The sequence below is a fragment of the Caballeronia sp. LZ062 genome (assembly GCF_031450785.1).
Taxonomy (GTDB): Bacteria; Pseudomonadota; Gammaproteobacteria; order Burkholderiales; family Burkholderiaceae; genus Caballeronia.
The window spans coordinates 230687-284821 of the sequence record NZ_JARTWB010000002.1; the positions used below are offsets into that span (position 1 = coordinate 230687).

Genomic DNA, 54135 nt, shown 5'->3' on the forward strand with positions numbered 1-54135 from the left:
AATGCGAAGGCTCGGACAAACCCGCGTGCGTCGCCGAATCGATCATGCGTCTGTTTCCCTGAACCACATCTTTCGACAACTGGAATGGAGCATCAAGCATGAGTATTCGTTTCGATGGCAAGGTCGCAATCGTCACCGGCGCGGGCGCGGGCCTCGGGCGCGCGCACGCGCTCGCATTCGCCGAGCGCGGCGCGAAGGTCGTGGTCAACGATTTCGGCGGCGCGCGCGACGGCAGCGGCGGCTCGTCCGATGCCGCGCTCGCCGTCGTCGATGAAATCCGCAAGGCGGGCGGCACGGCCATCGCCCACGGCGCGAACGTCGCGGACTTCGAGCAGGTGCAGGACATGGTGAAGTGCGCGGTCGCCGAATTCGGCCGCGTCGACATTCTCGTGAACAACGCAGGCATTCTGCGCGACAAGAGCTTTTCGAAGCTCGAGATGGCCGACGTGAAAGCCGTTCTCGACGTTCACCTGATGGGTTCCATCAACTGCTCGAAAGCGGTGTGGGACATCATGCGCGAGCAGGGCTATGGCCGCATCGTGATGACGACGTCGTCATCGGGCATGTACGGCAACTTCGGCCAGGCCAACTACGGCGCGGCGAAGATGGGCGTGATCGGCCTGATGAACGCGCTGACCACCGAAGGCAAGAAGAACAACATCAAGGTCAATACGATTGCGCCGGTCGCCGCCACACGCATGACCGCCGACATTCTCCCCGAAGCCATGCTCGCGCGCATTCAGCCAGAGCGCGTGACGCCCGCCGTGCTGTTCCTTGCAAGCGAGAATGCGCCTTCGAAGACGATCATCGCGGCAGGCGGCGGCGCATTTGCAGCGGCAACGCTCGTCGAAACGGCGCCGGTGCTGCTGCCGGAAGCGGAAGTGACGCCGGAAGGCGTGGCCGCGCGCTTCGGCGACATCGCGAACTGGGCCACCGCGCAGGCCTACGAGGAGTCGGGGCAGCAGGTCGGCGCGTTCCTCAAGCTCGTCTGCGCATAACTCGACGCGTAATGTAGAAAGCAAAGTGCCCGGTCATGCCGGGCACTTTTCGTTGGCGAGGCAGCCTTCAGAAGCAGCGTTCAGCCAAGGCTGCGCGAGATGATCAGCTTCTGAATGTGGCTGGTCCCTTCGTAGATCTTGCAGATGCGCACGTCGCGCAAATATCGTTCGACGGGGAAGTCCGTGAGATAGCCGTAGCCGCCGTGAATCTGCAGCGCATCGGAGCACACTTTCTCGGCGATCTCGCTGGCGAACATCTTCGCAATGGCCGCTTCCTTCACGCACGCGACGCCGGCATCGCGCAAACGCGCAGCGTGCAGGCAATACTGATAGGCGACCTCCACTTGCGCGGCCATGTCAGCGAGATCGAACGCGACGCCTTGCAGCCGGATGATCGGTGCGCCGTAGGCCTCGCGTTCCTTCGCGTAGCTGACTGCCGCGTTCAGCGCGGCCCGCGCCACACCCGCCGCAATAAACGCAATGCCGATCCGCCCATCCGAGAGGCCGCTCATGACGGTGCGATAGCCGTCGCCTTCGCCGCCGAGCAGGTTCGCAGCCGGCACGCGGAAGTCTTCGAGCGTAATCTGCGCGGTATGCGCGGTGTGCTGGCCGAGCTTGCTTTCCACGCGCGTGACGTGATAGCCGGGCTGGCTCGGATCGATGATGAACGTGCTCGCGCCGCGTTTGCCGGCGGCCTTGTCGGTGATGGCATACACGACGCCGACGCCCGCTTCGCTGCCGTTCGAGATGAACTGCTTGGAGCCGTTGATCACGTAACAGTCGCCGTCCTTGCGCGCGGTGGTGCGCAGCGCGGCGGTATCTGAACCGGCGTGCGGTTCGGTTAACAGATAAGCGCCGATGGATTCGCCGCGCGCCAACGCCGGCAGGTAGCGGCGCTTCTGCTCTTCCGTGCCGTGCTCGACAATGTTCAGCGCCGTGAAGTTATGCACGTGGATGATCGTCGCGAGGCCCGCGTCGGCAGCGGCGATCTCATGCTGGGCGAGGCACAGGTCGAGCACGCCCGCGCCCGTGCCGCCGTATTCCTCGGGAATCAACATGCCGAGGAAGCCGAGTTCGGCAAGCGCCTTCAGTTCGTCGCGCGGCCACGCCGACTCGCGATCGCGCCGGGCCGCCGTCGGCGCGACGATCTCACTGACCACGCGACGCGCCGAATCGCGGATCAGGTTCTGTTGCTCGGTGAGGAACATGTGAGAGGAGTCGGTCATCGGGATTCCTTTGTATTGTCGGGATGGGAAGCACGCGCCCAGTCGCGCAACACGGCTTCCGTATGCTGGCCACGGCGCGGTATGGCGCCGGGCGGGCCGGGCGGCGTGGCGGAAAAGCGCGGCGCAGGACTCGCCTGAAGCACGCCGTTCTCGCGCGTGTAGATTTCTCGCTGACGCATGTGTGGATGCGCGGCGGCTTCGTCCGGGCTCAGGACCGGCGCGAAGCACGCATCGGTTCCTTCGAGCAGCGCGCACCATTCGTCGCGCGTGCGAGTAGCGAAGTGTTCGGCAAGGCGCTGGCGCAGCGCGGGCCACGTGCGGCGATCGTAGGGCTTCGCGAAGGCGGGGTCGGCGGACAGGCCGAGCTTGTCGAGTAGTTGCGCATGGAACTTCGGTTCCAGCGATCCCACCGAGACATAGCCGCCGTCCGCGCAACGATAGGTGTTGTACCAGTGCGGCCCGTCCAGCAGGCTCTCGCCGCGCTCGTGCGTCATCTGGCCGGAAGCCTGAAGCGCGAGCAGGAGCGTCGTCATGTGCGCGCTGCCATCGACAATGGCCGCGTCGATCACCTGCCCCTTGCCCGTGGCGCGCGCGTGCATGACGCCCGCGAGTATGCCGACGGCGAGATACATGGCGCCGCCGCCGATGTCGCCAACGAGGCTCGGCGGCGGCAGGGGCGCCGTGCCCGGCTGGCCGGCATACCAGAGCGCGCCCGACAGCGCGATGTAGTTCAGATCGTGTCCCGCCGCATGCGCGAGCGGGCCGTCTTGGCCCCAGCCGGTCATGCGGCCGTAGACGAGCCGCGAGTTACGCGCGAGGCATACGTCCGGCGCAAGCCCGAGACGCTCCATCACGCCGGGGCGCATTCCTTCGATGAGCACGTCGCAATGTTCGACAAGGCCGAGCACGGTCTCGACGCCATCGGCACTTTTCAGATCGACCGCGACGGAACGCTTGCCACGATTGGCGATTTGCGTGTCGCCGAGATCGAGCGCGTCGGCGGCGGCTTCGAGGCGGTCGACGACCACCACGTCCGCCCCAAGATCCGCGAGCAGCATGCCGCAAAACGGCCCCGGCCCGATGCCCGCGATTTCCAGCACTCTGAGCCCGGCAAGCGGCCCGCGCTTTGTCGCTGTCATTGACTGCCTCCGTATGTTCGTGTCGGCCAATGATAGAGAGCGACCGGCGCGCGCACGCCCCCTCGTCGTGAGGGGGCGCGGCGCCCGATGCGCTGTCTCATCGCGACGCAGCAGCACAGCGTGCGGGCACGCGGGGATTTTATCGTTTTCCCGTAGCAGCGACGTGGCGGCGCGGTCGGTCTGTGAGCAAAACGTCCTTTCGAATCAACGCTTCGCGCGACGTGAACGGTGCCCGCCGACCCGGCTCGCGCACTGCGGCATCCCCCCTTTAACGAGGGGGCGGCGCGTATCGGGATACCGCATATCCTTCGCCATGTACCCCGCTTACAGGCGTACAAGGCACGGGAGGACAGACGCGATACCAAAGCAGAATTCAATCGCAGGTCATGCACATACCGGAGCTTCGCCGGAAAGCAGCTCGTCGGCGGACTTGCCGGTGCGGGAGCGCATGAGCCGCCAGGTCGCGGTCGAACGAGCATAGTGCGTCCTTCAAGTCACGCGACAGAAGTCGGCACCTAGATAAGCATCCCTAATAAACGATGGGCGACAGAGAGCGTCCACGTTTCGACGCCGGCGGCGCTGGCCGGCGTTCACGGAGAGTGAGCAATCGCGAGCGTTGTAACCGCACCTGGCCGGATGCGGCACAAAAAAACAGGAGACAGGCGTGCGCTTCATCAGACAGACGATTTTGGCAATGGCGGCGGCCGCTGCGGCCGGTAGCGCGGCGGCGCAATCGAGCGTCACGCTGTACGGCGTGGTCGATGTATTCGGCCAATATCTCAACAACGGCGGAACATCCTCGATCATGGAGCGCAGTGGCGGGCTGGCCGGTTCGCAGATCGGCTTCAAGGGAACCGAAGACCTGGGCGGCGGCTTGCGCGCGGTGTTCGACCTGGAAAGCGGATACACGCCCAACACCGGCGGGTTTTTCGTCGATCCTACCGCCTTGTTCTACCGGCAGGCGTGGCTCGGGCTGACGCACGAGCGATACGGCACGCTGTCGTTCGGCCGTCAGTACCAGCCGACGTTCTGGGTGCTGTATTACGGCGATCCGTTCAGAGGCAACGAAGTCTTGTCGCCGCTCTCCGCTGCAGCGATCGCCACTGACCGTAACACGCTCTCCACTCAAGCCGGACCCGGCCGGCTCAGCAATTCGGTGCTGTATAAGTCGCCGAATCTGAACGGCGTCACGCTGTACGCGATGTACGCGCTCGCGGCTACATCGTCGTATCCGGTGCCGACGACGTTGGGCAACACGCTCGACGTCGCCGCCATGTACAGCGGATACGGCTTCTATGCGGGCATCGCCTATCAGAACGAGCATCAGGGCGTGAGGACGCTGCCGGGGCTGCCGGGGCCGCTCGCCATGATGTCGACCGACCACTATACGGGTGCGCTCGCGTATCGCTTCGGCATCGTCAATCTGCAGTTCAACTACATCTACTCGCGTCCGCAGAGCGCACCGGCTGGTTCGCTCGCGGCACGCCTGAACGCGGCGAATTCGAACAGTGTCGCCGAGGCCGGCATGACCATTCAGGCGACGGATGCGGACGTGATCGAGTTCGCCGCCGTCCAGCGGAAAGTGCGCGGCGTGAACAGCAACACGCTGGCGTTCGAACTCGGCGCGGATCACAGCTTGTCGAAGCGCACGAGCGTCTATGCCCGCGCGGGCTACATGAAGAACCACGGCACGGCGACGATGAGCTGGCCCGGCGTCTCGGTGACGAAGCCACAGACATCGCAGACGCTCGTCGGCGTGGGCTTGTCTCACCGTTTCTGATCTATCGGACATTCGAATCAGGATTCACGCATGAAACTTGAACAGAAGGTGGCGGTCGTCACCGGCGCAGCGTCGGGGCTCGGTCTCGCGACGTGCAAGGCGCTCGCCGCAGCGGGCGCGACGGTGGTCGGTTTCGATCTCGACGCGGACACGCTGAGAGAGGCGCTCGGCCCGTCCATCGCGTCCTTCGCGGTCGATGTCGCCGACGAATCGAGCGTGCAGCAGGCAGTCGGCGCGGTCGTCGCCATGCATGGGCGCGTGAATATCGCAGTGAATTGCGCGGGCGTGCTCGGCCCGTGCAAGACCATTTCGAAGGGCCAGCTCTTTCCGAGCGAACTGTGGAGCCGCGTCCTGGCCGTCAATCTGACCGGCACGTTCAACGTGGTGCGCCATGTGGCGCTCGCCATGACGAAGAACGACCCGGAAGACACGGGCGAGCGCGGCGTCATCATCAACACGGCGTCCGGCGCGGCGAAGGGCGGTCAGATGGGACAGGCTGCCTACAGCGCCAGCAAGGCGGGTGTGATCGGCATGACGATTCCCGTGGCGCGCGATCTCGCGGAACACGGCATTCGCGTGCTGGCGGTGTCGCCCGGGTTGTTCGAATCGGGCATGTCGGCGGCCATGCCGCAGAAGGTGTCGGACGGGCTCATCGAGAAGATGCTCTTCCCGCGACGAATGGGCCGCGCCGAAGAGTTTGCCGCGCTCGTCGTTCATCTGATCGAGAACGCATACATGAACGCAACCGTCGTCGATATCGACTGCGGCACGCGCTAGGCGCGATGCGTCGATGCTTCGCACAAGGAGAGGCAAGTGAAGGTTCTGATTGCAATCAAGCGAGTGACGGACGCCAACGTGAAGGTCGGCGTGAAATCGGACAACACGGGCGTCGAACTCGCCAACGTGAAGATGTCGATGAACCCGTTCGACGAAATCGCCGTTGAAGAGGCGGTGCGTCTGAAGGAAGCGGGCGTCGCAACCGAAGTGATCGCGGTGTCGTGCGGCGTCACGCAATGTCAGGAAACGCTGCGCACGGCGCTGGCTATCGGCGCGGATCGCGCGATTCTTGTCGAATCTGCCGAGGAATTGCAGCCGCTGGCGGTCGCGAAGCTGCTCAAGGCGCTCGTCGATCAGGAAAAGCCGGAGCTCGTGATTCTGGGCAAGCAAGCCATTGACGACGATTCGAACCAGACCGGGCAGATGCTCGCCGCTTTGGCGGGCCTGCCGCAAGCGACGTTCGCATCGAAAGTCGTGATCGCCGATGGCTGCGCCACCGTCTCGCGCGAAGTCGATGGCGGCGCGGAAACGCTGTCGTTGAAGCTGCCCGCGGTCGTCACGACCGACCTGCGCCTGAACGAGCCGCGCTACGTCACACTGCCGAACATCATGAAGGCGAAGAAAAAGCCGCTGACGACGGTCACGCCCGCCGATCTCGGCGTCGATGTCGCGCCGCGTCTGAAGACGCTCAAAGTCACCGAGCCGCCGAAGCGCAGCGCCGGTGTGACGGTGCCGGACGTGAAGACGCTGGTCGAGAAACTGAAAACCGAAGCAAAGGTGATCTAACGTGACGACACTGGTAATTGCGGAACACGACAACGCGTCGATCAAGGCGGCGACGTTGAACACGGTCGCGGCAGCGGCCAAGCTGGGCGGCGACATTCACGTGCTCGTCGCGGGATCGAACGCGCAAGGCGCCGCGGATCAGGCCGCGAAGATCGCGGGCGTTTCGAAGGTGCTGCTCGCCGATGCGTCGCAGTTGGCCGAAGGCCTTGCGGAGAACGTCGAAGGCACGGTGCGGAACATCGCGAAGGACTATTCGCACATCGTTGCCCCGGCGACGGCTTACGGCAAGAACATCGCGCCGCGCATCGCCGCGCATCTCGATGTCGCGCAGATCAGCGAGATCACGGCTGTCGTCAGCGCCGATACGTTCGAGCGCCCGATCTACGCGGGTAACGCTATCGCAACCGTCCAGTCGAGCGATCCGATCAAGGTCATCACCGTGCGTGCGACGGGCTTCGATCCGGTGGCGGCGGAAGGCGGCAGCGCATCGGTCGAGAAAATCGAAGCAGCGGCGGACGCGGGCGTCTCGCAGTTCGTGAACCGCGAAGTGACGAAGCTCGACCGGCCCGAACTGACGAGCGCGAACATCATCGTCTCCGGCGGGCGCGGTTTGGGCAGCGGCGAGAACTACACGCAAGTGCTGGAACCGCTCGCCGACAAACTGGGCGCAGCGCTCGGCGCATCGCGCGCAGCGGTCGATGCGGGCTACGTGCCGAACGACTATCAAGTCGGCCAGACGGGCAAGATCGTCGCGCCGCAGTTGTATGTGGCCGTCGGCATTTCGGGCGCCATTCAGCACTTGGCCGGCATGAAGGACAGCAAGGTGATCGTCGCGATCAACAAGGACGCCGAAGCGCCTATTTTCAGCGTGGCGGATTACAGCCTCGTCGGTGATTTGTTTGCCGAGGTGCCTCGACTGGTCAGCGAATTGGGCGCGGCGGCGTAGCCGAGACGACACGATCCGCGCGAGAAGACCAGGCGCCGCGCCGCACAACACTCCGTTCACATTCAAGGATTCAGCATGACAGCGATGTACCAGGTCCATGACGGCGTGGCCGTCATCACGCTCGACCATCCTCCGGTCAACGGTCTGGGTCATGCAACCCGGACCGGCATCATGAACGCCATGAGCCGCGCGAGCGACGACGCAGCGGTAAAGGCCATCGTCATCACTGGCGCGGGCAAGGCGTTCTCGGGAGGCGCGGACATCCGCGAGTTCGGCACGCCGAAGGCGTTTCAGGAGCCGAGCCTCGCGACGGTCATCGAAACCATCGAGCGGTCCGGGAAGCCGGTCGTCGCGGCCATTCACTCGGTGGCCATGGGCGGCGGACTGGAACTTGCGCTCGGCTGCCACTACCGGCTGGCGACGCGGCAAGCGAAGATCGCACTGCCCGAAGTCAATCTCGGTCTCTTGCCCGGCGCGGGTGGCACCCAGCGCCTGCCGCGCGCAATCGGCCTGGAAGCCGCGCTCAACATGATCGTGTCGGGCAAGACCATGCTCGCTGAACACTTCGCGGGGACGCGGCTCTTCAATGAGATCGTCGCGGACGATGTCGTCGCGGCCGCCGTGCAGTTCGCGCGCGATGTCGCCGAGCGCGCCGGTTCGCATCCCAAGCTGCGCGACGCGAAAGTGCAGCACGACCACGCAGAAGCGTATCTCGGCTTCGCGCGCAATACGGTCGCGGCGAACGCGGGCCCGTATCCCGCGCCGCTTGCGTGCGTGAATGCGGTCGCGGCATCGCTAAAGCCGTTCGACGCGGGTATCGAGGCCGAGCGCAACGGCTTCATGGCGTTGATGAACACGCCGGAATCTCGCGCGCTGCGTCACGCGTTTCTCGGCGAACGCACGGCGAGCCGCATTCCCAACGTGCCCGCCGACACGCCGACGCGCGCCATCGCGAAGGTCGCCGTGATCGGCGCGGGCACGATGGGCGGCGGCATCGCAATGAATTTCCTGAACGCGGGCGTGCCGGTCACGATCCTGGAAATGAAAGGCGACGCGCTGGAGCGAGGCGTCGGCGCGATCCGCCGCAATTACGAGAACACGGCCAAGAAGGGCAAGCTCACGCAAGACGAGGTGGAGGCACGCATGGCGCGGCTTTCGACCACGCTCTCGTACGGCGACATCCGCGACGCCGATCTCGTGATCGAAGCGGTGTTCGAAGACCTGGAGGTCAAGAAGAGCGTGTTCCAGCGGCTCGACGAGGTGGCGAAGCCCGGCGCGATCTTGGCATCGAACACGTCGACGCTCGACATCGACGCCATCGCGTCTTTCACGAAACGTCCGCACGACGTGATCGGCCTGCACTTCTTCAGCCCCGCGAACGTGATGAAGCTGCTGGAAGTCGTGCGCGGGGACCGGACCGCGAAGGACGTGCTTGCCACGGTGATGCAGCTCGCGAAGAAGATCGGCAAGGTCGCGGTGGTCTCGGGCGTGTGCGACGGCTTCATCGGCAATCGCATGGTCGAGCAGTACAGCCGGCAAGCGGGCTTTCTGCTCGACGAAGGCGCGTTGCCGCAGCAAGTGGATCGCGCGATCGAACGCTTCGGCTTCGCGATGGGTCCGTTCCGCATGATCGACATGGCGGGCAACGACATCAGCTGGGCGATCCGCAAGCGCCGCGCCGTGGAGCGTCCCGAGTTCAACTACTCGAAGACGGGCGACCTGCTGTGCGAAATGGGGCGCTTCGGCCAGAAAGTGCAGGCCGGTTGGTACGACTACAAGCCGGGCGATCGCCGAGCGTATCCGAGCGCGGTCGTCGACGAAATGATCGTGCGGCATTCGAAGGACTTGGGGCTTGCGCGCCGCAAGATCAGCGACGAGGAAATCGTCGAGCGGCTCGTGTTCGCGCTCGTCAACGAAGGCGCGTTGATCCTGCAGGAAGGCATCGCGTCGAAGGCATCGGATATCGACATGGTCTATCTGCATGGCTACGGCTTTCCGAAGTTCCGCGGCGGGCCGATGCAGTACGCCGACGAAATCGGTCTCTATGCCGTCGTGCAGGCCATTCATCGCTATGCGAAGGGCTATCAGGGCCACGCGTGGCAAGTCGCGCCGCTGTTGCAGCGGCTTGCCGAAGCGGGCGCGAGCTTCAACGACTAGGGACAAAGACATGAACGAGGCAGTGATCGTATCCACCGCGCGCACCGCGCTGGCCAAAAGCTGGAAGGGCGCGTTCAACATGACGCACGGCGCGACGCTCGGTGCGCACGCGGTGCGGCACGCCATCGCGCGGGCGGGCATCGAGGCCGGCGAAGTCGAGGACGTGCTGATGGGCTGCGCGAACCCCGAGGGCGCGACGGGCGGCAACATCGGGCGTCAGATCGCATTGCGCGCGGGCTGTCCCGTGACGGTGCCGGGCGCGACCGTCAACCGCTTCTGCTCGTCCGGGCTGCAAAGCATTGCAATGGCCGCGCAGCGCGTGATGACGGGCGAAGGCGAAATCTACGCGGCGGGCGGCGTCGAAAGCATCTCGTGGACGCAGCGCCAGATGAATCTGGAATACGCGAACGATCCGTGGCTCACCGCGAACAAGCCCGAGATCTACTGGAGCATGTTGCAGACGGCGGAGCAGGTCGCCAAACGCTACGGCATTTCGCGCGAGCGGCAGGACGAGTACGGCGTGCGCAGCCAGCAGCGCGCGGCGGCGGCGCGCGAGGCGGGCCGCTTCGACCGTGAAATCGTACCGATGACCGTCACGGCGGGCGTCGTGGATCGCGCGACGGGCGATATCGTGAGCCGCGAAGTGACCATCGCCGCCGACGAAGGCATTCGCGCCGACACGACGCTGGAAGGCGTCGCGAAGATTCGCAGCGCGTTGCCGGGCGGCGTCATTTCGGCGGGCAACGCGTCGCAGTTTTCGGATGGCGCGTCGGCGTGCGTCGTGATGGACGCGCGGGTCGCCGCAGCGAAGGGCATCGCGCCGCTCGGCGTGTTTCGCGGCTTCGCGGTGGCGGGCTGCGAGCCGGACGAAATGGGCATCGGGCCGGTGTTCGCGGTGCCGAAGCTGTTGAAGAAAGCGGGCCTGACGGTTGACGACATCGGTTTGTGCGAGCTGAATGAGGCTTTCGCCGTGCAGGTGCTGTACTGCGCGGATACGCTCGGCATTCCGATGGAGCGGCTCAACGTGAACGGCGGCGCCATCGCGGTCGGGCATCCGTATGGCGTGTCCGGTGCGCGGCTCGTCGGCCACGCGCTGATCGAAGGCAAGCGCCGCGGCGTGAAGCACGTCGTCGTGACGATGTGCATCGGCGGCGGACAAGGCGCAGCCGGCCTGTTCGAAGTGCTTTGACCAAGGACGAGACATGTCGTTGATCCTTTCCCGCCGCGACCTCAACTTTCTTCTATACGAATGGCTGAAGGTTCAGGCGCTGACCGAAATCCCACGCTACGCCGACCATTCGCGCGAAACGTTCGACGCCGCGCTCGATACGTGCGAGAAGATCGCCACCGATCTTTTCGCCACGCACAGCAAGAAGAGCGATCAGCACGAACCGCATTTCGACGGCGAGCGCGTGCATGTCATTCCCGAAGTGAAGGCGGCGCTCGCAGCCTTCAGCGAAGCCGGATTGATGGCTGCGGGACAGGATTACGAGCTTGGCGGCATGCAGTTGCCGGTGGTCGTCGAAAAAGCCGGCTTCGCGTACTTCGCCGCCGCGAATATCGGCACGGCGGCGTTCCCGTTTCTCACCATCGGCAACGCGAACTTGCTGATCGCGCACGGAACGCCGAAGCAGATCGACACCTTCGTGCGGCCCGAAATGCAAGGGCGCTTTTCCGGCACCATGTGTCTGTCCGAACCGCAGGCCGGCTCGTCGCTGTCGGACATCGCGACGCGCGCCGAGTACGAGGGCGAATCGCCGTTTGGGGCGCAATATCGGCTGCGCGGCAACAAGATGTGGATTTCGGGCGGCGAGCATGAATTGTCCGAGAACATCGTTCATCTGGTGCTCGCGAAGATTCCCGGTCCCGACGGCAAATTGATTCCGGGCGTGAAAGGCATCTCGCTTTTCATCGTGCCCAAGGTTCTGGTCGAAGAAGACGGTTCACTCGGCGAACGTAACGACGTCGTGCTCGCGGGACTCAATCACAAGATGGGTTATCGCGGCGTGACCAACTGCCTGCTCAACTTCGGCGAAGGCGTGCAGCACCGGCCGCGCGGCAAGGCGGGAGCGGTGGGCTATCTCGTCGGCGAGGCGGGGCAGGGGCTCGCGTGCATGTTCCATATGATGAACGAGGCGCGCATCGGCGTGGGCCTCGGCGCTGCAGTGCTCGGTTATACGGGCTATCTGCATGCGCTCGACTATGCGCGCAACCGCCCTCAGGGACGCCCGACGGGCCGCGCCGGCAAAGACCCGGCGAGTCCGCAGGTCAAGCTCGTCGAGCATGCCGACGTGCGCCGCATGCTGCTCGCGCAGAAGAGCTATGCGGAGGGCGGCCTCGCGCTGAATCTGTACTGCGCGAAGCTGGTGGACGAAGCGCGCGCCGCAGAAGCCACCGGGGACGGACAGACTCACGAACGCTTCACGCTGCTGCTCGATATCCTGACGCCGATTGCCAAGAGCTGGCCGTCGCAATGGTGCCTCGAAGCCAACAACCTCGCGATTCAGGTGCACGGCGGCTACGGCTACACGCGCGAGTACAACGTCGAGCAGTTCTATCGCGACAACCGTCTCAACGCGATTCACGAAGGCACGCACGGCATTCAGGCGCTCGACCTGCTCGGCCGCAAAGTGACCATGAGAGACGGCGCGGCGCTTCGGCTGCTCGCGGACCGCATGCACGCGAGCGCGGCGCGCGCAGCGGCGACGGGCGACGCTGCGCTGCTGAAGCACGCGTCCGCGTTCGACGAATCGGTGACGCGCCTCGTGCACGTCACGCGGATGCTGTGGGTGGCGAGCGATCCGTCGGTGACGCTCGCGAACGCGTCGCTGTATCTGGAGGCGTTCGGGCATGTGACGGTCGCGTGGATCTGGCTCGAACAGGCGCTGGCCGCGCGCTCGGGACTCGCCGCCGTCCGCACCGATGACGACGATGCGTTCTATCGCGGCAAGCTCGCCGCAGCCGATTACTTCTTCAAGTGGGAACTGCCGCGCGTCGGACCGCAGTTCGATCTGCTGATGTCGCTCGATCGCACGACGCTCGACATGCAGGACGCGTGGTTTTAGGACACGCCATGCGAACCGTGCAACAGCTTTTCGACCTGAGAGACAAGACCGCGCTCGTGACAGGCGGCTCGCGCGGGCTCGGCCTGCAGATTGCCGAGGCATTGGGCGAGCAGGGCGCGCGCGTCGTGCTGTCTGCGCGCAAGCACGACGAACTGGCTGCCGCCGCGCAGCATCTGCGCTCGCGTGGCGTCGATGTTCGCTGGATCGCGGCGGACGGCGCGCGGGAGGACGAGATCGCCCGCCTCGCCGACGATGCGCTCGCCGCCCTCGGCCGCATCGACATTCTGGTGAACAACGCGGGCGCTACGTGGGGCGCGCCCGCCGAGGACTATCCGCTCGCCGCCTGGGACAAGGTGATGAACCTGAATATCCGCGGGCTGTTTTTGCTGACGCAGCGTATCGGCAAGCTCTCGATGATTCCGCGCCGGTATGGACGCGTAATCAACGTGGCGTCGATTGCGGGGCTCGCGGGCAATGCGCCCGGCACGATGCAGACGATCGCCTACAACACGTCGAAGGGCGCGGTCGTCAACTTCACCCGCACGCTCGCGGGCGAGTGGGGCGAGCACGGCATTACCGTGAATGCGCTCGCGCCCGGCTTTTTTCCGTCGAAGATGACGCAGGGCTCGCTCGACCGGATGGGCGTCGAGCACATGTGCGCAGGCATTCCGCTTCGCCGTCTAGGCGACGACGAAGACCTGAAGGGCGCGGCTGTTCTTTTCGCGAGCGATGCGGGCAAGCACATAACAGGACAGGTGCTTGCCGTGGATGGCGGGGTGAGCGCGGTGTAGGTTCGTTGTCTCGACTCCGGCCGCGCGTTGAAGCGTTCCATTCGTCGAGCGAACTAATTGGCAGAAACGACAAAGGGTTACAGGCTTGCGCCTGTAACCCTTTGAATTCTTTGGTAGGCCGTGCGGGATTCGAACCTGCGACCAACGGATTAAAAGTCCGCTGCTCTACCAGCTGAGCTAACGACCCGAAAGAGGCGAAATTATAAGCGGCGTTCTCGATTACTGTCAACAGAATCTGACCGTCACACGCTCAAGAAAAACGCCCGCGGCATGGTGCCCGCGAGCGTTCTTCACGAGAGGCGCGGAACCGGCAAAACACCCGAAAACTCCGCTTACTTCACCTGCGACATCTTGCTTTGCGCGGTCTGCGCGACTTCAGTGCCCGAATACTGCGAGATGATCTGTTGGAGCGTCTGCTTCGCAGCCGATTTCTGGCCCTGCTCAATCTGGTTGTTCGCGATTGCAAGCAACGCTTCGGGTGCTCGCGGATGCGTGGGGTACGTCTTCACCAGGTTTTGCCAGATCGCGGTCGATCCCTTGTAGTCGCGCTGCGCATACAACGCATTGCCGAGCCAGTATTGCGCGGTCGGCTGATACGGGCTTTGCGGGTACTTGGCGACGAACGCCTTGAAGGACGCCGCCGCACTCTTGTAGTCACCGTTACGGAACTCTGTCGACGCTGCGTTGAACGCTTCCGTCTCGCCAGGCTGCACCGAACCCGTCACGCCGTCGATAGTCTGCTGCTGCGGCTCGAACTTCTTCAAGCGCGTATCGAGATCGGCGTAATAGTCCTTCTGCTGCTTCTGCAGCGTGGCGACCTGGTTCGCCAGATCCTCGTTCTGTCCGCGAACCGTCGCGAGCTGCTGATTCAGCTGATCGAGGCGGTTTTGCTGATCGAGGATCGTGCGCTGCGCAGCCTGCAACTGATTGGCGAGGCCATCGGTCTTGGTGCGCAAATCGAGAACGGCTTTGCGCGCTTCGTTGTCGTCGAAGACACCGGCGTGCGCAGGCACGCCGAGCATCGCCGAGCCGGCCAAGCACGCGGCTGCGGCAGCGCGCAGCAAGGAAAAGCGATACAACATAGGGCGACTCACCCGTGACTGGTTACGTTAGTTCGATTACTGCTGGTACACGAGATCCGCACGGCGGTTCTGCGCGTACGACGATTCGTCGTGACCCGTCGCCGTCGGCTTTTCCTTGCCGAGGCTCACGGCTTCCATCTGCGAATCGGCCACGCCCATCAGCGACATCGCGCGACGCACCGCTTCGGCGCGCTTCTGGCCGAGCGCGAGGTTGTACTCGCTCGTGCCGCGTTCGTCGGTGTTGCCCTGGATCAGGACGTGACGCTCCGGATGGCCCTTCAGATACGACGAGTGTTGCTGCAGCAGCGGCTGATAGTCGTCCTTCACGGCGTAGCTGTCGAAGTCGAAGTAGATGCTGCGCTTGGCGAGCGGGCTGTTCGGATCGTTCAGCGGGTCGATATTGACTTGCTTCACGTCCGTCGGGTTGGGCTGCGTGCCGACCGCGCCCTTGTTTGCGCCTTCATCGAGCTTCACGCCCGAATGACACGCGGCCAATGCGCCGACCATTGCAACTGCCAGGCCGATACGGAGTTTCGACATCATGGTACCTCTCCTTGTGTTGTAGCTGAACGTTGTAGGTGAAACGTATTGCTGGACTTATTGCATGAACGGACCCCAGGACGGCTCGCGTACCGCACCGCCCTGTACGGACAAGACTTGCCGTGTGCGACCATCGGTCGACACGGCTGCCAACACGCCACGTCCGTTCACTTGGGTGGCGTAGAGGATGTACTGACCATTCGCCGCGAAGCTTGGCGATTCGTCATGCGTCGTGTCGGTCAGCCCCGTTGCCATGCCGGACGCGAGGTCCTGCAAATACAGCTTGAAGCCGCCGCCCGTGCGCGAAATGTACGCGAGTTGCTTGCCGTCCGGACTCACGCGCGGGCTCGTGTTGTAGCTGCCCGTGAACGTGACCCGCTGGGCCGCGCCGGCAGATTCCCCCGCCGCCGGCATTCTGTAGATCTGCGGTTGGCCGCCGCGATCGCTCGTGAAATAGATGGAGTTGCCATCGGGCGAGTAGGCCGGCTCGGTATCGATGGAACTGCCTTGTGTCAGACGGCGCAGGCCGGTGCCGTCCGCGTTGACTTCGAAAATCTGCGTATTGCCGGTGCGCGACAGCGCGACCGCGAGCTTGCGGCCGTCAGGCGACCACGCCGGCGCGCTGTTGTTGCCCTTCTGGTTCGACACGACGATACGGCGTCCCGTCGGCAGGTCGTGAATGTAGACGACCGGCTTCTTCTTCTCGAACGACACGTATGCGACCTTCGTGCCGTCCGGCGACCACGCCGGCGAAATGATCGGCTCCGGGCTGGAGAGCGCGATCTTCGCGTCTTGGCCGTCCGAATCCGAAATCTGCAACTGATAGCGGCCGCCCGTCTGGATGACGTACGAGAGGCGCGTGGCGAACACGCCCCGGCCGCCGAGCAGCTTCGCGTAGATGTAGTCCGCGATCTTGTGCGCGCTCATGCGCAGGCCGCTTTCCGCGCTGACGAGCGACAGGCCGCCGAGATTCTGCTGCTTCACCGTGTCATAGAGGCGAAAGCGCACTTCGTACTGGCCGTTCGACAGGCGCGTGACGCTGCCCGACACGAACGCGTCCGCGCCTTTGGCCTTCCATGCGCCGAGATCGACGGAATCGGATTCGGAGACCGGCGTGCTGCCCGCGTCGATGTTCGTGAACTTGCCGCTCCTCTGCAAATCCTGACGAATGATCGCGCTGATCTGCTGCGGCGAGTTCGCCTCATTGGCGAAATTGGCCGTCGCGATGGGGAACTGCGTCGAACCGACGCCGGTGACGAGCACGTTCAACTGGGCGTGTGCGGCAGTGCCGGCTGCGATCAGGCAGGATGCGACCAGCGTTCTCAGGCCAAGCTTCGTCATCAAACTCATGCTGTTTAGGTTCCGAAAAAAGCGTTTTCAAGTGTCTGGGGAATGCAGAACAGACCCCCGGTTGCACGATTCGTTCCCACGCGGCAGCCGCCCACAAGCCGGCCAGATCAGCCTCCAGCCGGGCGCAGCGTGATCGTGAAATGGTCGGGCGCCTTGCCGTCGACATCGACGGGCATCGGGTCCGAACGCTGCACCGCACGAAGCGCCGCCTGATCCCATTGTTCGTTGCCGCTCGACCGGCTGACGCTCGCCGAGAGCAGCGTGCCGGACGGCGAGCAGCGCACGGACACGACCGTTTCGAGCCCCGCGGTTTCGCCCGCCCAGACGATATTCGGCCGCACGCGCCGCTGCACCTTCTCGGCGTAGCCCGACGACGTCGCGTTGCCGCCCGCGCCCCGGCCCGTTCCGCTCTTGGCGAGGCCTTCGCCGCTCGAACTCGTGCCGCCGCCCAGCTGACCTTGCAGCGCGGCGAGCCGCGCCCGGCGTTCGGCGTCGACCTTGGCTTTCGCTTCGGCGTCGGCCTTCGCTTTTGCCTGCGCCTTGGCCTTCGCTTCGGCGTCGGCCTTCGCGCGGGCTTCCTTCTGCGCCTGCTGCTGCTCGGCCTTCAGCTGTTCCGCCTTCTGTGCCTCGGCTTGCTGCTGACGTTCTTTCTCTTGCTGCGCCTTGGCTTGCTGTTGCTGCTTTTGCAGTTCCGCCTGACGCTGCTTTTCGACCTGCTTCTGCTTGTCCTGCATCGCCTTCTGCGCTGCCGCAGCGGCTGCCGCCTGCGCGGCCAGTTGCTGCTGACGCTTCGCCTCTGCTTCCTGCTGCGCCTGTTGCTGCTCGCGACGCTGCTCGGCAAGCTGCGCCTCACGCGCGGCGGCTTCCTGCTGCTTGCGCTTCTTTTCCTGCAACGCGATGTCGGCTTCCTCGTCCTTCGCGGGCGGCGGCGCGGGCTGCACCTTCGCGGGCGTGGGCGGCGGAGGAGCAGGGCGCGGCGTGGGCGCGGACATATCGGGGATATCGGTCCAGATTTCCGCTTCTGCCCCGGCCGGCGTGTTGTTCTGCCAGTTGATGCCGTGATAGAGCAGCCAGCCGAGCAGCAGATGCATGACGGCCGCGAGTGCGAACGCCTTGCCGGTGCCGCGTTCGCGCGGCGGGCGTATTGGCCGCGCGGAACGCGCGCGCGCCTGCTGGGGCTGGCCGGTGCGACGATCGATCATTGCGATTTGACGAGCAATCCGACGCGCTTCACGCCGCGCGCTTTCATATCGGACATCACGTTCATGACGACTTCATACTTCACCGTCTTGTCCGCCGCGATGACGACGGGTTGATCCGGATGCAACTCCTGACGATTGAGCACGAAGGCGTTGAGATCGCCCTTCGTCATTTTCTGCTCCTGCGTCGCGCCGCCGTCTTCCTTGTAGCGCACGTTCATGCTGCCGTCCGCCTTGATGTTGATGACGAGCGGCGGCTGCTGCTCTTGCGGCTGGGCGTTGCCGACGGTCGGCAGATTGATGATCGAAGGCGACACGAGCGGCGCCGTCACCATGAAGATGACGAGCAGCACGAGCATCACGTCGATATACGGCACGACGTTGATGTCGGCCATTGCGCGGCGCGAACTGCCGCGCATGCTGGAACGGATCGGGCCTGCCATCGCTAACTCCTGTTAGTGCGCCTGACGCTGCAAGATGTTCGAGAACTCTTCGATGAAAGTCTCGAAGCGGATTGCCAGACGGTCGATGTCATGCGCGTAGCGGTTATACGCGACCACTGCGGGAATCGCGGCGAACAGGCCGATCGCGGTGGCGACGAGCGCCTCGGCGATGCCCGGCGCGACGTTCGCGAGCGTCGCCTGCTGTACGTTGGCGAGACCGCGGAAGGAATTCATGATGCCCCAGACCGTGCCGAACAAGCCGATATACGGACTCACCGAGCCGACCGACGCGAGAAACGCGAGGTTCGCTTCGAGCACGTCCATCTCGCGCTGGAAGGCGGCGCGCATCGCGCGGCGTGAGCCGTCGAGAATCGCGCTCGGATCGCTGATGCGGCGCTCCTTGGCTTTCAGGAATTCGCGCATACCCGACTCGAAGATGCGCTCCAGCGCGCCGATGGTGTGACGGTTGTTCGCTGCGCTTTGATAGAGCGCCTGCAGGTCGCCGCCGGACCAGAAATCGCGCTCGAAACGCTCGGTCTGCGCTCGCGCGCGCCGAATGGCGAACCACTTGCGGAAGATGAAGGTCCACGACAGAAGCGACAGAAGCAGCAGGAGCGCCATCACTGCTTGAGCCAGCAGGCTCGCATGGATGACGAGAGATACGATCGACAAGTCTTGTGTATTGTTCATAAAGGTCCGCTGTTACTTCCCGGAAAAGGCCGTCCGGTCAAGAGCGTCAGGCTTTCGTGAATAAGATGTGAATGGAAACGAAAGCCGCGCCCGAAGCCGGCTCTTTTTCGAATGTCTTGCTTCGCTAATCACGGCCCGCGTCCGCCATGCGGCGCAACGGTTCGCGCGGCTGGCGGCTCCTGATAAGGGCCGCGTCGGAGCCCGTCGAGCACGGGGGCAGGAATAGCCGCCGGCCGAATGGACGCTCGGTCCACGGACGCCACGCGAATCTCGCCGCTCGCAAGCATCACGCCGTCGCGCCACGCTTCCTGCTGGAAGTCCACCGACGCGCGTCCGAGCCGCTCGATACGGCTGACGATGCGAATCATGTCGTCGAGGCGCGCCGGCGCCGAATATTCGACGGACGTCCTCTTCACGACGAACACGATGCCGTCCGATTCCGCGAGGCGCTGCTGGTCGATGCCGCACGCGCGCAGCCACTCGGTACGCGCGCGCTCGAAGAACTTCAGGTAGTTCGCGTAGAAAACGATGCCGCCGGCGTCGGTGTCCTCGTAGTACACGCGAATCGGCCACTCGAAAACTGACGGATGGCTCACCTGCACGCCGTCCCGCTTGCGCCGGGTCCTCTCGGACCACGGTGGCTCGCTTTTTGACAGATATTCATCCGCGGCATTTTACCGGAACCCGCTAAGTGCTCGCCAAATCCTCAGGCAGTTTCCGGCTTACCCGCGGTGAATTTGCAACGGTCCGAACGTCTGCGCGACCGGCATCAGTTCGATCGTGTTGATGTTCACGTGAGCCGGCCGCGTGGCGATCCAGTAGATGGCGTCCGCGATGTCCTCGGCCGTGAGCGGTTGCACGTCCTTGTAGACGGAGGCGGCCTTGTCGTCGTCGCCCTTGAAGCGCACGTTCGAGAACTCGGTCCCGCCGCACAGGCCCGGCTCGATGTCCGTCACGCGCAGCGCGGTGCCGGCGAGGTCGGCGCGCAGATTCAGGCTGAACTGCCGCACGAACGCCTTCGTCGCGCCGTACACGTTGCCGCCGGGATACGGATACGTGCCCGCTACCGAGCCGAGATTGAACACGTGGCCGCGATTGCGCTCGACCATGCCCGGAAGAATCGCATGAGTGACCGTGACGAGACCGGTGCAGTTCGTGTCGATCATGTTCTTCCAGTCGTCGAAGTTCGCGCGCTGCGCGGGCTCGAGACCGAGCGCGAGGCCGGCGTTGTTCACGAGCACGTCGATCTGGGCGAAGTTGTCCGGCAGCGAGGCGATGGCGTTCCGCACGGCGCTTTCGTCGCGAACGTCGATTTCGACGGGCAACAGCGCGTCGCCCAGTTCGTTCGACAGCTCGACGAGACGCTCTTTCCGGCGCGCCGCCGCGACAACGCGATGGCCGCCTTTGACGAAAGCGCGCGCGATGGCGGCGCCGAAGCCGGCGGACGCGCCGGTGACGAAGACAATCATGGTCGAACTCCGATTGCAGGGAAGCGATAGGCCGAACCGGGCGGCGCGCGGGCGCGCGTCCGGCAACGGCGCAAAGGGTACTTCCATTGATGCGACGCGGCAAGTAACGGCGGACGCGAACGATCGTGCTTTCCACTGCGCCGGCGCGCCGTCCGACGGGCTTTTGCAGCGGCCCGAAGCCCGGTTGCCTAAAGCCCGGCAGCCCATTAAACTACAACGCTCAAACCCCGCGTGACTGGCGATAGAATCTTCGGATTCAAGGTGGAACGACCCACTAGGAAGCGCGGAGCGTCGTTTTGCCGTTCGCCTGGGCAGCTGAGATCCGCGCGCCGTCGCTGCGTTGCCGGTGGCTGTCCGTTCCGCGAAACCGGAGTCTTCCCTCATCCGTCGCGTCTGGACTTCATCGGTGTCCAGCCTTTCGCGCGCCCGCGCGATCCAGTCAACCTGTTTTGACCTCACGGAAAACGTATGTTCGACAGAGCCGAAAGTACCCTTGCCAAAGTCGATCCCGAATTGCTCAAGGCCATCGAGCAGGAAAACCGCCGGCAGGAAGAGCACATCGAGCTGATCGCCTCGGAAAACTACACGAGCCCGGCCGTCATGGCCGCTCAGGGTTCGCAACTCACGAACAAGTACGCGGAAGGTTATCCGGGCAAGCGCTATTACGGCGGCTGCGAATACGTGGACATCGTCGAGCAGCTCGCCATTGACCGCGTGAAGCAACTCTTCGGCGCTGAAGCCGCGAACGTGCAGCCGAACTCCGGCTCGCAGGCGAATCAGGGCGTGTTTTTCGCCGTCCTGAAGCCGGGCGACACCATCATGGGCATGAGCCTCGCGGAAGGCGGCCACCTCACGCACGGCTCGCCCGTGAACATGTCGGGCAAGTGGTTCAATGTGGTGAGCTACGGCCTGAACGAAGCCGAAGACATCGACTACGAAAAGACCGAGGCGCTCGCCAAGGAACACAAGCCGAAGCTGATCGTCGCGGGCGCGTCCGCGTTCGCGCTGCGCATCGACTTCGAGCGTCTTTCGAAGATTGCGAAGAGTGTCGGCGCTTACTTCATGGTCGACATGGCGCATTACGCCGGTCTCGTCGCAGCAGGTCTGTATCCGAATCCGGTGCCGCATGCGGATTTCGTCACGACGACCACGCACAAGAGCCTGCGCGGCCCGCGCGGCGGCGTCATCCTGATGAAGGCGGAATTCGAGAAGCAGATCAATTCGGCCATCTTCCCCGGCATTCAGGGCGGCCCGCTCATGCACGTGATCGCCGCCAAGGCCGTCGCGTTCAAGGAAGCGCTCGCGCCCGAGTTCAAGACGTATCAGCAAGCCGTCATCGATAACGCTCGCGTGCTGGCGGAGACGCTCGTCAAGCGCGGACTGCGTATCGTTTCGGGCCGCACCGAAAGCCATGTGATGCTGGTCGATTTGCGCGCGAAGAAGATCACGGGCAAGGCCGCGGAAGCCGCGCTCGGCGCCGCGCATATCACGGTGAACAAGAACGCGATCCCGAACGATCCGGAGAAGCCTTTCGTCACGAGCGGCGTGCGTCTCGGCTCGCCCGCCATGACGACGCGCGGCTTCGGCGTGAAGGAAGCTGAAATTGTTGGCAACCTGATCGCGGACGTGCTCGACAATGCGGAAGATCAGGCGACCATCGAGCGCGTGCGTGCGCAAGTGGCCGAGCTGACGCAGCGTTTCCCGGTCTACCGTTAATCCTCCAGCCAAGTCCCGAGACACGCCCCGATGCGCTGCCCGTTCTGCCGACACGAAGACACTCAGGTCGTCGATTCCCGCGTGTCGGAGGACGGCGCGGCCATCCGGCGCCGGCGGCGCTGTCCCGCGTGCGACAAGCGTTTCACCACGTATGAGCGCGTCGAGCTTGCGCTGCCGTCGGTCGTCAAGAAAGACGGCAGCCGCACGGAATTCGACCGCCGAAAGATCGTCGCGAGCATGAAGCTCGCACTGCGCAAGCGCCCGGTCGCAGCGGACGCCATCGATGCAGCCGTTGCGCGCATCGAATATCAACTGCTCGGCAGTGGCGAACGGGAAGTGCAAAGCGAGCGCCTCGGCGAACTTGTGATGAACGAACTGCGCCAGCTCGACACCATCGCCTACGTGCGGTTCGCCTCCGTCTACAAACGCTTCGAAGACGTCTCCGAGTTCGAGGACGTGCTCGAGGAATTCCGTCGCGCCGCGCCCAAGAAGTCCGCTTCTCGCAAGCGTTGATTCGTTCTGCATTCATCCTCCTCGAGACAAACTCGCATTTCCGTGACTAGTCTGGCGGCCGAAAAGACTGCCGGACACTAGGCCATTCGGCTAATGGCGGCGCGCGTCGCTTCCCGATAGAGTCGGCGTTCTTCAACTCGAATCGTTCAGGGATGCAGATGAATCGCGCCTCCATGACCGGCTTCACGCTGGTCGAACTCTGCGTCGTGCTCGCCGTCATGGCGATCATCGCCACCTTTTCGACGCCATCGTTCTTCGCCTGGCAAATGCGCGATCGGGTCGATGCCCGGGCGCGCGCGCTCTTCTCGACGCTTTCGCTTGCACGCGCCGAAGCACTGCGGCGCGGCGCGCGCGTCACCTTGTGCCGGGTCGACGCCGCACGCCACTGCCTTGCATCGGGCAAGGCCTGCGACGGCGGCATCACCGACTGGTCGTGCGGCTGGGCGCTTTTCGTCGACCGCGAGGGCGGGCCTGCGCTCTTGCGCGCGGAATCGGCCATGACTTCCATCGCCATTGCGGGCGCGGCCACCGACCTTTCGTTCACGCCGCCGTCGGGGCAAGTGATAGGCGGCTTTCGCAGCTTCGATTTTTCGACACGCGGCGCCGATCCGGCTGCAAATGCCGCCGCGCGGCGTTGCATCCGCATCGCGGCTGGCGGCCGGCCGCGCATGACGCAGGGCGGCTGCGGGGCATCGGCATGAAGACGACGCAAACTGGCGATTCATTGATCGAAGTGATGATCGCGCTCGCGCTCGCAGCGGTCACGGCGCTCGGACTCGTCGCCGTTCAAAGCACGCTCGCGCGCGGCGAGCGGCTCGCGTTGCTGCGGGAGCGCGCGACGCTCATCGCCGATTCGGTCGCCGAAGGCATACGCAGCGACGCGGATCGCGCGGCCGTTCTGTCGCAATGGCAGGCGACGGCCGCGTCGACGTTGCCCGAGGGCGATGTCGCCGTGGTCGATCGCGCCGACGGTGTGCGCGTGGCGACCGTGAGCTGGCATGCCGACGATCGCGCCGATCCTTGCCCCGAGCCGCAGGCGAAGCCGCTTGCCTCGTGCATTTCCGTGGCGTTCGCGCGATGAACCCGCGTGCTTTCCCGGCGCGCGGCCACACGCTGCTCGAACTGGCGATCTCGCTCGCGCTCGGCTTGCTCATCGTCGTGGCGATGCTGTCGCTGTATCGCGGGCAGCGCGCGGCGTTCGACCGCGCCGCCGATGCCGCCCGCATGCACGACGCCGGTGTCTCGGCGCTCGACCTCATCGCCCAGCAGATTCAAATGGCCGGCTTCGGGGCGACGCGCACCCAAGCCGCGCTCTACGGCTGCTCGCAGGCGCGCGTGATCGGCGCGGACACGGCGGCGTCGTGCGAAGCGCTCGCGAGCCGGTCGGACGGCGTGCAGGTGCGGTATGCCGCCGATACCGTTTCGACGTGGCCGACGTCGGCGGGTGCGCCGACGGACTGTATCGGCCAGGCGGTCGCGGATGCTCTCGTCGGCAACCGCTTCTATGCAAAAGCCAGCGCGTCGACGGGCGAGCCGGAACTGTATTGCGAAGGCAGTGGCAAGCAGGCGCAGCCGCTGGTCGAAGGCATCGAGCGGATTCGAGTCATGTACTGGCTGGTGGGCGCATCGAGTGCGGTCGATGCCTCCGCGATCCCGCGCGAACGATGGCCCGATGTTCGCGCCGCCGAGCTGTGCGTGCTCGTGCGCGGCTTCTCGGTTGCGAGACAGCGCCGCACGAACTATGTGGATTGCACGGGCGCGCCCGCCGTCGCCGACGACGCGCGCATGCATCAGGCGTTCTGGCGTCGCATCGAGATCCGGAATGCAGCTTCGGCGAATCAGGGAGCGGGAGCATGAAGCGCCGCGCGCTGTCTCGCGGCGCCGCGCTGCCTATCATTCTGTTGCTTTCCGCGATGATGCTCGTCACGGCAAGCGCATGGCTGCAGACATCGCTTGTGGCCGCGCGGACGGCCGTGGCAACTCGCGAGCGCGTGCAGGCGTTTCACGCGGCGGATAGCGCGCTCATTCGATGCAGCCACATGCTTTCGGCGGCGCTACCCGCGACGGGACCGGCAGATCAGGAGCCCGCACGCTGGCGATTGAAGACGTCGTTCGAGGGCGCGTCGGCGTTCGCGTTCGCGCCCTACGCGTCGTGGCCGTACGCGGTTCGTGAGCCGCAATGCTTGATCGAGTCGTGGTTGCGCTCCGGTCAGCCGGTGACTTCATATCTCGTCACGGCGCGCGGCTTCGGCGCGACCTCGCAGACCGAGGCGTGGCTGCAACTACGCATCGACTCGGCGAACGGCACCGTCACGCAGCAGTGGCGGCGCGTCGCCGGGAAACCGTTTTGATGAGGGCAAGCCTTGAGAAGAACCAGAATCTGCGCGGGCTTCAGCCTGCTCGAACTGATGATCGCGCTGGGCGTCGCGGCCATTATCGCTACCTTCGCCTTTCCGGCGTATCAGTCGCATGTGGCGAAGGCGCATCGGCTCGACGCGACCGCCGCGTTGTCTAAAGCGGTGCAGTTCGTCGAGAGCGCGCGGCTCTTTCAGACGGGAACGGGAGCGGTCGCGCTGAGTGCGGGAACGGATCAGGCACCGGCGAGCGGAGCGCCGGTGTATCGGCTCGCGCTGTTGCCCGAGTCCGCGACCAACGGCGGTTATACGATCGAAGCCGCGCCCGTCTCGCCCGGCCCGATGCAGGACGACGCATGCGGCGTGTTCGTCATCGATGCGACCGGTGCGCGCTCTAATCGGCTGGCGGAGGGCGCAGCGCCACTCGACGCGGCGAAATCCGCCGCGTGCTGGGCAGGGAAGGGATGATGCGGCTATGCAGTTAGAACACGGTGGGATCGACGGCGTCCGTGGAAGTCTCCACGCTCGTCGTCTTCATCTGTTGCCAGATGCGCCAGCCTTCCCATGCGGCGAGCCCGAGACCGCCCCACTTGATCAGCGGCTTGGCGCTGCGCAGCAGCCGGGTTCGCACGGGCTTCGTCAAGAGGAGCGACGCGAGCGATCCGACCACCGGATACTGCTTGAACAGGAAACTGTACTTGCCCGCGCCGCCGCGGCCGAGCAGCGAATCCAGCACGCCGCTGATGGTGCCGCGCGGCGACGTACTCCGCACGCTGCGTCGTGCGGGACGGCTGCCCGGCACGAGCATGCTGCCGATGAGCGGCAGATGCGCGACGGAATCGCGCAACTCGTGGGTGGCCTGCCGCAGTTCCATGCGCTCGACATCCGCGCGAGCAAGCAGCAATTCCTTGCGCAACGTGCGCATGCGCGGCGCGCGAAGCTGCTGCTGAACTTCCTGCTTCGCTGCGCTGGAGGTGGCGTCGTTATGGCTCATGATCGAACGGGCAAGTGGGTGTCGCGGGAAGAAAGAAACCGGGGTTCGAAGGCGTCGCCAGGCGACGCTCAGTTGAACATGTCGCGGTCCTTGCGGAACTGGTCGAGCGTGTCGTCGAACAGGTGTGGCGCATCGCGCAATTTGCCGCGCGCGCGCAGACCACAGCCGATGGCGATCACCGCATACAGCAGCGTGATGCCGGCGAGCGCCTCCAGACGATACGTATCCCAAAAGAAAATGGCGATCAACACCGTCAGCGAGATCAGCGCCATCATGGCAAGCAGCATGGCCGCAAGCCCAAGGAAGAGCACGCCGATCAGCCTGACCTTTTCTTCCTGCAACTCGATGCCGATCAGCTCCAGCCGGGTTTCGAAGATGGCGAAGGCGGAACTCACAATTCGGCGCAAGGGTCCTGGGGAGGAATCGCGCGGTAGCCGTTCTGTCGTCATGGTTTGGGTGCGAGAGCGCGTTGAGTACCGCTTAATGATCCCGGCCGATGCACGAAGCATGGGCCGGCGCGAAGTTCGAGCCGCGCGCCCGGCGAAAGCGCCCGCGGTTCGATCTGATTCGATCCCAAAGGACCGCGTCCGTTACCGGTTTAGCAAGCCCCGGGCCATTGCGTCGAAAAAAGCGCTGCCCGCGTCGGCGGGCAGCGGCCAACGTCTACTTACGGTTGATGAGCAGACCGATGACCATGCCGATGCCCGCCGCGATTCCGATGGACGCCCACGGATGCTCGTGAACGTAATCGTCGGTGGCGCGCGCTGCTTTCCGACCGCGTTCCACCACGACGACTTGCGCGTCGGCGGCTTTTTCCTTGGCTTGTTTCAGGCGCGACATGGCGCTTTCGCGCAACTCGGAAGCGCGCTCGCCCGTGGCGGCAGCGGCTTGCTTGAGCAGGTCTTCGGCGTCAGCGAGAACGGTTTTGATATCCGACATGAATCGCTCCTTATTGGTATCTGACATTGAAAGCTCCATCGGTGAGGCTAGGGGCATCGTAACCAAAGATGCCATCGCTGACGAGGAGGCTTTACTGCAGCGGCTCGGCGACGCAGATTCCGTTCCAGTCGCTCAAAGCCCTCGCGCTTCAGGAATGGAGACGATCTGGCCCGTAAAAGTTTCAGCGGCCCATCGAAAGTTACAAAAGGGCTGCGGGCATTGCCGAAAAAAAAGCCGGTCGTGACAGGACCGGCTTCTCTTGATGTACGGCATGCGCTTCAGAAAAAAGCCTGAATGCCTGTTTGCGCACGCCCGAGAATCAGCGCGTGGATGTCGTGCGTGCCTTCGTATGTGTTCACCACTTCGAGATTGACGAGGTGCCGCGCCACGCCGAATTCATCTGAGATGCCGTTGCCGCCCAGCATGTCGCGCGCGAGCCGGGCGATGTCCAGCGCCTTGCCGCACGAATTGCGCTTCATGATCGACGTGATTTCGACGGCCGCCGTCCCTTCGTCTTTCATGCGGCCGAGACGCAGCACGCCTTGCAGCCCGAGCGTGATCTCGGTCTGCATGTCGGCGAGCTTCTTCTGGATCAGCTGATTGGCGGCAAGCGGCCGACCGAATTGCTTGCGATCGAGCGTGTATTGCCGCGCCGTGTGCCAGCACGCCTCCGCCGCGCCGAGCGCGCCCCAGGAAATGCCATAACGCGCCGAATTGAGGCAGGCGAACGGCCCTTTGAGCCCGCGCACGTCCGGCAGCAGGTTTTCTTCCGGCACGAAGACTTCGTCCATCACGATCTCGCCGGTGATGGAGGCGCGCAGGCCGACCTTGCCGTGAATCGCGGGCGCGGTGAGGCCCTTCCAGCCTTTCTCCAGAATGAAGCCGCGAATCTCATCGCGGCCATTCTCTTCCAGCTTCGCCCATACGACGAAGACGTCCGCTATCGGCGAGTTGGAGATCCACATCTTCGCGCCCGACAGCGAATAGCCGTCTTGCACTTTCTTCGCGCGCGTCGTCATGCTGGCTGGGTCGGAGCCTGCGTTCGGCTCGGTCAGGCCAAAGCAGCCGATCCACTCGCCGCGCGCCAGCTTCGGCAGATACTTTTCCTTCTGTGCCGCGCTGCCGAAAGCGTGAATCGGCACCATGACGAGCGACGATTGCACCGACATCATCGACCGGTAGCCGGAGTCCACGCGCTCGACTTCGCGCGCGATCAACCCGTAGCTCACGTAGTTGAGCCCCGGTCCGCCGTATTGCTCGGGAATGGTCGGGCCGAGCAGACCGAGTTCGCCCATCTCGCGAAAAATGGCCGGGTCGGTCTTTTCCTCGCGAAACGCCTGCATGACGCGCGGCTGCAGCTTGTCCTGCGCGTAGGCGCGCGCCGCGTCGCGCACCATGCGTTCTTCTTCGGTCAATTGCTGATCCAGCAGCAGCGGATCTTCCCAGTTGAAGCGGGCGGCGTCGGCCATCGCGTTCTCCTCATGTCGTGGAAGCGCCATCCGCGGCGCTTGACGTTGGTTCCGCTGTGCGAAACAATGTTCTGAAAATGAACTGTCAGTTTAGCATTCGATGCAAGACGATTCCAACACATCCGCTGCTGAGAAAGCGCCGCCCGAAGCGATCGACGAGCGGCGGTTCGTCGTCGCGCTCGCTCGCGGTCTCGATATGTTGCGCGCGTTTCGCCCCGGCGACACGCTGCTCGGCAACCGCGATTTCGTGGAGCGAACCGGCTTGCCGAAAGCGACCGTCAATCGCCTCGCCTACACGCTCGCGACGCTCGGCTATCTGCGCTTCGACGAAGCCGCCGGCAAGTACGCGCTCGACACCGGCGTGCTGTCGCTGGGCTTCGCGCTGCTCTCGGGCGCAGACACGCTCGAACTCGCGCGGCCGCACATGCGCGCCCTCGCGCGGGAAATCGGCGCGGCGGTGTCGCTCGGCTGCCGCGACGGGCTGGACATGATCTATCTGGAAACCATCCGCAGCGAAACCGCGCTGACGCTCGGGCTTGCGCCCGGCTCCCGCCTTTCGATGCTCACGAGTTCCATGGGCCGCGCGTATCTCGCGGTTCAGGACGCGGCAACGCGGGCGGCGCTATTGGAAGAGTTGGGGAAGGCCGAAGGCGCGGCGCGCGTGGAAGCGGCCGAGCGCGCCATCGAGGATTACGCCCGCGATGGCTGCTGCTACTCGTTTCGCGAATGGCACGACGACGTCAACGCGATCGCCGCGCCGTTTCGCGACGAACGCAATGGCCGCTGGCTCGTGTTGAGCAGCAGCGGCCCGGCGTCGTCGATGGACGAAGCGTATTTCCGCGAAACCATCGGCCCGAAACTGCGGGCGCTGGCCGTGCGGCTCGCGTGAACGGTGAGCGCTCAGAGCAGTGTGCGGACGTGCCAAAGCTCGGGGAACAGCACGACATCGAGCATCTTGCGCAGATAAGACGCGCCCGCCGTGCCGCCCGTGCCCTGCTTGAAGCCGATGATCCGCTCGACCGTCGTCACGTGCCGGAACCGCCACTGGCGGAACGCGTCTTCCAGATCGACGAGTTCTTCCGCCATTTCATACAGTTCCCAATGCTTCGAAGGCTCGCGATACACCGCGAGCCACGCGGCTTCGACGGACGCATCGTGCGCGGTCGGCTGCGTCCAGTCGCGTTCGAGGCGCGCGGGATCGATGTCGAAGCCGCGCCGCGCGAGCAGGCGAATCACTTCGTCATAGAAAGAGGGCGCTTCGAGCGTCGCGCGCACCTGTTCGAGAATGTCCGGCCGATGCGCGTGGGGCTTGAGAATCTGCGCGTTCTTGTTGCCGAGCATGAACTCGATCTGCCGATACTGATGAGACTGAAACCCCGACGACGCCCCCAGATACGGCCGCATCGCGGTGTACTCGGAGGGCGTCATCGTGGCGAGCACGTTCCACGCTTGCACGAGCTGCTCGAAGATACGCGACACGCGCGCGAGCATCTTGAACGCGGGCGGCAACTCGTCGCGATGCACGGCCCCGAGCGCCGCGCGCAGTTCGTAGAGCGCGAGCTTCATCCATAGCTCGCTCGTCTGATGCTGCACGATGAAGAGCATCTCGTTGTGATCCGGCGAAAGCGGATGCTGCGCCGTGAGGATCGAATCGAGGCCGAGATAGTCGCCGTAGCTCATCGAATCCGAGAAATCGAGCCGCGCGTCGTGCCAGCCTTCCTTCTCTTGCGCCGCCGCCGTACCGTGGCCGAACGGGCAACCTTGGGTGTCGCTCATGATGTGGTCCTCACGTCACCGACGCGCGTTCGGCGAACTCCGGCGCGCGCCAGCTTTCGGTCGCGAGCACGTCGCGCAGCACGTCGACGGCGTCCCACACATCGACGAAACGCGTATAAAGCGGCGTGAATCCGAAGCGCAGAATGCCCGGCTCGCGATAGTCGCCGATCACGCCGCGCGCGATCAGCGCCTGCATCACTTCGTAGCCGTGCGGATGCGCGAAGCTCACCTGCGAGCCGCGTTGCGCGTGCTCGCGCGGCGTCGCGAGCGAGAGCGGAAATTCGCTGCACCGCGCTTCGACCAGCGCGATAAACGCATCGCCGAGCGCCAGTGACTTGCGCCGCAGCGCCTGCATGTCGGTTTGCAGGAACACGTCGAGTCCGCATTCGACGAGCGCCATCGAAACGATCGGCTGCGTGCCGCAGAGAAAGCGGCCGATGCCGTCGTCCGGGCGATACACCGGGTCCATCTCGAACGGTTTTTTGTGGCTCCACCAGCCGGAGAGCGGCTGCGAGAACGTGTTCTGGTGACGCTTCGGCACCCAGACGAACGCGGGCGAACCCGGCCCGCCGTTCAGATACTTGTACGTGCAGCCGACCGCGTAGTCCGCGCCAACGCCGTTGAGATCCACTGGCACCGCGCCCGCCGAATGCGCGAGGTCCCACACCGCGAGCGCGCCCGCGCGATGAATCGTCTTGGTCAGCGCGGCCATGTCGTGCATGGCGCCGGTGCGGTAGTTGACGTGCGTGATCATCGCGACGGCCGTGTTTTCGTCGATGGCGGCGGCCAGCTCGGCGGCATCGTCGACGAGGCGCAGTTCATAGCCGCGATCCAGTTGATCGATCAAACCCTGCGCGATGTAGAGATCGCTCGGGAAGTTCGAACGTTCGGAGACGATTACGCGGCGCTTCGGATCGCGCTCGTTCGCCAGTTTCAGCGCGGCGGAGAGGACCTTGAAGAGATTCGCGGAGATCGTGTCCGTCACGACGACCTCGTCCTCGCCCGCGCCGATCAACGAACTGAGCTTGTTGCCGAGGCGCTTGGGCAACGCGAACCAGCCTGCGGTGTTCCAGCTTCGGATCAAGCCTTCGCCCCATTCCCCCGCGATCACGCTCGCGGCGCGCGCGGCGGCGGCTTTCGGCGGCACGCCGAGCGAATTGCCGTCGAGATAAATGACACCGTCTGCGAGCGCGAACTGATCGCGCAGGCGGGCGAGCGGGTCGTCGCGGTCGGTTGCGGCGGCATCGTCACGAGATTTCATCGAAAAGTCCATTTATTCGGGGAGCATTCAGGGAAGCGGGCGCAGGACGGCGCGCACGGGACTGGCGTCGAGCGTCGAAAATTTGAGCGGCAGCGCGATCAGTTCGTAATCGCCGGGCGCGACGGCATCGAGCACGAGGCCTTCGAGGATCGCCATGCCGTGGGCGCGAATGCGCCGGTGCGCGTCCATCGTTTTCGATTCCTGCGGATCGAGCGAAGGCGTGTCGATGCCGACGAGCTTCACGCCCTTGGCCGCCATCGAGTCGATGGCTTCCGGCGCGACGGCGCAAAACGCGCTGTCCCATGCGGTAAGCGGCGCGCGGTCATACGTGCGGATCAGAATGCGCGGCGGCGCGTCGTCGAGATGCGCGGCGATCATTTCCGGCGTCACGAGAGGCGCAGCGCCGATGCAATGCACGACCCGGCACGCGCCGATGTACGTTTCCAGCGCGACTTCGCCGATGGCCGCGCCGTGTTGGTCGTAGTGCAGCGGGGCATCGGCATGTGCGCCGGTATGCGGTGAAAGGGTGAGACGCGCGACGTTCACCGGCGAGCCCGCTTCCATCCGCCAGACGCGCTCGATGCCGACAGGCGTGTCGCCCGGCCAGACCGGCGTCGTGGCGGCGATCGGCGGCGAGATGTCGATAAGCGTCATGGCGGCCTAGCAGAGAGCGGGGAGATGCGTCAAATCATAGCCGCGATATCTCGAAAAGTGATTGCAAAATAACCACCCAAAAGGATTGTGGCTAGAACATAATTCGATGAAACGGGCTAGGAGACTCAAAAGTGACCGGATTCACGCTCGATGCAACGGATTGCCGAATTCTGGCGGTGCTGCAGGAAGATGGACGGATCAGCAACCTGGACCTCGCGGAGCGCATTTCGCTGTCGCCTTCCGCGTGCTTGCGGCGCATGCGCCTGCTGGAAGAGGAGGGCGTGATCGCGAGTTATCGCGCGTGTCTGGACCGCGAACGGCTGGGAATCGAACTCGAGGCGTTCGTGCACGTCTCCATGCGCAACGATCAGGAGAACTGGCACGAGAAGTTCGCGGCGGCGGTGCGCGAGTGGCCGGAAGTGGTCGGCGCGTTCGTCGTGACCGGCGACACGCATTACGTGCTGCGCGTGCTCGCGCACAATCTCAAGCACTACTCCGATTTCATTCTGACGAAGCTCTATAAGGCGCCGGGCGTGATCGACATTCGCTCGAATATCGTGCTGCAAACCATGAAGGACGACGCGGGCGTGCCCGTGGCGCTCATCGAGCAGCCGGCGCGCGGCGCGTGAGCAGGCGTTACTCGATCGGCCCGAGCGAGTGGAAGCCGCCCGCCTGAAACACGAGCGGCGCAACTTCGGACGCGTCTTCGCGCACGCCGCAGCGTTCTACTTCGCCGACGAAGATCACGTGGTCGCCTTCGTCGTAGCGGCTGCGGTTATGGCATTCGAACCAGGCGAGCGCGCCGTCGAGCACGGGCATGCCGCTGTCGCCCGCCGCGTGCGATACGCCCGCGAAGCGGTCGCCCTTGACCGTCGCGAAGCGCCGGCACAGGTCCAGTTGCGAAGCGGCCAGCACGTTAATGACGTAGTGACTGTTCGCGCGAAACACCGGCATGGACGCCGAGCGTGTCGCGAGACTCCACAGCACGAGCGGCGGATCCAGCGAAACCGAATTGAACGAACTCGCGGTGATGCCGATCAACTGGCCGGAGTCCGTGCGCGTGGTGATGACGGTGACGCCCGTCGCGAACTGGCCGAGCGCGGCGCGAAACGCGGTGGGATCGAAGTTCGGAGTTCTGGCGCGTGTCATCGGGCAAGTGGGCGGTCGAATAGGTCTTGTGGCGCCGAACAGGCCGAGTGTCGTGCTGAGTGTCGTGCTCGAGTCGGACGAACCGTATTTGAAGCCATGTAAAAGCTGGAGAATTCACTCGATTCTAGCGGAATCGGCTGCTTCGAGCCGCCATAAGCCAGCACGGGCAATGTGGGCAACGCCGCTTTGTAAAAGCCGGTAAGCTCGGCGACATTGAATAAGCGGCTTCGCGCAGCAATATGGATGGTCCGCGGCGTGGCCGCTGCACTTGAGAGGAGCAGGCATGAACCAGCAAGCGAGACTCGAAACCGCGACGCTCGGCGGCGGTTGTTTCTGGTGCACCGAAGCCGTCTTTCTGGCGGTCGAGGGGGTGAAGGCGGTCGAATCCGGCTATGCGGGCGGCCAGGTAACGAACCCGTCGTACGAGCAGGTCTGCGACGGCGACACCGGGCACGCGGAAGTCGTGAAGGTCGTGTTCGATCCGGAAGTCATCGGCTATCGTGAGATTCTGGAGATATTCTTCGCGACGCACGATCCGACGCAACTCAACCGCCAAGGCAACGACGTCGGCACGCAGTATCGCTCGGCGGTGTTCACGCATTCGGACGAGCAGCGCAGGATCGCGCAGGAAGTGATCGAGGAACTGCAGCGCGAAGACGTCTACGGAGGCAGGATCGTGACCGAGGTCACACCGCTTCGAGACGACTATTATCCGGCCGAGGCGTACCACCAGAACTTCTTCGCCCAGCATCCGAATCAGGGTTATTGCGCGGCGGTCGTCGGTCCGAAGGTCGCGAAGTTTCGCAAGAAGTTCGCGCACCGCCTCAAGGCGTGACGGCGCGCGAGCCGGACTGCGCGCGCTCGCAGTGTTCCGCGATACCGCGCGCCAGTTCGAAGCAGGTCAACGGGGCGGAGCCTTCCGCCTTGTTGTTCACTGCGATCACCACCGGCTGGCCGCCAAACGCGTAACGCGCGGCCAGTTCGGCCAGCGCCTCGCGCGTCTCGCGGTCTTCATCGACAATTCTGTCGAACGGCTCGTACTTGGCCTTCGCCTGCTCATAGCGAAAGCCGCTGTGCAGACTCCAGCGCACGACGAGCGGTCCCAGCTCTTCCTCGTCCAGCAGCGCCAGCGCCTTCGCCTGACGGCGCACGTCGGGCATCCGCGCATGAACGCCGATGCAGTAGCGCACGTTCGCGTCCCGCAGCGCGCGGATGAAGCGCGGCGTCAGCATGACCGCGTCGCGCAATTCGACCGCGTAGCAGGTCTCGCCTTCGAGCGGCGGCAACGCGGCGAGAAACGACGCGAGCCGCTCGACGAAGCGCGACGGCTCGACGATCATCGCGTCCGGCAGCGGCGGGAACTGGAACACGAGCGCGCCCGCTTTCGTCCCGAGGCCGGCTAAACACGGTGCGACGAACTCGTCGATGGCAATCTGCGCATTCAGGAAAGCGGGATTGTCGGCGTCGGGCGCGCCGCGATCGCCGCGAATGAACGCATCCGTGACCGAAGCGGGCGCCTTCACGATGAACCGGAAATGCGCCGGCACTTGCGACGCGTAGCGCGCGTACTGCGCGAGCGGCACCGGCCCGTAAAACGATTGGTCGATGGACACGCTGCGCAACAGCGGATGCGCGGCATAGGCGGCGAGGCCATTGCGAGAGAGCGTGTTGTTCGCATACGCGTCGCCGTAGACGATGCCTTGCCAGCCCGGAAACGACCACGTCGATGTGCCGAGATGCACGCTCGCGGGCAGTCGCTTCGCGATGACTTCGTGTTCGCGGTTCAACGGCGCGGGCGCTACGCCACGTGGCTTCGCAACAACCGCAGGCTCAGGCGCGCCGAACAGATCGCTTTGATCGTCGCCGCCCGTGCCCGCGTCGATGGCGGACGATGCCTGGCTCAGAGCGGCTTCTCGTAGATATACCGCCGCGACCACGGCAGCGTCTTCGCGCTGCGGCCCGCCTTGCGGCAGATCACCTGATAGATCGAGACGTCGTCGTTTTCGAACGCATACGCGCAGCCCGCGAGATACACGCGCCAGATGCGGAACTTCTCGTCGTCCACGAGCTTGCGCGCTTCGTCCGCGTGCGTCTCGAAGTTCTCGGCCCAGATATCGAGGGTACGCGCGTAATGCCGGCGCAGGCTTTCGACATCGACCGCTTCGAGCCCGCCGCGCTGCATGCTCTCCAGCGCGAGGCTGATGTGCGGCAGCTCGCCGTCCGGAAACACGTATTTGTCGATGAATTCGCCGCCGCCGAGCGACGTCTCGCCGCTGTCCGCATCCGACGACGTTATGCCGTGATTCATCGCGACACCGTCATCGACGAGCAGGTCGCGCATCTTCGCGAAGTAGCCCGGCAGGTTCTTGCGTCCGACGTGCTCGAACATGCCGACGCTCGTGATGCGATCGAACTGACCCGGCACGTCGCGATAATCCTGCAGGCGGATTTCAATCTGATTTTCGAGGCCGGCGTCCTTCACGCGCTGCGTCGCGAGCTTGAACTGGTTCTCGGAGAGCGTGACGCCCACGCACTTCGCGCCGAATTTCTGCGCCGCGCGAATGACGAGCGCACCCCAGCCGCAGCCGATGTCGAGCAGCCGATGTCCCGGCTGCACCTGAATCTTCGTGAGAATGTGGTCGATCTTCTTGATCTGCGCGGTGGCGAGGTCTTCGTCGCCGTTCTCGAAATACGCGCACGAGTACACCATGTTCTTGTCGAGCCAGAGCTGATAAAACTCGTTCGACACGTCGTAGTGATACTGAATGGCTTTCTTGTCCGACGCCTTCGAGTGATTGAAGTAGCGTCGCACGCGCGCGAGCTTGCCGGCGTGCGTCACCGTGCTCTTCGCGAGCGAATAGCCGATGTTGATGATGTCCGAGAGCTTGCCCTCGATATCGATCTTGCCTTTGACATACGCTTCACCCAGATTGTCGAGGCTCGGCTCCAGCAGATACGGCAGCGCGGTCGCGCTTTTCACATGCAGCGTCACGGCAGGCGCGGCAAAGCGGCCGAAATCGTGTTGCTGTCCGTCCCACAGCACGAGGCGCGCGGGCAAGTTGGCTTGCTCGCGGACTTCCTCGACCCACTGCGTCAGCTTCTTCTCCCAGAACATGCTTGTTTCTCCGCGCTAAGAAAATCAAGGTGGAAGGCGTGATGCCTTCATGTTCGTCTGCCGTGTTGCTGCGCCGGCCTATTGTTCATACGCCGCGAGAGCGCGGCGTATTTTACGTTGTGCTTACAATCCCTTGCGCGACGGCGGCTTGCGTTAGGGCGCCAGCCTCGCGATGCGCCACGCCGAGTCCGCGCTTTCGCGCGTGTAGACGATGCGGTCATGCAGCCGCGACGGCCGCCCTTGCCAGAACTCGATGGTGTCCGGCACGAGCCGGTAGCCGCCCCAATGCGGCGGCCGCGGCGGCGCGTCGCCGAATTTCGCCATCATGTCGCGTTCGCGGGCTTCGAGCGTCTCGCGGCTGTCGAGCGGCTGGCTCTGGTCCGACGCCCACGCACCGATGCGCGAGCCGAGCGGACGCGAGGCGTAATACGCGTCGCTTTCCTCGTCGCTCGTTTTGACGACCGTGCCTTCGATGCGCACCTGACGCTCGAGTTCTATCCAGTGAAAGAGCAGGCTCGCAGCCGGATTCGCGGCCAGCTCGCGGCCCTTACGGCTTTCGTAATTGGTGAAGAACACGAAGCCGCGCTCATCGACACCCTTGATCAATACGATACGCGCCGACGGACGGCCCTGCGCGTTCACCGTCGCGAGCGTCATGGCGTTCGGTTCGGGCAGCTTGGCGTCGAGCGCCTGAGCGAACCACGTTTCGAACTGGCGCACGGGGTTCGGGTCGATGTCGGCGGCGTCGAGCGCACCGCGTGAATAGTTTTTACGAAGGTCTGCGAGGGTCGTCATTTTTATGCGAACGCTACAGTCGCGTCAGTATAGCCAAGGTGAAACGTTCTTGCCCTGATTAAGGAATTTCTGCAATGACGCACGTCAAAGCCGCCGCTGCTGCCGTCACGCAAACGTGCGAACATGCGGCGCGCCTATCACGACATCGGTTTCGATAAGGCAGAATACGCAATTCGGCCCGTTTTTGCATGAAGGGACTGCCAACTTTTGTGCAATCGACAGCCGCGTGTAAGCCTTGATTCCAGCGCCATGACTCCATCCGATGCCACCGCTACGCCTGCCGTTGAAGACACCGTCGACCGCGAACGGCGCTTCGGCGGCATCGCGCGTCTCTATGGTCCGAGCGCGCTCGCGGCCTTTGAGCGCGCGCATGTCGCCGTGATCGGCATTGGCGGCGTCGGCTCGTGGGTCGCGGAAGCGTTGGCGCGCAGCGCGGTCGGCACGCTCACGCTGATCGATCTCGACAACGTCGCGGAGAGCAACACGAATCGTCAGATTCACGCGCTCGACGGCAACTACGGCAAGGCGAAAGTCACCGCAATGGCCGAGCGCATCAAGCTGATCGATCCGGCGTGCGATGTACGCCAAATCGAAGACTTCGTGGAGCCGGGCCATTTCGATGCGACGCTCGGCGGCGGCTTCGACTTCGTGGTGGATGCCATCGACAGCGTGCGCACCAAGACTGCGCTGATCGCGTGGTGCGTCGCGCGCAAGCAGCCGCTCATCACCGTGGGCGGCGCGGGCGGCCAGCTCGATCCGACGCGCATCCGCATCGACGATCTCGCGCTCACCATTCAAGACCCGCTGCTTTCGAAAGTGCGCGGCCAGCTACGCAAGCAGCACGGCTTTCCGCGCGGGCCGAAGTCGCGTTTCAAGGTGAGCGCGGTGTATTCGGACGAGCCGCTCATTTACCCCGATTCGCCGGCGTGCGACATCAGCGAGGGTGCGGAGCATCTCGAAACCGGTTCGGGCTACGCCGGTCCCGTGGGGCTCAACTGTGCGGGCTTCGGGTCGAGCGTGTGCGTGACCGCGAGCTTCGGCTTCGCGGCGGCGGCCTTCGTGTTGCGCGAACTGGCGAAGCGTTCCTGAGCGAACAAACGACAACGGCCAGATCGCGCGGGCTTCAGGTGAAGCGTGTGCGTGACCGCCAGCTTCGCCTTTGCGGCGGCGTTCGTGCTGCGCGAACTGCCGAAAGTCTCCTGATCGAACAAACGATAACGGCCAGCGCTTCGAACGCTAGCCGTTGTTATCGCTGCGCTTCAGTTCTTAGTTCATCGCCGCGCTCAACTTGCGCCGCCAGAACGACACCAGATCCGGCTGGTTCGATGCGAGTTCGAACACCGAAAGCATCGTCTTGCGGCCGACGTCGTCCATGAAGCTGCGGTCGCGCTCGACGATAGCCAGCAAGTGCTCCAGCGCCCCGCCATAGTCGCGGCCCGCGATCAGGCGGTTTGCGAGCGCAAAACGCGCTTCGAGATCGTCAGGGTTCGCCTTCACCGCGTCGATCAGCGCGTCGGCGGGCGGCAGCGCGGCGGCGGCTTCGGCGGCGTCGATTTCCGTTTTCAGCGCGTTGTATCGTGCGTCGATGCCTTGCGTCGTCTTAGGCGACAGCAGCTTGTCTTCAGCCTTGGCTTCCTCGATGCGCCGTTCCGCGAGCAGCCACTCGATCAGATCGAGCCGCGCCTCGTCGTAGCCGGGATCGAGCGCGAGCGCAGCCTTGATGCGGTCGATCGCCTGTTTGCGATTGCCGAGCGCCCACGCGTTATGCGCGGCGCGGCGTTCTGCGTCGGCGCCCTCGGGCACGAGTTTGTCGAGGAACGCGCGCAACTGGCCTTCCGGCAGCACGCCGATGAACTGGTCGACCGGCCGGCCCTCCGCGAACGCGATCACGTGCGGAATGCTGCGCACCTGGAAGTGCTGCGCCAATTCCTGATTCTCGTCGACGTTCACCTTGACGAGCTTCCATGCGCCGTCCGCTTCGGCTTCGAGCCGTTCGAGCATCGGGCCGAGCGTCTTGCACGGGCCGCACCACGGCGCCCAGAAGTCGACGAGCACGGGGGCGAGCATCGACGCGTTGATGACGTCGTTCTCGAATGTGGCAAGGGTCGTATCCATGCGTTTCTCCTCAAACTTGCGAACTATCTTGAAATATCAGATGGGGACGATCCGCGTGCGTCTCAATGTTTCGCGCCGGTCCGGTCATGCCTCCGGCGCGCGTTCTTCGCGGCGCGGCGGCGGCAGCGGAATGAATTCCGTCTCGCCCGGAACGTGGCCCATGCGCTGTTCGCTCCACGCGCGCTTCGCCGCTTCTATCTTGTCCTGCGAACTGGACACGAAGTTCCATTCGATGAAGCGCGCGCCGTCGAGCGGTGCGCCGCCGAGCAGCATGACGACCGCGCCGTTCGCGCTCGCGAGCGTCGCGGGAACGCCCGGCTCGAGCACCGCCATTTGCTGCGCGGGCAGCGTTTCGCCGTCGATCGTGAGGTCGCCATCGACGAGATACACGCCGCGTTCCTCGTGCTCTGTATCTAGCGTCAGTTCGCTGCCCGCCGCGAAGTGCCCCGCGACATAGAGCGTCGGCGAGAAGGTGCGCGTCGGGGCCGTCGCGCCGAACGCCGTGCCCGCGATCACGCGCAGCGTGACGCCCGCGCGCTCGATCTGTGGCAGCGCTGCCGCCGCGTGATGCTCGAACGACGGCTCGACTTCCTCGCTCGCCACCGGCAGCGCTACCCAGGTCTGGATGCCGTGCATCGTCTGCCCGGACGTGCGCTCTTCGTCCGGCGTGCGCTCGGAATGCACGATACCGCGCCCGGCGGTCATCCAGTTCACGTCGCCCGGGACGATTTTCTGCACCGAGCCGACGCTGTCGCGGTGCATGATCGCGCCGTCGAACAGGTAGGTGACGGTCGCGAGCCCGATATGCGGATGCGGCCGCACGTCGAGGCCTTTGCCGGGCACGAGGGTTGCGGGTCCGATATGGTCGAAAAATATGAAGGGTCCGACGGTGCGTGCCGCCAGCGCGGGAAGGACGCGCCTCACCATGAGGCCGCCGACGTCGTGTTGATGAGGTTTCAACTGCGCGCGGATCGTCGAGGACATGGCAGGTCACCGGAAGGTATGGGCGGGCGCCGGAATGGCGCACCAGAACCGCCGATTCTACCGGCGGCCGCAGACAGGCGCTCGTCCGGCGGTTCGGGCGCGCGCTCAACCCTTCACCGTTCCGTGCGGTCGCGACCGGCCGCGCATTTTGAAGCATGCGTGCAGCTTTGCGCACTCTTGATAGGAGAGGGAAACAATGAGCAAGAACAAGCTGTTGATCGCCATCGCCGCGGGCCTTTTCAGCGCCACTGCCGCTACCGGCGCATTCGCGCAGACGTCGTCGGGCAACTCGTCGGCCGCCATGGGCGGCAATTCGGGCGCGGCCGCGCAGGGCGACGCGTCGACCGGCGCGGGCGGCGGCTCCGATACGGGCACGACCACGACCAAGAAGCACCGGTCGCACCGGCATACGGGCCATGCGTCGGCCGGAACCAAGAAGACGCCTGCGGTCGAAACGGGCAACAACGCGGCTGCTGAATCCGGCCAGAGCAAGTAAGCGCCCGGGCAGCGGCTTTTCGCGGCCTTCGTCAGGCGCCGAGCGCCCACGCCCTCGAAACGGGCGCGGGCGCTTTTTCGTTGTGCGCTTCCTAAACCCACGTTAAGCGCAGTTTTTCACAATCCTTCGCAGGCTCGCTTCGCTACACTCGTCCGATTGCTTGCATGACGCATGCACGGAAAAAGGGGACGGGCGATGTCGCCAAAGGATTTGCTGACAGCAACGGTGGTCATTTTTGCGTGGGGCGTGAACTTCGTCGTCATCAAGCTGGGGCTGCATGGCGTCCCGCCGATGCTCCTCGGCGCGCTGCGCTTCGCGCTTGCCGCGACGCCCGTGTTCTTCGTCAAGCGCCCGCAGGTTCCGCTGCGCTGGCTCTTCGCCTACGGCCTCACCATTTCGCTCGGGCAGTTCGCGCTGCTCTTCTACGGCATGTATGTCGGGATGCCGGCCGGACTCGCGTCGCTCGTCCTTCAGGCGCAGGCGTTCTTCACGCTGATCTTCGCCGCGATGTTTCTCGGCGAGCGCATTCGCGCGGCGAACGTCACGGGCTTGCTGATCGCGGCGGCCGGGCTCGCGCTGATCGGTATGCGCGGCGGCCACGCGATGACGCTCACCGGTTTTCTCTTCACGCTTGGCGCGTCCGCGATGTGGGCGCTCGGCAATGTCGCGACCAAGCGCATGGGCAAGGTCGATCTGCTCTCGCTCGTCGTGTGGGCGAGCCTCATTCCGCCGCTTCCGTTCCTCGTGCTGTCGCTGATCTTCGAAGGACCGGCGCGCATCGAATCGAGCCTCGCGGCCATTCCAATGGCGTCGGTGCTCGCGGTCTGCTATCTCTCGTTTATCGCGACGATCGTCGGCTATAGCTTGTGGGGCAAGCTGCTCGCGCGGTATCCGGCGGCGCAGGTCGCGCCGTTCTCGCTGCTGGTACCGGTGATCGGACTGGCGTCGGCGGCGGTGTTTCTCGGCGAGGCGTTGGACGGCACGCAGTTCGCGGGCGCGGCGCTCGTCATGGCGGGGCTGGCGGTGAATGTGTTCGGCGGGCGGCTCGTGCAGCGGTTCCTGCCCGCGGCGCGCTGAACGAAGCCGTGCGCACCGTCCTGCGAAACGCTGAAGCTCTGCGCGCGCCTGAGGCGCGCGCGCCGCTTACGTCATGCGGCTCTTGGCGAGCGGCGGATTCGCCGCGAAATACCGCTTGATGCCTTTCAGGATCGCGTTGGCCATCTTGTCGCGGTAGGCGTCGTCGTTCAGGCGCGCTTCTTCGTCCGGATTGCTGATGAACGCAGTTTCCACGAGGATCGACGGAATATCCGGCGCCTTCAGCACGGCGAAGCCCGCCTGCTCGACCGATCCCTTGTGCAGCTTGTTGATGCCGCCGATCTCGTTCAGCACGAAACTGCCGTAGCGCATCGAGTCGCGGATTTGCGCGGTGGTCGACATGTCGAACAGCGCGCGGTTCACGCTCGCGTCTTGCGTTTTCACGTTGATGCCGCCGACCTGATCCGACGAGTTCTCCTTGTTCGCCATCCAGCGCGCCGCCGCGCTCGATGCGCCGTGCTCCGACAGCGCGAACACCGACGAGCCGCGCGCATCGGGCGTCGTGAACGCGTCCGCGTGAATCGACACGAACAGGTCTGCGCCGACGCGCTGCGCCTTCTGCACGCGCACGTTGAGCGGCACGAAGAAGTCGGCGTCGCGCGTCATCATCGCGCGCATGTTCGGCTGGGCGTCGATCTTCGCGCGCAATTTCTTCGCGATGTCGAGCGCGATGTGCTTCTCATAGGTGCCCGCGCCGCCGATCGCGCCGGGGTCTTCGCCGCCGTGACCGGGGTCGATCGCCACGGTCAGGAGGCGCGTCGTGGCGGCGCGGTCCTGCTTGGGCGCGGAGAACGCGTAGCGGCTGTCGTCATCGTCGTCGTCTTTCTTCTTCGCGATGACGGGCGGCACGGCGGCAGGCGGCACGCGCGGTTTCACTACGGGCGGTGCTTTCGCCGTGTCTTCCGGCAGATCGTTGCCAGCGTATTTTTGAAAGAAGTCGTCCGTGGAGTCATGCGCGAGCGGCTTCTGTGCCGTGGCCGGACCCGAGAGCGTCGCGGGCGGCGGCGCGGACGGATTCGGATTCGCGCGGTCGAACGCTTCCTGCTTGTGCTCGGTCTGCGCGAGCAATTCCATCAGCGGATCGGGCGCGACCGCCGGATACAGATCGAACACGAGCCGATACTTGTAGCTGCCGATAGGCCCGAGCGTGAAGACCTGCGGCTTCACCGAGCCCTTCAGGTCGAACACCATGCGCACGACATGCGGCTGATACTGCCCGACGCGCACCGCCTGAATCTGCGGATCGTTGGGCGTGATCTTCGAGACGAGATCGCGCAGCGCCTGATCGAGATCGATGCCGTTCAGATCGACGACGAGCCGGTCCGGTCCCTGCAGCAGCTGATTGCTGTTCGTGAGCGGCTGATCGGATTCGATCGTCACGCGCGTGTAGTCGCGCGCCGGCCACACGCGCACGCCGAGCACGGAACTCGCGTGCGCGAGCTTCGGGCCGACGAGCGCGAGCACGAGCGTCGAAGCGCCAGCGCGCAGCACCTGACGCCGGCGCCAGTTGTGCGGCGCGCTGGCGCTCGATTCGATCGAATGGAACGGCTTGATCAGCATCTTTCGAGACATGTCTTTCCTGTTTCGCTAAACGCCCGCGCGGTCAGCACGCGGCCTTCTTCTTCGTTCGTGTGCGTCGTCGCGGCGCACGCCAGGTCAGCATCAGGCAGCGTCAGCGCGAACACGAGGTCCGGCACGCCGAGCAAGCCGCCCGCTTGCTGCGGCCATTCGACGAGACACACCGCGCCCCGGTCGAAATACTCGCGAAAGCCGGCATCGGCCCATTCGGCCGGATCGGCGAAGCGGTAAAGGTCGAAGTGATAAACATCGAGCGGGCCGCCGGGCGCATCGAGCGAATACGGCTCGACGAGCGTATAGGTCGGGCTTTTCACGCGGCCGGCATGACCGAGCGCGCGCAGCGTCGCACGCACGAGCGTGGTTTTGCCCGCGCCGAGATCGCCGATCAACTGGACCTGCAAGCCGTGGAATGGTTCGGACGAGGCCTGAGCGCGCGTGTATCCGATGGCCTGTGCGAAGCGTTCGCCGAATGCGAGCGTCGCGGCTTCGTCGCGCAACTCGAAGCGGCGTTCGAGGAGCGCGGCGGGCAGATCAGGCGTCGATGGTGCGGGGTTCTCGGGCATTGCTCGTAAAATAGAGTGATGAACCGTTTGCCGGACCACTCCACTGAAATCACTGACATCACGACCGCGACGAAGGACGCCGCTGTCGAGTCGCGCGCCGTGCATCCCATGGAATACGACGAGGCCGCGCTGGCGAAGCTCGCGCAGCGCATCAGGGCGTGGGGGCGCGAGCTGGGGTTCGGTGCGGTCGGTATCAGCGATATCGACCTGACGGATGCCGAGGAGGGCCTCGCCAATTGGCTCGAAGCAGGCTATCACGGCGAAATGGATTATATGGCCAAACATGGGATGAAACGCGCAAGGCCGGCCGAGCTTGTGGCCGGCACGCGACGCGTGATCACCGCGCGCATGGCTTATCTTCCCGCTGCGACGCTCGCGCAAACGGGCGATGAAAGTGTCGCGACAGCCGATGGTCAGAAGAACGACTGGCGCGCGGTCGAATGGAAGCGGCTCGCCGATCCTTCGCAGGCCGTGGTCTCGATCTACGCGCGGGGCCGTGACTATCACAAGGTCATGCGCAACCGCTTGCAGCAACTGGCCGAACGGATCGAAAGCGAAATCGGGCAGTTCGGGCATCGCGCGTTCACAGATTCCGCGCCGGTGCTCGAAGTGGCGCTGGCGCAAAAAGCGGGCAACGGCTGGCGCGGCAAGCACACGCTGCTGCTCGACCGCGATGCCGGATCGCTCTTCTTTCTCGGCGAGATTTACGTCGACGTGCCGTTGCCAGTCGATCCCGAACCGGAGCACGACGGCGCGCATTGCGGCCAGTGCACGCGCTGCGTCGGCGCGTGTCCGACGGGCGCCATCGTCGCGCCGTACCGCGTGGATGCGCGACGCTGCATCTCGTATCTGACCATCGAATTGCACGGCAGCATTCCCGAGGACATGCGCCCGCTGATCGGCAATCGCGTGTACGGCTGCGACGACTGCCAGCTTGCGTGTCCATGGAACAAGTTCGCGCAGGCCGCGCCGGTCGCGGACTTCGACGTGCGCCACGGACTCGATCGCGCGACGCTTGTCGAACTGTTTTCGTGGAGCGCCGACGATTTCGACACGCGCATGCAGGGCAGCGCGATTCGCCGTATCGGCTACGAGCGGTGGCTGCGCAATATCGCCGTCGGCATGGGCAATGCGTTGCGCTCGCCGTTGCAGGGCGAGGAACGCACGGCGATCGTCGACGCATTGCGCGCTCGCGCGAACGATCCGTCTGAGATCGTGCGCGAGCATGTCGGCTGGGCGCTGAAGCAAGGGGAAACGCATGAAGAGCATGCTGTCTGAAGGCGGCTTTCTCGCGGTGAACTCGACCGCACGGCCGAAGCTCAAGATGGCCGCGAAGCGGTTCGATGCTGTCATCGACGCGCCGTTCGGCAAAGTCGGCATTCGCGCGGAAGACCACGCAGTGCGCGAGATCACTTATCTGCCGGCGCATGTCGAGAGCATCGAGGCGCACGCGCCGCTCGTGCAGGAAGCCGTCGCTCAGATTCGCCGCTACTTCGAGACGCCGTCGATGCGCTTCGACCTGCCGCTCGCTCTCGACGGCAGCGCGTTCCAGCAGCGTGTGTGGCGCGGCCTCAGCAGCATCGCGGCGGGGCAAGTCTGGACCTACGGACAGCTCGCGCGTGAAATCGGCAGCGTGCCGCGCGCGGTCGGGCAGGCGTGCGGCTCCAATCCGCTGCCGATCGTGATACCGTGCCACCGGGTCGTCGCGGCGGGCGGAATCGGCGGATTCGCGCATCATCCGGGCGATGGCTTTTTCCGTGACGTGAAGCGCTGGCTGCTGGCGCATGAAGGTGTATCCATCGCATGACGACTGCAACCACTGAGGCACTCGACACGCCCGAACTGACCGCCAGCAGCGACGCCATCGACCAGTTCTGCGATGCGTTGTGGCTCGAACACGGGCTCGCCAAGAATTCGCTCGACGCCTACCGGCGCGACTTGCGGCTTTTCGCCGAATGGCTCGCAAAGACGCGCGGCGCGTCCATCGACACGGCGACCGAAGCGGACATGAACGGCTACATGGCCGCGCGCCGAGGCGACAAGGCGACGTCCGCGAACCGGCGTCTTTCCGTATTCCGCCGCTATTACGCGTGGGCGATGCGCGAGCATCGCGCGAACGCCGACCCGACGCTCAGGCTGCGTTCGGCGAAGCAGCCGCCGCGTTTTCCTTCGACGCTCAACGAATCGCAAGTCGAAGCCCTGTTGCACGCGCCGGATATCGAGACGCCGCTCGGCCTGCGCGATCGCACCATGCTTGAACTGATGTACGCAAGCGGCCTGCGCGTGACAGAACTGGTCACGTTGAAGACCGTCGAAGTCGGCCTGAACGAGGGCGTGGTGCGCGTGATGGGCAAAGGCTCAAAGGAGCGCCTCGTGCCGTTCGGCGAAGCGGCGCACGATTGGCTGATGCGCTATCTGCGCGACTCGCGCCCGGCGCTGCTCGGTCCGCGCGCTGCCGATGCGCTCTTCGTCACCGCGCGCGGCGAAGGCATGACGCGTCAGCAATTCTGGAACATCATCAAGCGTCATGCGCTGAACGGCGGTGTGCACGCGCCGCTTTCGCCGCATACGCTGCGCCACGCGTTCGCGACGCACTTGCTCAATCACGGCGCGGACCTGCGCGTGGTGCAACTGCTGCTCGGCCACTCCGATATTTCGACGACGCAAATCTATACGCACGTCGCACGCGAACGCCTGCACAAGCTGCACCGCGAGCACCATCCGCGCGGCTAGATGTCCGCGCCGCGCATGAGTCCGCGGGCGATGATGACCTGCTGAATTTGCGACGTTCCCTCGTAGAGCCGGGAAACGTCGACGCAAATCTATACGCACGTCGCACGCGAACGCCTGCAGAAGCTGCACCGCGAGCATCATCCGCGCGGCTAAATCTCCGCGCCGCGCATGAGTCCGCGCGCGATGATGACCTGCTGAATCTGCGACGTGCCTTCGTAGAGCCGGAAAAGCCGCACATCGCGATAGAAGCGCTCGATGCCGTATTCCGCGATATAGCCCGCGCCGCCATGCACCTGCACCGCGCGGTCCGCGACGCGCCCGCACGTCTCGGTGGCGAAGTACTTCGCGCAGGACGCTTCGACGGACACGTCGCGGCCCTCGTCGCGGCGACGCGCGGCGTCGAGCACCATGCATTCGGCGGCGTACAGTTCGGCTTTGCTGTCGGCGAGCATGCCTTGCACGAGCTGGAATTCCGCGATCGGCTGCCCGAACTGACGCCGTTCCATCGCGAAGGCGAGGGCATCGCGCAACATGCGCCTCGCCGCGCCGACCGCGACCGCCGCAATGTGAATGCGGCCCTTGTCGAGCGTTTTCATGGCCGTCTTGAAGCCGACGCCTTCCACGCCGCCGATCAGTTGGCTCGCGTTCACGCGACAGTTCTCGAAGATCACGTCGCTCGTATGCGCGCCGCGCTGGCCCATCTTGCGGTCCGGCTTGCCGAGCGACAATCCGGGCGTATCGCGCTCGACGATGAACGCCGAAATGCCGCTCGCGCCCTTGGCGTCGCTGGTTCGGGCCATCACGGTGTAGATGCCCGCTTCCGGCGCGTTCGTGATGTAGCGCTTGGTGCCGTTGAGCACGTACGCGTCGCCATCGCGCCGGGCCGTGGTTTTCAGCGACGCGGCGTCCGAGCCCGAATCCGGCTCCGTCAGACAGAAGGAGCCGATCAGTTCGCCTGCCGCGAGCTTCGGCAGATAGTGCGCTTTCTGTTCCTCGGTGCCGTCAAGCAGAATGCCGATTGAGCCGATGCCGTTGTTCGTGCCGATCACCGAGCGAAAAGCCGGCGACGTCTGCCCGAGCTCGAACGCGATGCGCACTTCCTCTTCCATCGTGAGGCCGAGTCCGCCGTAGGCTTCGGGAATAGTCAGCCCGAACATGCCGATTTCGCGCATGGCGTCGATCAGGTCGGCGGGAATGGCGTCGGTTTCGTCGACTTCCGCTTCGCGCGGCACGAGCTTCTCGCGCACGAAGCGGCGAATGGTGTCTTCCAGCAGCGTTTGAGTTTCGGCGTCGCGGATCATGGCAAAGTCCTGTCGGGAGTCGAACGATCGTACGACATGCCGAGCCGTCGCACCACTAGGCCGAATGGCCGATGGTGAGCCGCATCCCGCGCCGCTACAATGCGTCCATGTCGAAATCCAAACACGTGTCCGAAACGCCTGCGACGCAATTCCTGCGCCGTCACAACGTGGCGTTCGGCGAGCATCCGTACGATTACGTCGAGCATGGCGGCACCGAGGAATCGGCGCGGCAGCTCGGCGTGGACGAGCATTCCGTGGTCAAGACTCTTGTGATGGAAGACGAACACGCGAAGCCGCTCATCGTGCTGATGCACGGCGACCGCACGGTATCCACCAAGAATCTTGCGCGGCAGACGGGCGCAAAGCGCATCGAGCCGTGCAAGCCTGAAGTGGCGAACCGGCATTCGGGCTATCTCGTCGGCGGCACGTCGCCGTTCGGCACGAAAAAGGCCATGCCTGTGTACGTCGAATCGAGCATTCTGGAGCTGGACACCATCTATCTGAACGGCGGGCGGCGCGGTTATCTGGTAAGCCTGAATCCCGCCGTGCTGACCGAACTGCTCGGCGCCAAGCCCGTGCAGTGCGCGAGCGTCGATTAGAATGCTGACCGCGCTTTTGCCCAGACTCGCTACGCTTAAAGAGAACACATGATTGATCTGATCGTCGCCGTCGTGTCCTATCTGATCGGCTCGATTTCGTTTGCCGTCGTCGTCAGTGCGGCGATGGGACTCGACGACCCGCGCTCCTATGGCTCGGGCAATCCCGGTGCGACCAACGTGCTGCGCACCGGCAACAAGCGCGCGGCCATCCTGACGCTGATCGGCGATGCCTTCAAGGGCTGGCTTCCGGTCTGGCTAATCGCACAATTCGGCGCGCGCTTCGGGCTCGACGCGACGGGCCTCGCAACGTGCATCGCGCTGTCGGCCATCGCCGTATTCCTCGGCCATCTGTATCCGATCTTCTTCAAGTTTCAGGGCGGCAAGGGCGTTGCGACGGCGGCGGGCGTGCTGCTCGCCATCCATCCGGTGCTCGGGCTCGCGACGCTCCTGACGTGGCTCATCATCGCGTTCTTCTTCCGGTACTCGTCGCTCGCGGCGCTCGTCGCTGCCGTGTTCGCGCCGTTCTTTCAGGTGTTTTTGTTCGGGCCGAGCCGCATCTCGCTTGCCGTGCTTGCCATGAGCGCGCTCTTGATCTGGCGGCATCGCGCGAATATCTCGAAGCTGCTGTCGGGCAAGGAAAGCCGCATCGGAGACAAGAAAAAGGCGGTGCAGTAGGCAACAAAAAAGCCGTTCCGGCATTGCGCGGAACGGCTTTTTCGCATGAGGACTCGGAAGAATCAGTCGCGGAAGTTGTTGAAGTCGAGCGGCGTATCCGTCACTTCCTTCTTCAAAAGCGCGATGGTGCTCTGCAAATCGTCGCGCTTCGCGCCCTGCACGCGAACCGCGTCGCCCTGAATGCTCGCCTGCACCTTGATCTTGCTGTCCTTCACGATCTTGACGACCTTTTTCGCGAGATCGCCCGACACACCTTTCTTGATGGTGACGACCTGCTTGAGCTTGTCGCCGCCGATCTTTTCCTGCTTGCCGTAGTCCAAAAAACGCACGTCGACGCCGCGCTTCGCGAGCTTCGACAGCAGCACGTCCTTCACCTGGCCGAGCTTGAAGTCGTCGTCGGCGTAGAGCGTCAACTCGCGCTCCTTCTGCTCGACGCGTGAATCGGAACCCTTGAAGTCGAAGCGCGTCGAGATTTCCTTGTTGGACTGCTCGATCGCGTTCTTCACTTCGATCATGTTTGCTTCGCTGACGACGTCAAACGATGGCATCTGTCTTCCCCTTCTTCGTTGGGCGAGCGCGGGCGCGGCGCGCGCACTCGCTATAATCACGGACCTGACGTCATTCTACCGACGCGCTTTGGTTTTCCCCAAGGCCGCTTCCATTCCAGCTTTCGCCACGCGGTTTCCCATGTCCGACGCCTTCTTTCCCGCGCCCGCGCTCTTCGCGGATTACTCGCTGCGTCCGCACAACACGTTCGGCTTCGACGTTCGCGCGCGTCACGCGATGCAGATTGGAAGCGTCGAAGCCGCCGCTGCGCTCGCGACGGATACGCGCATCGCCGGCATGCCACGGCTCGTGCTCGGCGGCGGCAGCAACGTCGTGCTGACGCGCGATTTCGATGGCGTCGCGCTGATCGTCGGCATCATGGGCAAGCGGGTGATCGGCGAGGACGAGGACGCGTATCTGGTCGAAGCCGGCGCGGGCGAAAACTGGCACGCGTTCGTCGCGTGGACGCTTGCACACGGCATGCCGGGCCTCGAAAACCTGGCGCTGATCCCCGGCACGGTGGGCGCTGCGCCGATCCAGAACGTCGGCGCATACGGGCTCGAAATGGGCGAGCGCTTCGAGCGGCTTCATGCCGTTGAGCTAGCGACGGGCGCGCGCGTCGAATTCGACCGCGATGCGTGCGCGTTCGGCTACCGCGACAGCTTTTTCAAGCGCGCGGGGCGCGGGCGGTTTCTGATCACGTCGGTAGTATTCCGTCTGCCGAAAGCGTGGACGCCACGCGCCGACTACGCGGACGTCGCGCGCGCGCTGGAAGGCGCATCGGCATGCAATGCGCAAGCCATATTTGACGCCGTAATCGCCGTGCGTCGAGCGAAGCTGCCGGACTGGACCCTGCTCGGCAACGCGGGCAGCTTCTTCAAGAATCCGGTGGTGAACGCCGAAGCGTTCGACGCGTTACGCGCGCGCGAGCCCGGCGTCGTTTCGTATGCGCAGCCGGATGGCAGCGTGAAGCTCGCGGCGGGCTGGCTAATCGACCAGTGCGGGTGGAAGGGGCGCGGCATCGGCGGGGCGGCGGTGCACGAGCGGCAAGCGCTCGTGCTCGTGAATCGCGGCGGCGCGACCGGCGCGCAGGTGCTCCAGCTTGCGGAAGCGATCAAGAGGGATGTGCTCGGGCGGTTCGGCGTCGAACTGGAGATGGAGCCGGTCGTCGTCTGAAAAGACGGATGGCGCATCGGCGGCGTCTTAGTGCGAGCGGGTTCTGCAACTGCTCATCCGCAGAAGAAAGCCGGTCGCCGTCCAAAAGACAAACGCCGCCGGACGCGAAATCCGGCTGCGTGTTGAGGCGAGAAAGCCCGCATCAGTGGTTCAGCTTGCCGAGCAGCAGATACTCCATCAGCGCCTTCTGCACGTGCAGACGATTCTCCGCCTCGTCCCACACGACGCTCTGCGGCCCGTCGATCACTTCCGCGCTCACCTCCTCGCCGCGATGCGCCGGCAGGCAGTGCATGAAGAGCGCGTCCGCGTTGGCGCGCGCCATCATGTCGGCATCGACGCAATAGTCCGCGAACGCCTTCTTGCGCGCCTCGTTCTCCGCTTCGAAACCCATGCTGGTCCACACGTCGGTCGTGACGAGATCGGCGCCCGCGCAGGCTTCGTTCGGATCGGCGAATTCTTCGTAGAACGGCGCGCTCTCCGCCGCGACCAGCGTGCGGTCCAGCTTGTAGCCTTCCGGCGTGGACAGACGCAGCTTGAAGCCGAGAATCTGCGCAGCTTCGATCCACGTGTAGAGCATGTTGTTGGCGTCGCCGACCCACGCGACGGTCTTTCCGTGTATCGGCCCGCGATGTTCGTAATACGTGAAGATGTCCGCGAGCACCTGGCACGGATGGTATTCGTTGGTCAACCCGTTGATGACCGGCACGCGCGAGTTCTCCGCGAACCGCTGGATGATGTCCTGCCCGAACGTGCGGATCATGATGATGTCCACCATGCGCGAAATGACCTGCGCCGCATCCTCGATCGGCTCGCCGCGCCCGAGTTGCGTGTCCCGCGTGCTCATGAACACCGCGTGACCGCCTAGCTGGAAGATGCCCGCTTCGAACGAAAGCCGCGTGCGCGTCGAATTCTTCTCGAAGATCATCGCGAGCGTGCGGTCGTGCAGCGGATGATACGTCTCGTAATTCTTGAACTTGCGCTTCAGGATGCGGGCGCGTTCCAGCACGTACTCGTAATCGTCGAGCGAGAAATCCTTGAACTGAAGATAGTGGCGAATTTTCTTGGCGGTCATGAAACGCAAGCGGCGGCTTCGAACCGGGTGCGCGACTGCCGGAAGACGTCGCTCGACCGGACGGCGCCGCCATCGGGAGTAGGTTGGCGTTCGAGCATAAAGGATTTTGCGAGGTTTGACGAGGCGGCGGAAAGGCCGATAGACAGGCCTGCACGCCTGTGTGCGCTGCGGAAAAAGGGGCGCTGCGGTATAATTGCCGGCGCTTGCTTCAACAACTCTGCAACACTCAGTAACGCTCAGCACCGTTTCACGCGCATGGTCGGCGTCGGCTCGCGAGAGTCCGCTCGGCGTTCTTTTGCGCTTGCGGTTTGTTCGTGCTGCCGAGTCCGCCATCCTGTCGTGGGCGCGGGCGGTCCTCTTCGGACCGTTGGCCAAGCGCCGCCCGGCGCTCGTGCCGGCCGGCGCGGTCGCCGCGTCAAGCGTGTGCATTCGCCGGTGCCGCCACCGGCCGACAAAAGGTATTGCTACATGGCTGAATCATCCCCTACCGAGTACTTCATACAAGGCATCACCAAGAGCGGGAGGAAGTTTCGGCCGAGCGACTGGTCCGAGCGCCTGTGCGGCGTCATGTCGGGTTTCGGGCCGAAGGCGAAGGGGCCGAACGCACGCCTGCAATATTCCATCTACGTCCGCCCGACAATGATCGGGGACATCAAAGTAGTGATCGTCGATTCGCGCCTGCGCGACATCGAGCCGATGGCTTTCGACTTCGTGCTGAACTTCGCGAAGGACAACGATCTCGTGGTGACCGAGGCGTGCGAACTGCCGCCGCATCACGGCACGCAGACGCAGCAGCGTCGCTAGACTCAACGCCGCACGGTCGGCGGCAGCACGCAAAAAAGCCCGCGCAGGCGGGCTTTTTCGTTACAGCGCAGCGGAAACAGGAAGCCGTTCCGACGAGCGCGCGATTCTGAAAACCGCGAGCGCCCGCCGAAAGCGAGCCGGAATTACTGGGCTGCGGGAGCCTGCAGACCCTTGATGGCTGCAGCCAGGCGGCTCTTGTGACGAGCGGCCTTGTTCTTGTGGATGATCTTCTTGTCCGCGATGATGTCCATCGTCTTGACCGACGACTTGAACACTTCAGCGGCCTTGGCTTGATCGCCGGCTTCGATTGCCTTGCGAACTGCCTTGATGGCCGTGCGGAACTTCGAGCGCAGCGCCGAGTTGTGCGAGTTGGCCTTGGCGGCCTGACGGGCGCGCTTGCGAGCTTGTGCGGTATTTGCCATGACGGTTCCTTATCCTGTTTCTGCTGTTACTTGTCGGAGCGGCCTTCACCTTCTGACCCGGCGGGCCGGAAGCGGTGATCGATGCGCGCTACCTTTGATCTGAAATTCCGGGAAGCGATTGAGCGGTTAAGCCATTCGCCCGGAAACCTGAGACGCCCAAGCTGGACGCCTTTGGAACACTGCCGACAGAGCCGGAAGTCGCGAAAAGCACGCCGGCGCTTCAAGTCAGACTTCCGCCGGATTCCCGTTTCGGGCGCAATTTCGCCAGAACCGGCCGTCGAAACCCGCGATTATAGCAAGCGAAGACGAGATATGACAAGCACGACGGTGTCGGCGCCAGGCCGTCCCCGCGCCGCCACGAATTTGGTGCAATCCGTCAATCTCGCGGCGTTGCACGCCAGCGTTACCGGAGCGCGTCACCCTCGGCCCGTATAATAAGCGCCCCATGAATCTATTCCGAGCCCTCCTGACGGTCAGCGGCTTCACGCTGCTGTCGCGCGTGACCGGCCTGATCCGCGAAACGCTGATCGCCCGAGCCTTCGGCGCCAGTCTTTATACCGACGCGTTCTACGTCGCGTTCCGCATTCCGAACCTGCTGCGGCGTCTGTCCGCGGAAGGCGCGTTCGCCCAGGCGTTCGTGCCCATCCTCGCGGAGTTCAAGAACAGCAAGGGGCATGATCCGACCAAGGCGCTCGTCGATGCCATGTCGACCGTGCTGACCTGGGGCCTCGTCGTGCTGTCGCTTCTCGGCATGGCGGGCGCGGCGTGGGTCGTGTTCGCGGTCGCGTCGGGGCTCAGGCACG

The 54135-nt window shown here is 64.5% G+C and carries 60 protein-coding genes, 1 tRNA gene and 1 riboswitch (2 of these 62 only partly in view); of the genes, 31 read left to right on the plus strand and 30 right to left on the minus strand.

All coding sequences use genetic code 11. The annotated features are described in order from the left end of the window. Positions 1-62 carry the end of a MaoC family dehydratase gene (locus P9239_RS07095; protein ID WP_309749812.1) on the plus strand. 394 nt of this gene lie to the left of the window's left edge, so the window shows 62 of its 456 coding nt (coding positions 395-456); its start codon lies beyond the left edge, outside the window; it ends in the stop codon at positions 60-62. A 36-nt stretch (positions 63-98) separates the two neighbouring features. Continuing rightward, positions 99-998: an SDR family NAD(P)-dependent oxidoreductase gene (locus P9239_RS07100; protein ID WP_309749813.1), complete on the plus strand. Its 900-nt coding sequence runs from the start codon at positions 99-101 to the stop codon at positions 996-998. Between the two features lie 80 nt (positions 999-1078). Here P9239_RS07100 and P9239_RS07105 read toward each other — a convergent pair whose 3' ends face one another. Continuing rightward, positions 1079-2206 (minus strand): acyl-CoA dehydrogenase family protein, encoded by a 1128-nt coding sequence (locus tag P9239_RS07105; RefSeq protein WP_309753924.1) that lies wholly within the window; start codon positions 2204-2206, stop codon positions 1079-1081. Between the two features lie 14 nt (positions 2207-2220). Beyond that, positions 2221-3363 (minus strand): CaiB/BaiF CoA-transferase family protein, encoded by a 1143-nt coding sequence (locus tag P9239_RS07110; protein WP_309749814.1) that lies wholly within the window; start codon positions 3361-3363, stop codon positions 2221-2223. 664 nt (positions 3364-4027) lie between these two features. Between P9239_RS07110 and P9239_RS07115 the strand changes: the two genes are divergently transcribed. The 8 genes from P9239_RS07115 (at position 4028) to P9239_RS07150 (ending at position 13665) form a co-directional block, all read left to right on the plus strand. After that, a complete protein-coding gene (locus P9239_RS07115) occupies positions 4028-5143 on the plus strand; it encodes a porin (RefSeq protein WP_404980068.1) in 1116 nt (371 codons plus the stop codon). Positions 5144-5173: 30 nt separating this feature from the next. Then, a complete protein-coding gene (locus P9239_RS07120) occupies positions 5174-5920 on the plus strand; it encodes an SDR family NAD(P)-dependent oxidoreductase (RefSeq protein ID WP_309749815.1) in 747 nt (248 codons plus the stop codon). A 36-nt stretch (positions 5921-5956) separates the two neighbouring features. Next, positions 5957-6706, plus strand: a complete 750-nt coding sequence (locus tag P9239_RS07125) for an electron transfer flavoprotein subunit beta/FixA family protein (protein WP_309749816.1) — start codon at positions 5957-5959, stop codon at positions 6704-6706. 1 nt (position 6707) lies between these two features. Then, positions 6708-7652 (plus strand): FAD-binding protein, encoded by a 945-nt coding sequence (locus P9239_RS07130; RefSeq protein WP_309749817.1) that lies wholly within the window; start codon positions 6708-6710, stop codon positions 7650-7652. Positions 7653-7727: 75 nt separating this feature from the next. Further along, positions 7728-9809, plus strand: coding sequence for a 3-hydroxyacyl-CoA dehydrogenase NAD-binding domain-containing protein (locus tag P9239_RS07135; protein WP_309749818.1), 2082 nt, complete (start codon positions 7728-7730; stop codon positions 9807-9809). A gap of 10 nt (positions 9810-9819) precedes the next feature. After that, positions 9820-10998 (plus strand): acetyl-CoA C-acyltransferase, encoded by a 1179-nt coding sequence (locus tag P9239_RS07140; RefSeq protein WP_309749819.1) that lies wholly within the window; start codon positions 9820-9822, stop codon positions 10996-10998. A 13-nt stretch (positions 10999-11011) separates the two neighbouring features. Next, positions 11012-12874 (plus strand): acyl-CoA dehydrogenase, encoded by a 1863-nt coding sequence (locus P9239_RS07145; protein ID WP_309749820.1) that lies wholly within the window; start codon positions 11012-11014, stop codon positions 12872-12874. A gap of 8 nt (positions 12875-12882) precedes the next feature. Then, positions 12883-13665, plus strand: a complete 783-nt coding sequence (locus P9239_RS07150) for an SDR family oxidoreductase (RefSeq protein ID WP_309749821.1) — start codon at positions 12883-12885, stop codon at positions 13663-13665. A gap of 111 nt (positions 13666-13776) precedes the next feature. On the opposite strand, the gene P9239_RS07155 is transcribed toward P9239_RS07150, so the two are convergent. The 9 genes from P9239_RS07155 to ydfG form a co-directional block, all read right to left on the minus strand. Then, positions 13777-13852 (minus strand) — tRNA-Lys (locus P9239_RS07155). Between the two features lie 145 nt (positions 13853-13997). Further along, positions 13998-14747 carry a tol-pal system protein YbgF gene (gene ybgF, locus P9239_RS07160; RefSeq protein WP_309749822.1) on the minus strand — a complete coding sequence of 250 codons (750 nt, stop codon included), beginning with the start codon at positions 14745-14747 and terminating at the stop codon, positions 13998-14000. Positions 14748-14783: 36 nt separating this feature from the next. Then, positions 14784-15290, minus strand: coding sequence for a peptidoglycan-associated lipoprotein Pal (pal, locus tag P9239_RS07165; protein WP_309749823.1), 507 nt, complete (start codon positions 15288-15290; stop codon positions 14784-14786). A 54-nt stretch (positions 15291-15344) separates the two neighbouring features. Next, positions 15345-16637, minus strand: coding sequence for a Tol-Pal system beta propeller repeat protein TolB (gene tolB, locus P9239_RS07170; RefSeq protein ID WP_309749824.1), 1293 nt, complete (start codon positions 16635-16637; stop codon positions 15345-15347). 107 nt (positions 16638-16744) lie between these two features. Continuing rightward, the gene (tolA, locus tag P9239_RS07175; protein WP_309749825.1) at positions 16745-17839 is read right to left on the minus strand and encodes a cell envelope integrity protein TolA; all 1095 of its coding nucleotides are present in this window, start codon (positions 17837-17839) and stop codon (positions 16745-16747) included. Next, positions 17836-18279, minus strand: a complete 444-nt coding sequence (gene tolR / locus P9239_RS07180) for a protein TolR (protein WP_309749826.1) — start codon at positions 18277-18279, stop codon at positions 17836-17838. The genes tolA and tolR overlap by 4 nt, the downstream gene beginning before the upstream one ends. Positions 18280-18291: 12 nt before the next feature. Continuing rightward, positions 18292-18969, minus strand: a complete 678-nt coding sequence (gene tolQ / locus P9239_RS07185; protein ID WP_309749827.1) for a protein TolQ — start codon at positions 18967-18969, stop codon at positions 18292-18294. A gap of 128 nt (positions 18970-19097) precedes the next feature. After that, the gene (ybgC, locus tag P9239_RS07190) at positions 19098-19565 is read right to left on the minus strand and encodes a tol-pal system-associated acyl-CoA thioesterase (protein ID WP_309749828.1); all 468 of its coding nucleotides are present in this window, start codon (positions 19563-19565) and stop codon (positions 19098-19100) included. A 126-nt stretch (positions 19566-19691) separates the two neighbouring features. Next, positions 19692-20438 (minus strand): bifunctional NADP-dependent 3-hydroxy acid dehydrogenase/3-hydroxypropionate dehydrogenase YdfG, encoded by a 747-nt coding sequence (ydfG, locus tag P9239_RS07195; protein ID WP_309749830.1) that lies wholly within the window; start codon positions 20436-20438, stop codon positions 19692-19694. 221 nt (positions 20439-20659) lie between these two features. Continuing rightward, a riboswitch (ZMP/ZTP riboswitch) is annotated at positions 20660-20758 on the plus strand. A gap of 148 nt (positions 20759-20906) precedes the next feature. Here ydfG and glyA point away from each other — a divergent pair. The 7 genes from glyA to P9239_RS07230 all read left to right on the plus strand — a co-directional run bounded on the left by glyA (position 20907) and on the right by P9239_RS07230 (position 25489). Then, complete coding sequence (gene glyA, locus P9239_RS07200; protein ID WP_309749831.1) at positions 20907-22154, plus strand: serine hydroxymethyltransferase; 1248 nt, start codon at positions 20907-20909, stop codon at positions 22152-22154. A 30-nt stretch (positions 22155-22184) separates the two neighbouring features. Next, the gene (nrdR, locus tag P9239_RS07205; protein WP_175944931.1) at positions 22185-22667 is read left to right on the plus strand and encodes a transcriptional regulator NrdR; all 483 of its coding nucleotides are present in this window, start codon (positions 22185-22187) and stop codon (positions 22665-22667) included. A gap of 152 nt (positions 22668-22819) precedes the next feature. Continuing rightward, a complete protein-coding gene (locus P9239_RS07210) occupies positions 22820-23368 on the plus strand; it encodes a GspH/FimT family pseudopilin (protein WP_309749832.1) in 549 nt (182 codons plus the stop codon). Further along, positions 23365-23748, plus strand: a complete 384-nt coding sequence (locus P9239_RS07215; protein ID WP_309749833.1) for a prepilin-type cleavage/methylation domain-containing protein — start codon at positions 23365-23367, stop codon at positions 23746-23748. The genes P9239_RS07210 and P9239_RS07215 overlap by 4 nt, the downstream gene beginning before the upstream one ends. Next, positions 23745-24524, plus strand: coding sequence for a PilW family protein (locus tag P9239_RS07220; RefSeq protein WP_309749834.1), 780 nt, complete (start codon positions 23745-23747; stop codon positions 24522-24524). The genes P9239_RS07215 and P9239_RS07220 overlap by 4 nt, the downstream gene beginning before the upstream one ends. Beyond that, the gene (locus P9239_RS07225; RefSeq protein WP_309749835.1) at positions 24521-25018 is read left to right on the plus strand and encodes a pilus assembly PilX N-terminal domain-containing protein; all 498 of its coding nucleotides are present in this window, start codon (positions 24521-24523) and stop codon (positions 25016-25018) included. The genes P9239_RS07220 and P9239_RS07225 overlap by 4 nt, the downstream gene beginning before the upstream one ends. A gap of 12 nt (positions 25019-25030) precedes the next feature. After that, positions 25031-25489 (plus strand): type IV pilin protein, encoded by a 459-nt coding sequence (locus P9239_RS07230; protein WP_309749836.1) that lies wholly within the window; start codon positions 25031-25033, stop codon positions 25487-25489. A gap of 13 nt (positions 25490-25502) precedes the next feature. Here the strand turns inward: P9239_RS07230 and P9239_RS07235 are convergent, their stop codons facing one another. The 4 genes from P9239_RS07235 to P9239_RS07250 form a co-directional block, all read right to left on the minus strand. After that, positions 25503-26015, minus strand: a complete 513-nt coding sequence (locus P9239_RS07235; RefSeq protein ID WP_309749837.1) for a DUF3318 domain-containing protein — start codon at positions 26013-26015, stop codon at positions 25503-25505. A 68-nt stretch (positions 26016-26083) separates the two neighbouring features. Further along, on the minus strand, positions 26084-26464 hold the full coding sequence (locus tag P9239_RS07240; protein ID WP_309753926.1) for a phage holin family protein: 381 nt from the start codon (positions 26462-26464) through the stop codon (positions 26084-26086). Positions 26465-26678: 214 nt separating this feature from the next. After that, positions 26679-26981: a YqjD family protein gene (locus P9239_RS07245; protein ID WP_175944915.1), complete on the minus strand. Its 303-nt coding sequence runs from the start codon at positions 26979-26981 to the stop codon at positions 26679-26681. A 251-nt stretch (positions 26982-27232) separates the two neighbouring features. Continuing rightward, positions 27233-28423: an acyl-CoA dehydrogenase gene (locus P9239_RS07250; protein ID WP_309749838.1), complete on the minus strand. Its 1191-nt coding sequence runs from the start codon at positions 28421-28423 to the stop codon at positions 27233-27235. A gap of 100 nt (positions 28424-28523) precedes the next feature. On the opposite strand from P9239_RS07250, the gene P9239_RS07255 reads away from it, so the two are divergent. After that, a complete protein-coding gene (locus tag P9239_RS07255) occupies positions 28524-29312 on the plus strand; it encodes an IclR family transcriptional regulator (protein WP_309749839.1) in 789 nt (262 codons plus the stop codon). 11 nt (positions 29313-29323) lie between these two features. Here P9239_RS07255 and kynA read toward each other — a convergent pair whose 3' ends face one another. The 3 genes from kynA to kynB are packed head-to-tail and all read right to left on the minus strand — an operon-like array spanning position 29324 to position 32114. Beyond that, positions 29324-30199: a tryptophan 2,3-dioxygenase gene (gene kynA, locus P9239_RS07260; RefSeq protein WP_309749840.1), complete on the minus strand. Its 876-nt coding sequence runs from the start codon at positions 30197-30199 to the stop codon at positions 29324-29326. A gap of 10 nt (positions 30200-30209) precedes the next feature. Beyond that, on the minus strand, positions 30210-31460 hold the full coding sequence (gene kynU / locus P9239_RS07265) for a kynureninase (RefSeq protein WP_309749841.1): 1251 nt from the start codon (positions 31458-31460) through the stop codon (positions 30210-30212). A gap of 27 nt (positions 31461-31487) precedes the next feature. Further along, on the minus strand, positions 31488-32114 hold the full coding sequence (gene kynB, locus P9239_RS07270) for an arylformamidase (RefSeq protein WP_309749842.1): 627 nt from the start codon (positions 32112-32114) through the stop codon (positions 31488-31490). A 131-nt stretch (positions 32115-32245) separates the two neighbouring features. Between kynB and P9239_RS07275 the strand changes: the two genes are divergently transcribed. Then, positions 32246-32743, plus strand: coding sequence for an Lrp/AsnC family transcriptional regulator (locus tag P9239_RS07275; RefSeq protein ID WP_175944902.1), 498 nt, complete (start codon positions 32246-32248; stop codon positions 32741-32743). Positions 32744-32750: 7 nt separating this feature from the next. On the opposite strand, the gene P9239_RS07280 is transcribed toward P9239_RS07275, so the two are convergent. After that, positions 32751-33263: a flavin reductase family protein gene (locus P9239_RS07280; RefSeq protein ID WP_309749843.1), complete on the minus strand. Its 513-nt coding sequence runs from the start codon at positions 33261-33263 to the stop codon at positions 32751-32753. A 283-nt stretch (positions 33264-33546) separates the two neighbouring features. Here P9239_RS07280 and msrA point away from each other — a divergent pair, with 283 nt between their 5' ends. Continuing rightward, positions 33547-34098 carry a peptide-methionine (S)-S-oxide reductase MsrA gene (msrA, locus tag P9239_RS07285; RefSeq protein WP_309749844.1) on the plus strand — a complete coding sequence of 184 codons (552 nt, stop codon included), beginning with the start codon at positions 33547-33549 and terminating at the stop codon, positions 34096-34098. Here msrA and P9239_RS07290 read toward each other — a convergent pair. The 3 genes from P9239_RS07290 to pdxH form a co-directional block, all read right to left on the minus strand. Beyond that, complete coding sequence (locus P9239_RS07290) at positions 34088-35167, minus strand: DUF72 domain-containing protein (RefSeq protein ID WP_404980102.1); 1080 nt, start codon at positions 35165-35167, stop codon at positions 34088-34090. The genes msrA and P9239_RS07290 overlap by 11 nt on opposite strands. After that, positions 35164-36378 (minus strand): cyclopropane-fatty-acyl-phospholipid synthase family protein, encoded by a 1215-nt coding sequence (locus tag P9239_RS07295; RefSeq protein ID WP_309749845.1) that lies wholly within the window; start codon positions 36376-36378, stop codon positions 35164-35166. The genes P9239_RS07290 and P9239_RS07295 overlap by 4 nt, the downstream gene beginning before the upstream one ends. Before the next feature lie 153 nt (positions 36379-36531). Next, positions 36532-37173, minus strand: coding sequence for a pyridoxamine 5'-phosphate oxidase (gene pdxH / locus P9239_RS07300; RefSeq protein ID WP_309749846.1), 642 nt, complete (start codon positions 37171-37173; stop codon positions 36532-36534). A gap of 249 nt (positions 37174-37422) precedes the next feature. On the opposite strand from pdxH, the gene P9239_RS07305 reads away from it, so the two are divergent. Beyond that, the gene (locus tag P9239_RS07305; protein ID WP_309749847.1) at positions 37423-38262 is read left to right on the plus strand and encodes a tRNA threonylcarbamoyladenosine dehydratase; all 840 of its coding nucleotides are present in this window, start codon (positions 37423-37425) and stop codon (positions 38260-38262) included. A 177-nt stretch (positions 38263-38439) separates the two neighbouring features. Here P9239_RS07305 and trxA read toward each other — a convergent pair whose 3' ends face one another. Both trxA and P9239_RS07315 read right to left on the minus strand, forming a co-directional pair. Continuing rightward, complete coding sequence (gene trxA / locus P9239_RS07310) at positions 38440-39288, minus strand: thioredoxin (RefSeq protein WP_309749848.1); 849 nt, start codon at positions 39286-39288, stop codon at positions 38440-38442. 84 nt (positions 39289-39372) lie between these two features. Next, a complete protein-coding gene (locus tag P9239_RS07315; protein ID WP_309749849.1) occupies positions 39373-40272 on the minus strand; it encodes a pirin family protein in 900 nt (299 codons plus the stop codon). 196 nt (positions 40273-40468) lie between these two features. Here P9239_RS07315 and P9239_RS07320 point away from each other — a divergent pair, with 196 nt between their 5' ends. Both P9239_RS07320 and P9239_RS07325 read left to right on the plus strand, forming a co-directional pair. Continuing rightward, on the plus strand, positions 40469-40768 hold the full coding sequence (locus tag P9239_RS07320) for a hypothetical protein (RefSeq protein ID WP_309749850.1): 300 nt from the start codon (positions 40469-40471) through the stop codon (positions 40766-40768). Between the two features lie 195 nt (positions 40769-40963). Further along, a complete protein-coding gene (locus P9239_RS07325) occupies positions 40964-41845 on the plus strand; it encodes an EamA family transporter (RefSeq protein WP_309749851.1) in 882 nt (293 codons plus the stop codon). A gap of 66 nt (positions 41846-41911) precedes the next feature. Here the strand turns inward: P9239_RS07325 and P9239_RS07330 are convergent, their stop codons facing one another. Beyond that, entirely contained in the window at positions 41912-43435 is a 1524-nt protein-coding gene (locus P9239_RS07330; RefSeq protein WP_309749852.1) for an N-acetylmuramoyl-L-alanine amidase, read from the minus strand. Continuing rightward, positions 43417-44004 carry a tRNA (adenosine(37)-N6)-threonylcarbamoyltransferase complex ATPase subunit type 1 TsaE gene (tsaE, locus tag P9239_RS07335; protein ID WP_309749853.1) on the minus strand — a complete coding sequence of 196 codons (588 nt, stop codon included), beginning with the start codon at positions 44002-44004 and terminating at the stop codon, positions 43417-43419. The genes P9239_RS07330 and tsaE overlap by 19 nt, the downstream gene beginning before the upstream one ends. Positions 44005-44022: 18 nt before the next feature. Between tsaE and queG the strand changes: the two genes are divergently transcribed. From queG to xerD, 3 genes are read left to right on the plus strand one after another with little or no spacing between them, the layout of a single operon-like run. Beyond that, positions 44023-45282, plus strand: a complete 1260-nt coding sequence (queG, locus tag P9239_RS07340) for a tRNA epoxyqueuosine(34) reductase QueG (RefSeq protein ID WP_309749854.1) — start codon at positions 44023-44025, stop codon at positions 45280-45282. A 46-nt stretch (positions 45283-45328) separates the two neighbouring features. Further along, entirely contained in the window at positions 45329-45811 is a 483-nt protein-coding gene (locus tag P9239_RS07345) for a methylated-DNA--[protein]-cysteine S-methyltransferase (RefSeq protein ID WP_309753928.1), read from the plus strand. Further along, on the plus strand, positions 45808-46737 hold the full coding sequence (xerD, locus tag P9239_RS07350) for a site-specific tyrosine recombinase XerD (RefSeq protein ID WP_309749855.1): 930 nt from the start codon (positions 45808-45810) through the stop codon (positions 46735-46737). The genes P9239_RS07345 and xerD overlap by 4 nt, the downstream gene beginning before the upstream one ends. Before the next feature lie 149 nt (positions 46738-46886). Here the strand turns inward: xerD and P9239_RS07355 are convergent, their stop codons facing one another. Continuing rightward, positions 46887-48038, minus strand: a complete 1152-nt coding sequence (locus P9239_RS07355; RefSeq protein WP_309749856.1) for an acyl-CoA dehydrogenase family protein — start codon at positions 48036-48038, stop codon at positions 46887-46889. A gap of 107 nt (positions 48039-48145) precedes the next feature. On the opposite strand from P9239_RS07355, the gene ybaK reads away from it, so the two are divergent. Further along, positions 48146-48637, plus strand: coding sequence for a Cys-tRNA(Pro) deacylase (gene ybaK / locus P9239_RS07360; protein WP_309749857.1), 492 nt, complete (start codon positions 48146-48148; stop codon positions 48635-48637). A 48-nt stretch (positions 48638-48685) separates the two neighbouring features. Then, positions 48686-49312, plus strand: a complete 627-nt coding sequence (plsY, locus tag P9239_RS07365; protein ID WP_309749858.1) for a glycerol-3-phosphate 1-O-acyltransferase PlsY — start codon at positions 48686-48688, stop codon at positions 49310-49312. A 62-nt stretch (positions 49313-49374) separates the two neighbouring features. Here the strand turns inward: plsY and P9239_RS07370 are convergent, their stop codons facing one another. Continuing rightward, a complete protein-coding gene (locus tag P9239_RS07370) occupies positions 49375-49860 on the minus strand; it encodes a YajQ family cyclic di-GMP-binding protein (RefSeq protein ID WP_175944867.1) in 486 nt (161 codons plus the stop codon). Positions 49861-49999: 139 nt separating this feature from the next. Between P9239_RS07370 and murB the strand changes: the two genes are divergently transcribed. Then, on the plus strand, positions 50000-51034 hold the full coding sequence (gene murB, locus P9239_RS07375; RefSeq protein WP_309749859.1) for a UDP-N-acetylmuramate dehydrogenase: 1035 nt from the start codon (positions 50000-50002) through the stop codon (positions 51032-51034). A 142-nt stretch (positions 51035-51176) separates the two neighbouring features. Here the strand turns inward: murB and argF are convergent, their stop codons facing one another. Further along, on the minus strand, positions 51177-52106 hold the full coding sequence (argF, locus tag P9239_RS07380) for an ornithine carbamoyltransferase (RefSeq protein WP_175944863.1): 930 nt from the start codon (positions 52104-52106) through the stop codon (positions 51177-51179). Between the two features lie 468 nt (positions 52107-52574). Here argF and P9239_RS07385 point away from each other — a divergent pair, with 468 nt between their 5' ends. Then, positions 52575-52910 (plus strand): DUF3579 domain-containing protein, encoded by a 336-nt coding sequence (locus P9239_RS07385; RefSeq protein WP_175944861.1) that lies wholly within the window; start codon positions 52575-52577, stop codon positions 52908-52910. 143 nt (positions 52911-53053) lie between these two features. On the opposite strand, the gene rpsT is transcribed toward P9239_RS07385, so the two are convergent. Continuing rightward, positions 53054-53332: a 30S ribosomal protein S20 gene (gene rpsT / locus P9239_RS07390; protein WP_159836876.1), complete on the minus strand. Its 279-nt coding sequence runs from the start codon at positions 53330-53332 to the stop codon at positions 53054-53056. A 445-nt stretch (positions 53333-53777) separates the two neighbouring features. On the opposite strand from rpsT, the gene murJ reads away from it, so the two are divergent. Then, on the plus strand, positions 53778-54135 hold the 5' portion of the coding sequence (gene murJ, locus P9239_RS07395; protein ID WP_309749860.1) for a murein biosynthesis integral membrane protein MurJ. It continues 1193 nt past the right edge of the window; the window shows 358 of its 1551 coding nt (coding positions 1-358); its start codon is at positions 53778-53780; its stop codon lies beyond the right edge, outside the window.

Bases quoted from the DNA above. Each gene is read 5' to 3' on its own strand.
- P9239_RS07105 (WP_309753924.1), bottom strand. From the start codon at position 2,206: ATGTTCCTCACCGAGCAACAGAACCTGATCCGCGATTCGGCGCGTCGC.
- tolQ (WP_309749827.1), bottom strand. From the start codon at position 18,969: ATGAACAATACACAAGACTTGTCGATCGTATCTCTCGTCATCCATGCG.
- argF (WP_175944863.1), bottom strand. From the start codon at position 52,106: ATGACCGCCAAGAAAATTCGCCACTATCTTCAGTTCAAGGATTTCTCG.
- P9239_RS07255 (WP_309749839.1), top strand. From the start codon at position 28,524: ATGCAAGACGATTCCAACACATCCGCTGCTGAGAAAGCGCCGCCCGAA.
- P9239_RS07370 (WP_175944867.1), bottom strand. From the start codon at position 49,860: ATGCCATCGTTTGACGTCGTCAGCGAAGCAAACATGATCGAAGTGAAG.
- ydfG (WP_309749830.1), bottom strand. From the start codon at position 20,438: ATGATTGTCTTCGTCACCGGCGCGTCCGCCGGCTTCGGCGCCGCCATC.
- glyA (WP_309749831.1), top strand. From the start codon at position 20,907: ATGTTCGACAGAGCCGAAAGTACCCTTGCCAAAGTCGATCCCGAATTG.
- trxA (WP_309749848.1), bottom strand. From the start codon at position 39,288: ATGGATACGACCCTTGCCACATTCGAGAACGACGTCATCAACGCGTCG.
- tsaE (WP_309749853.1), bottom strand. From the start codon at position 44,004: ATGCCCGAGAACCCCGCACCATCGACGCCTGATCTGCCCGCCGCGCTC.
- tolR (WP_309749826.1), bottom strand. From the start codon at position 18,279: ATGGCAGGCCCGATCCGTTCCAGCATGCGCGGCAGTTCGCGCCGCGCA.
- murB (WP_309749859.1), top strand. From the start codon at position 50,000: ATGTCCGACGCCTTCTTTCCCGCGCCCGCGCTCTTCGCGGATTACTCG.
- P9239_RS07355 (WP_309749856.1), bottom strand. From the start codon at position 48,038: ATGATCCGCGACGCCGAAACTCAAACGCTGCTGGAAGACACCATTCGC.
- pdxH (WP_309749846.1), bottom strand. From the start codon at position 37,173: ATGACGACCCTCGCAGACCTTCGTAAAAACTATTCACGCGGTGCGCTC.
- P9239_RS07280 (WP_309749843.1), bottom strand. From the start codon at position 33,263: ATGACACGCGCCAGAACTCCGAACTTCGATCCCACCGCGTTTCGCGCC.
- P9239_RS07215 (WP_309749833.1), top strand. From the start codon at position 23,365: ATGAAGACGACGCAAACTGGCGATTCATTGATCGAAGTGATGATCGCG.
- P9239_RS07140 (WP_309749819.1), top strand. From the start codon at position 9,820: ATGAACGAGGCAGTGATCGTATCCACCGCGCGCACCGCGCTGGCCAAA.
- xerD (WP_309749855.1), top strand. From the start codon at position 45,808: ATGACGACTGCAACCACTGAGGCACTCGACACGCCCGAACTGACCGCC.
- P9239_RS07240 (WP_309753926.1), bottom strand. From the start codon at position 26,464: ATGACGACAGAACGGCTACCGCGCGATTCCTCCCCAGGACCCTTGCGC.
- P9239_RS07220 (WP_309749834.1), top strand. From the start codon at position 23,745: ATGAACCCGCGTGCTTTCCCGGCGCGCGGCCACACGCTGCTCGAACTG.
- tolA (WP_309749825.1), bottom strand. From the start codon at position 17,839: ATGATCGATCGTCGCACCGGCCAGCCCCAGCAGGCGCGCGCGCGTTCC.
- P9239_RS07145 (WP_309749820.1), top strand. From the start codon at position 11,012: ATGTCGTTGATCCTTTCCCGCCGCGACCTCAACTTTCTTCTATACGAA.
- P9239_RS07315 (WP_309749849.1), bottom strand. From the start codon at position 40,272: ATGTCCTCGACGATCCGCGCGCAGTTGAAACCTCATCAACACGACGTC.
- nrdR (WP_175944931.1), top strand. From the start codon at position 22,185: ATGCGCTGCCCGTTCTGCCGACACGAAGACACTCAGGTCGTCGATTCC.
- P9239_RS07245 (WP_175944915.1), bottom strand. From the start codon at position 26,981: ATGTCAGATACCAATAAGGAGCGATTCATGTCGGATATCAAAACCGTT.
- rpsT (WP_159836876.1), bottom strand. From the start codon at position 53,332: ATGGCAAATACCGCACAAGCTCGCAAGCGCGCCCGTCAGGCCGCCAAG.
- kynU (WP_309749841.1), bottom strand. From the start codon at position 31,460: ATGAAATCTCGTGACGATGCCGCCGCAACCGACCGCGACGACCCGCTC.
- pal (WP_309749823.1), bottom strand. From the start codon at position 15,290: ATGATGTCGAAACTCCGTATCGGCCTGGCAGTTGCAATGGTCGGCGCA.
- msrA (WP_309749844.1), top strand. From the start codon at position 33,547: ATGAACCAGCAAGCGAGACTCGAAACCGCGACGCTCGGCGGCGGTTGT.
- P9239_RS07320 (WP_309749850.1), top strand. From the start codon at position 40,469: ATGAGCAAGAACAAGCTGTTGATCGCCATCGCCGCGGGCCTTTTCAGC.
- P9239_RS07385 (WP_175944861.1), top strand. From the start codon at position 52,575: ATGGCTGAATCATCCCCTACCGAGTACTTCATACAAGGCATCACCAAG.
- P9239_RS07305 (WP_309749847.1), top strand. From the start codon at position 37,423: ATGACTCCATCCGATGCCACCGCTACGCCTGCCGTTGAAGACACCGTC.
- P9239_RS07210 (WP_309749832.1), top strand. From the start codon at position 22,820: ATGCAGATGAATCGCGCCTCCATGACCGGCTTCACGCTGGTCGAACTC.
- queG (WP_309749854.1), top strand. From the start codon at position 44,023: ATGAACCGTTTGCCGGACCACTCCACTGAAATCACTGACATCACGACC.
- kynA (WP_309749840.1), bottom strand. From the start codon at position 30,199: ATGAGCGACACCCAAGGTTGCCCGTTCGGCCACGGTACGGCGGCGGCG.
- P9239_RS07250 (WP_309749838.1), bottom strand. From the start codon at position 28,423: ATGGCCGACGCCGCCCGCTTCAACTGGGAAGATCCGCTGCTGCTGGAT.
- P9239_RS07150 (WP_309749821.1), top strand. From the start codon at position 12,883: ATGCGAACCGTGCAACAGCTTTTCGACCTGAGAGACAAGACCGCGCTC.
- ybaK (WP_309749857.1), top strand. From the start codon at position 48,146: ATGTCGAAATCCAAACACGTGTCCGAAACGCCTGCGACGCAATTCCTG.
- ybgF (WP_309749822.1), bottom strand. From the start codon at position 14,747: ATGTTGTATCGCTTTTCCTTGCTGCGCGCTGCCGCAGCCGCGTGCTTG.
- P9239_RS07345 (WP_309753928.1), top strand. From the start codon at position 45,329: ATGGCCGCGAAGCGGTTCGATGCTGTCATCGACGCGCCGTTCGGCAAA.
- P9239_RS07325 (WP_309749851.1), top strand. From the start codon at position 40,964: ATGTCGCCAAAGGATTTGCTGACAGCAACGGTGGTCATTTTTGCGTGG.
- kynB (WP_309749842.1), bottom strand. From the start codon at position 32,114: ATGACGCTTATCGACATCTCGCCGCCGATCGCCGCCACGACGCCGGTC.
- P9239_RS07235 (WP_309749837.1), bottom strand. From the start codon at position 26,015: ATGAGCCATAACGACGCCACCTCCAGCGCAGCGAAGCAGGAAGTTCAG.
- plsY (WP_309749858.1), top strand. From the start codon at position 48,686: ATGATTGATCTGATCGTCGCCGTCGTGTCCTATCTGATCGGCTCGATT.
- tolB (WP_309749824.1), bottom strand. From the start codon at position 16,637: ATGAGTTTGATGACGAAGCTTGGCCTGAGAACGCTGGTCGCATCCTGC.
- P9239_RS07100 (WP_309749813.1), top strand. From the start codon at position 99: ATGAGTATTCGTTTCGATGGCAAGGTCGCAATCGTCACCGGCGCGGGC.
- P9239_RS07225 (WP_309749835.1), top strand. From the start codon at position 24,521: ATGAAGCGCCGCGCGCTGTCTCGCGGCGCCGCGCTGCCTATCATTCTG.
- P9239_RS07330 (WP_309749852.1), bottom strand. From the start codon at position 43,435: ATGTCTCGAAAGATGCTGATCAAGCCGTTCCATTCGATCGAATCGAGC.
- P9239_RS07295 (WP_309749845.1), bottom strand. From the start codon at position 36,378: ATGTTCTGGGAGAAGAAGCTGACGCAGTGGGTCGAGGAAGTCCGCGAG.
- P9239_RS07135 (WP_309749818.1), top strand. From the start codon at position 7,728: ATGACAGCGATGTACCAGGTCCATGACGGCGTGGCCGTCATCACGCTC.
- P9239_RS07120 (WP_309749815.1), top strand. From the start codon at position 5,174: ATGAAACTTGAACAGAAGGTGGCGGTCGTCACCGGCGCAGCGTCGGGG.
- P9239_RS07110 (WP_309749814.1), bottom strand. From the start codon at position 3,363: ATGACAGCGACAAAGCGCGGGCCGCTTGCCGGGCTCAGAGTGCTGGAA.